Source organism: Sphingopyxis sp. LC81 (assembly GCF_000756375.1).
In the GTDB taxonomy this organism is placed as follows: Bacteria; Pseudomonadota; Alphaproteobacteria; order Sphingomonadales; family Sphingomonadaceae; genus Sphingopyxis.
Genome location: NZ_JNFD01000021.1, coordinates 453688 through 494528, shown reverse-complemented (window position 1 = coordinate 494528; position 40841 = coordinate 453688). Strand labels below are relative to the sequence as shown.

General features: G+C 65.9%; 35 protein-coding genes (1 of these 35 running past the window's edge). 16 read left to right on the top strand and 19 right to left on the bottom strand.

Annotated features, from left to right (window positions below; translation table 11 throughout):
- Positions 1-160: 160 nt before the first annotated feature.
- The 7 genes from FG91_RS12770 to FG91_RS12740 all read right to left on the bottom strand — a co-directional run bounded on the left by FG91_RS12770 (position 161) and on the right by FG91_RS12740 (position 8749).
- A complete protein-coding gene (locus tag FG91_RS12770; RefSeq protein ID WP_037515382.1) occupies positions 161-1528 on the bottom strand; it encodes an NAD(P)H-hydrate epimerase in 1368 nt (455 codons plus the stop codon).
- 33 nt (positions 1529-1561) lie between these two features.
- Entirely contained in the window at positions 1562-1951 is a 390-nt protein-coding gene (locus FG91_RS12765; RefSeq protein ID WP_052187544.1) for a hypothetical protein, read from the bottom strand.
- On the bottom strand, positions 1948-3807 hold the full coding sequence (gene ilvD, locus FG91_RS12760) for a dihydroxy-acid dehydratase (RefSeq protein WP_037515380.1): 1860 nt from the start codon (positions 3805-3807) through the stop codon (positions 1948-1950). The genes FG91_RS12765 and ilvD overlap by 4 nt, the downstream gene beginning before the upstream one ends.
- 59 nt (positions 3808-3866) lie before the next feature.
- Entirely contained in the window at positions 3867-4598 is a 732-nt protein-coding gene (locus tag FG91_RS12755) for an N-formylglutamate amidohydrolase (protein ID WP_037515379.1), read from the bottom strand.
- Positions 4595-5443 carry a 4-(cytidine 5'-diphospho)-2-C-methyl-D-erythritol kinase gene (locus tag FG91_RS12750; RefSeq protein ID WP_037515378.1) on the bottom strand — a complete coding sequence of 283 codons (849 nt, stop codon included), beginning with the start codon at positions 5441-5443 and terminating at the stop codon, positions 4595-4597. Before FG91_RS12750 ends, FG91_RS12755 begins: the two co-directional genes overlap by 4 nt.
- Complete coding sequence (locus FG91_RS12745; protein ID WP_235212026.1) at positions 5440-7002, bottom strand: hypothetical protein; 1563 nt, start codon at positions 7000-7002, stop codon at positions 5440-5442. The genes FG91_RS12750 and FG91_RS12745 overlap by 4 nt, the downstream gene beginning before the upstream one ends.
- 91 nt (positions 7003-7093) lie before the next feature.
- Complete coding sequence (locus tag FG91_RS12740; protein ID WP_037515516.1) at positions 7094-8749, bottom strand: electron transfer flavoprotein-ubiquinone oxidoreductase; 1656 nt, start codon at positions 8747-8749, stop codon at positions 7094-7096.
- A gap of 144 nt (positions 8750-8893) precedes the next feature.
- Between FG91_RS12740 and FG91_RS12735 the strand changes: the two genes are divergently transcribed.
- From FG91_RS12735 to FG91_RS12720, 4 genes are read left to right on the top strand one after another with little or no spacing between them, the layout of a single operon-like run.
- On the top strand, positions 8894-9658 hold the full coding sequence (locus FG91_RS12735; protein WP_235212025.1) for a uracil-DNA glycosylase family protein: 765 nt from the start codon (positions 8894-8896) through the stop codon (positions 9656-9658).
- 12 nt (positions 9659-9670) lie between these two features.
- Positions 9671-11425: a lytic transglycosylase domain-containing protein gene (locus tag FG91_RS12730; protein WP_037515515.1), complete on the top strand. Its 1755-nt coding sequence runs from the start codon at positions 9671-9673 to the stop codon at positions 11423-11425.
- Positions 11415-11939, top strand: coding sequence for a molybdenum cofactor biosynthesis protein B (moaB, locus tag FG91_RS12725; RefSeq protein ID WP_037515376.1), 525 nt, complete (start codon positions 11415-11417; stop codon positions 11937-11939). Before FG91_RS12730 ends, moaB begins: the two co-directional genes overlap by 11 nt.
- A 46-nt stretch (positions 11940-11985) precedes the next feature.
- Positions 11986-13074, top strand: a complete 1089-nt coding sequence (locus FG91_RS12720) for a PA0069 family radical SAM protein (RefSeq protein WP_200878442.1) — start codon at positions 11986-11988, stop codon at positions 13072-13074.
- Positions 13075-13114: 40 nt separating this feature from the next.
- On the opposite strand, the gene FG91_RS12715 is transcribed toward FG91_RS12720, so the two are convergent.
- The 10 genes from FG91_RS12715 to tpiA form a co-directional block, all read right to left on the bottom strand.
- On the bottom strand, positions 13115-14713 hold the full coding sequence (locus tag FG91_RS12715) for a long-chain fatty acid--CoA ligase (RefSeq protein ID WP_081940568.1): 1599 nt from the start codon (positions 14711-14713) through the stop codon (positions 13115-13117).
- 105 nt (positions 14714-14818) lie between these two features.
- Positions 14819-15226 carry a GFA family protein gene (locus FG91_RS12710; RefSeq protein WP_037515374.1) on the bottom strand — a complete coding sequence of 136 codons (408 nt, stop codon included), beginning with the start codon at positions 15224-15226 and terminating at the stop codon, positions 14819-14821.
- Between the two features lie 58 nt (positions 15227-15284).
- Positions 15285-18770: a DNA polymerase III subunit alpha gene (gene dnaE, locus FG91_RS12705; protein ID WP_037515373.1), complete on the bottom strand. Its 3486-nt coding sequence runs from the start codon at positions 18768-18770 to the stop codon at positions 15285-15287.
- Positions 18771-18809: 39 nt separating this feature from the next.
- Positions 18810-19286 carry a glutathione peroxidase gene (locus FG91_RS12700; RefSeq protein WP_037515371.1) on the bottom strand — a complete coding sequence of 159 codons (477 nt, stop codon included), beginning with the start codon at positions 19284-19286 and terminating at the stop codon, positions 18810-18812.
- Positions 19287-19313: 27 nt separating this feature from the next.
- Positions 19314-19991 (bottom strand): ABC transporter ATP-binding protein, encoded by a 678-nt coding sequence (locus FG91_RS12695; RefSeq protein WP_037515369.1) that lies wholly within the window; start codon positions 19989-19991, stop codon positions 19314-19316.
- Positions 19984-21234, bottom strand: coding sequence for a lipoprotein-releasing ABC transporter permease subunit (locus FG91_RS12690; RefSeq protein ID WP_037515367.1), 1251 nt, complete (start codon positions 21232-21234; stop codon positions 19984-19986). The genes FG91_RS12695 and FG91_RS12690 overlap by 8 nt, the downstream gene beginning before the upstream one ends.
- A 449-nt stretch (positions 21235-21683) precedes the next feature.
- On the bottom strand, positions 21684-22367 hold the full coding sequence (locus tag FG91_RS12685) for a Crp/Fnr family transcriptional regulator (RefSeq protein WP_037515365.1): 684 nt from the start codon (positions 22365-22367) through the stop codon (positions 21684-21686).
- A gap of 26 nt (positions 22368-22393) precedes the next feature.
- The gene (locus FG91_RS12680) at positions 22394-24025 is read right to left on the bottom strand and encodes a CTP synthase (protein WP_037515364.1); all 1632 of its coding nucleotides are present in this window, start codon (positions 24023-24025) and stop codon (positions 22394-22396) included.
- A 108-nt stretch (positions 24026-24133) separates the two neighbouring features.
- A complete protein-coding gene (secG, locus tag FG91_RS12675) occupies positions 24134-24580 on the bottom strand; it encodes a preprotein translocase subunit SecG (RefSeq protein WP_052187543.1) in 447 nt (148 codons plus the stop codon).
- Between the two features lie 70 nt (positions 24581-24650).
- Entirely contained in the window at positions 24651-25403 is a 753-nt protein-coding gene (gene tpiA, locus FG91_RS12670) for a triose-phosphate isomerase (protein ID WP_037515363.1), read from the bottom strand.
- Between the two features lie 181 nt (positions 25404-25584).
- On the opposite strand from tpiA, the gene FG91_RS12665 reads away from it, so the two are divergent.
- The 9 genes from FG91_RS12665 to lexA all read left to right on the top strand — a co-directional run bounded on the left by FG91_RS12665 (position 25585) and on the right by lexA (position 35000).
- Positions 25585-27531 carry a peptidylprolyl isomerase gene (locus tag FG91_RS12665; RefSeq protein WP_037515362.1) on the top strand — a complete coding sequence of 649 codons (1947 nt, stop codon included), beginning with the start codon at positions 25585-25587 and terminating at the stop codon, positions 27529-27531.
- Positions 27532-27533: 2 nt separating this feature from the next.
- The gene (locus FG91_RS12660; RefSeq protein ID WP_037515361.1) at positions 27534-29051 is read left to right on the top strand and encodes an anthranilate synthase component I family protein; all 1518 of its coding nucleotides are present in this window, start codon (positions 27534-27536) and stop codon (positions 29049-29051) included.
- Between the two features lie 35 nt (positions 29052-29086).
- A complete protein-coding gene (locus FG91_RS12655; RefSeq protein ID WP_037515360.1) occupies positions 29087-30151 on the top strand; it encodes an alpha/beta fold hydrolase in 1065 nt (354 codons plus the stop codon).
- A gap of 72 nt (positions 30152-30223) precedes the next feature.
- Positions 30224-30814 (top strand): anthranilate synthase component II, encoded by a 591-nt coding sequence (locus FG91_RS12650; RefSeq protein WP_037515359.1) that lies wholly within the window; start codon positions 30224-30226, stop codon positions 30812-30814.
- Positions 30811-31809: an anthranilate phosphoribosyltransferase gene (gene trpD / locus FG91_RS12645; protein ID WP_037515358.1), complete on the top strand. Its 999-nt coding sequence runs from the start codon at positions 30811-30813 to the stop codon at positions 31807-31809. Before FG91_RS12650 ends, trpD begins: the two co-directional genes overlap by 4 nt.
- Positions 31806-32600: an indole-3-glycerol phosphate synthase TrpC gene (gene trpC, locus FG91_RS12640; RefSeq protein WP_037515357.1), complete on the top strand. Its 795-nt coding sequence runs from the start codon at positions 31806-31808 to the stop codon at positions 32598-32600. Before trpD ends, trpC begins: the two co-directional genes overlap by 4 nt.
- A complete protein-coding gene (gene moaC / locus FG91_RS12635) occupies positions 32597-33067 on the top strand; it encodes a cyclic pyranopterin monophosphate synthase MoaC (protein ID WP_037515356.1) in 471 nt (156 codons plus the stop codon). Before trpC ends, moaC begins: the two co-directional genes overlap by 4 nt.
- Positions 33064-34254, top strand: coding sequence for a molybdopterin molybdotransferase MoeA (locus tag FG91_RS12630; RefSeq protein WP_037515355.1), 1191 nt, complete (start codon positions 33064-33066; stop codon positions 34252-34254). Before moaC ends, FG91_RS12630 begins: the two co-directional genes overlap by 4 nt.
- Positions 34255-34319: 65 nt before the next feature.
- Positions 34320-35000: a transcriptional repressor LexA gene (lexA, locus tag FG91_RS12625; protein WP_037515354.1), complete on the top strand. Its 681-nt coding sequence runs from the start codon at positions 34320-34322 to the stop codon at positions 34998-35000.
- Here lexA and FG91_RS12620 read toward each other — a convergent pair.
- Positions 34954-37113, bottom strand: a complete 2160-nt coding sequence (locus FG91_RS12620) for a ComEC/Rec2 family competence protein (protein ID WP_037515353.1) — start codon at positions 37111-37113, stop codon at positions 34954-34956. The two genes, lexA and FG91_RS12620, sit on opposite strands and share 47 nt — an antisense overlap.
- 59 nt (positions 37114-37172) lie before the next feature.
- Between FG91_RS12620 and gltX the strand changes: the two genes are divergently transcribed.
- The 3 genes from gltX to FG91_RS12605 all read left to right on the top strand — a co-directional run bounded on the left by gltX (position 37173) and on the right by FG91_RS12605 (position 40379).
- Positions 37173-38651: a glutamate--tRNA ligase gene (gltX, locus tag FG91_RS12615; RefSeq protein WP_081940567.1), complete on the top strand. Its 1479-nt coding sequence runs from the start codon at positions 37173-37175 to the stop codon at positions 38649-38651.
- Positions 38652-38689: 38 nt separating this feature from the next.
- Complete coding sequence (locus tag FG91_RS12610) at positions 38690-39973, top strand: citrate synthase (protein ID WP_037515352.1); 1284 nt, start codon at positions 38690-38692, stop codon at positions 39971-39973.
- Between the two features lie 130 nt (positions 39974-40103).
- Positions 40104-40379 carry a hypothetical protein gene (locus FG91_RS12605; RefSeq protein WP_037515350.1) on the top strand — a complete coding sequence of 92 codons (276 nt, stop codon included), beginning with the start codon at positions 40104-40106 and terminating at the stop codon, positions 40377-40379.
- A 10-nt stretch (positions 40380-40389) separates the two neighbouring features.
- On the opposite strand, the gene FG91_RS12600 is transcribed toward FG91_RS12605, so the two are convergent.
- A protein-coding gene (locus tag FG91_RS12600) for a sensor histidine kinase (RefSeq protein WP_037515348.1) crosses the window boundary here: on the bottom strand, positions 40390-40841 show its final stretch. The gene runs 919 nt beyond the window's last position; only the last 452 of its 1371 coding nucleotides appear in the window; its start codon lies beyond the right edge, outside the window; its stop codon occupies positions 40390-40392.

Genomic DNA, 40841 nt, shown 5'->3' with positions numbered 1-40841 from the left:
GAGCGGCGGGCGGGGGCGGCGGGCGCGGGCGGCGCCCGGCTGTGGCGTGCCGTCGCGGCGACACGGGCGCCCGCGCACGCCCCCCGCCACATGGCGGCCGTCGCCCGTCACGCCATCGCCGCGTGCGGCAATGCGCTCGATCAGCGCAGCTTCAGTCATTTCATTCCCTAACCAGATCGTCGGCGACCAGATCGTCGGCGACAAGGCCGGGGCCTATACGCGCGGCCTGCGCGATATGCCAGCCCACCGCCGCGACCGCGGCATCGAACGCGTCACCACCGCGCGCGAGCGTCGCGCCGCACGCCCCGGCGAGCACGTCGCCCGTCCCCGCCGTCGCGAGCCAGGGGCTACCCGGCCAGGCGGCGGCAACACGGCCGTCAGGCGCGGCGATGATGGTGTCGGCGCCCTTGTAGATGACGACTGCGCGTGTCCGCGCGGCGGCCGCCTTGGCACGGTCGATCTTGCTACCGTAGAGCTGCGGAAAGGCGCGCGCGAACTCGCCCTCATGCGGGGTCAGGATCGCATTACGCGGCGTTTCGGACAGGCGCGGCAGCGCGGCGTCGATGGCGGCCGCGTCGAACACCAGCGGTTTGCCCGAATCGAGTGCCGCCTCGACATTGAACAGCAATTCGTCGCCTGCCGGAAATCCCGGTCCGATCACGACCGCGCCGACGCGCGGATCGCCGAGCCGCTCGCCGAGTTTCGCTTCGCTTTCGGCAATGATCGCCGACAAGGGTGCCCTATCGCTGCCGTCGAGCACGACATAGCCTACGCCCGCGCGCAGCGCTGCCGCGGCGGCCAGGCCGGCGGCGCCGCGCATGGGCCCGGCGGAGACCAGCACCATGCCGCGCGTGAATTTGTGCGCCGTGACATCGGGCTGGGGCGTCCGCGGAGGGGGCAAGCTGCGCATCGCCTTGCTCGCCGATATGCCGATGGGCGCGAGCAGGACGCGCCCGCAACCCGGCGCGGTCGGCAGCAGGACATGCGCGGGCTTGAGCGCTCCCAGCGCCAGCGTCACATCGGCGGCGAGCGGCGGCGTCCAGTCCTGGGCGCCGTCACTCTCGATCCCGCTCGGGAGGTCGACCGCCAATATGCGCCGGTCGGAAAAATGCCGGAGGATTATGGCCAGCCCGTCCGGGATCGGCCGCGACAGCCCGACGCCGAACAGCGCGTCGACGATCAAGGGAGCAGGAGCAAGGCGGCCGTTCAGCGGCTCGACAGGCCCGCTCCACCCTGCCCGCGCCGCCTTTGCCAGATCGGTTGTGGGCTCGGCCAGCGCGGCAACGCGCACCGGCGCCCCCCGCTCCGCGAGAAGACGCGCCGCGACATAACCGTCGCCGCCATTGTTGCCGGGGCCGCACAGGATCAGGATCGGTGCGCCCGCCGCCATACGCCACGCGGTATCGGCGACCGCGGTGCCCGCAAGCTCCATCAATTCGGAGAGCGATGTCCCTTGGATCGCGCACGCGGCCTCGGCCTCGCGCATCGCCTTGGCGGTCAGGATCGGGGCATCGGCGGGAACGGACATGCACCCTGTCCTATCACGATCGGGCGAAAGCGACTACTTCGCGCCGCCCGTATTGGCGGGCAGGCGATAGCGGTCGTTGCCGATCGCGACCTCGATGACATTGTCACCGATGATGCTCACTTTCGCGGGCTCTGCGCCGTCGGCGGACACCACGCCGCGTCCATCGGTCGTAATCTGCAGGCGGCGGTAACCGACATTGCTGCGCCCGACGACGAGCACCGCCCCGCCCTCGCCGCTCATTTCCTCGACGGTGCAGGTCCGGTCGAACAGCTTCGCGCCCTCGAGCGCACATTCGATGCGGCCGTTTTCGGCGGCTTCGCGCGATCCGCGCGCTTCGGCCTCGGCAAGGTCGCTGTTGTCGGATGTGCGATTGCAGCCCGTGAGCGCAACCAGCGCCAGCAATGCCCCCCCGAGTCTTCTCATCCCTTGCCCTTCAACTGCGACAGGTCGCGCACCGCGCCGCGTGCGGCACTCGTCGTCATCGCGGCATAAGCCTGAAGTGCTACCGAAACCTTGCGCGGACGTGGCTTCGCGGGCTGCCAGGCGGCATCGCCCTTCGCTTCCATCGCGGCGCGGCGGTCGGCGAGCACGCCGTCGGCGACCATCAGGTTGATCGTGCGCTTCGGAATATCGATCTCGATCAGGTCGCCATTCTCGACCAGCCCGATCGTTCCGCCCTCGGCGGCTTCGGGCGAGGCGTGGCCGATCGACAGACCCGACGTGCCGCCCGAGAAGCGCCCGTCGGTTACCAGCGCGCACGCGGCGCCGAGCCCCTTCGATTTGAGGTAGCTCGTCGGATAGAGCATTTCCTGCATCCCCGGCCCGCCCTTGGGTCCTTCGTAGCGGATGACGACAACGTCGCCCGCCTCCACCTGTCCGGTGAGGATGCCCGCGACCGCCGCGTCCTGGCTTTCATAAACCTTGGCTGGACCCGTGAACTTCAAAATGCTCTCGTCGACGCCCGCGGTCTTCACGATGCAGCCGTCGAGCGCGATATTGCCCGACAGCACCGCGAGGCCGCCGTCCTGGCTGAAGGCGTGCTCGGCCGAGCGGATCACGCCCGCCTCACGGTCGAGGTCGAGGTCATCCCAGCGCCGGTCCTGGCTGAAGGCGACCTGCGTCGGCACCCCGCCCGGCGCGGCCATGAAGAATTTCTGCACCTCGGGATCGTTGGTCCGCGAAATATCCCATTTGTTGAGCGCATCGCCGAGCGTCGCGCTGTGCACCGTCGGCAGATGCGCATGGAGCAAGCCCGCACGCTCGAGCTGGCCGAGGATCGCCATGATCCCACCGGCGCGGTGGACATCCTCCATATGGACGTCCGACTTCGCCGGAGCGACCTTCGACAGGCACGGCACGCGGCGCGACAGCCGGTCGATGTCGTCCATCGTGAAATCGACCCCCGCCTCGAACGCGGCGGCGAGCAGGTGGAGCACGGTGTTGGTCGACCCGCCCATCGCGATGTCGAGGCTCATCGCATTCTCGAATGCCTCGAATGTCGCGATATTGCGCGGGAGGACGCTGTCGTCGTCTTGCTCATAGTGACGGCGGCACATCTCGACGACGATCCGTCCCGCGCGCAGGAACAATTCCTTGCGGTCGGCATGCGTCGCCAGCGTCGATCCGTTGCCGGGAAGCGACAGCCCCAGCGCTTCGGTCAGGCAGTTCATCGAATTCGCGGTAAACATGCCCGAGCACGACCCGCACGTCGGACACGCCGCGCGCTCGATCTCGGTGACTTCCTCGTCGGTATATTTCTCGTCGGCGGCGGCGACCATCGCGTCGACCAGGTCGAGCGCGACTTCCTTGCCCTTCAGGATCACCTTTCCGGCTTCCATCGGCCCGCCCGACACGAACACCACGGGGATGTTGATCCGCAGCGCGGCCATCAGCATGCCCGGCGTGATCTTGTCGCAGTTCGAAATGCATACCATTGCGTCGGCGCAATGCGCGTTGACCATATATTCGACGCTGTCGGCGATCAGGTCGCGGCTCGGCAGTGAATAGAGCATGCCGTCATGCCCCATCGCGATGCCGTCATCGACTGCGATCGTGTTGAATTCCTTGGCAACCCCGCCCGACGCCTCGATCTCACGCGCGACCAGCTGCCCCAAGTCCTTCAGATGAACGTGCCCGGGGACGAACTGGGTAAAGCTGTTTACCACCGCGATGATCGGCTTGCCGAAGTCGCTGTCCTTCATCCCCGTTGCGCGCCAGAGGCCGCGCGCGCCCGCCATGTTACGGCCGTGGGTGGTGGTGCGCGAACGATATGAAGGCATTTTCTACAGTCCTGATAATTTTATTTCAAAAATAAGCGAAGAGACGCGCCTCTACACGCCTATTTGGCCAGATTCAATGCAACTTTGCTGCACATGCGAGAAAGCCGCCCGGCGAACAGCGCCTGCCCCGCCGCATCGCCGACCAGATCCTGCCGCATCTCGATCCCAACATAGGGAATGCCATTGCCCTCGGCATGGCGGTTCATCGTCGCGTTGAGCAGCTTGCCCGAATAGGGCTGCTGGTCGCCGACGACCATGTCTTCAGCTTCCAAGGCCGCGATTGCGGCCGCCGCAAGCCGGTCGTCCTCATTATAGAGCACCCCGACGTGCCACGGCCGCGCCTGATCGGGATGTGCGGCAAGCGACGGGGTGAAGCTGTGCAGCGACAGGATCATCGCCGGGCGCTGCGCGGCGATCGTCGCGGCGATATGCGCATGATAGGGGCGGAAAAAGCGCGCCAGCCGCGCTTCGCGCGCCGCATCGCCCAGCGCATTGCCCGGCACCGCATGCCCGTCGCTGGCGATCGGAAGCACGCCCGGCGCATCCTCCTCACGGTTGCAGTCGACGACGAGGCGCGACACGCCGCCGAGGATCGCCGCATCGACCGCGCCGCTTTCGACGAGGAGCGCTGCAACCTCGGCGACGCCGATGTCGATCGCAATATGATTGGCCAGCAGCGCGCGATCGATGCCGAGCTCGACGTCGTCCGGCACATGGGCCGAGGCATGATCGGCGATCAGCAAGATGCCGCCCGCGCGCGCTTCGCCGAGTTGCCGCCACGCTTCACTCATCGCAATGTCCCCGTCATCGACCACCAGTCCGGATGCCGCTCCGCCAGCTGCGCCGCCGCCGCGTCGCGCCCGGCCGCCGCGTCGAACAAAGCGAAACAGGTCGCGCCCGATCCCGACATGCGCGCAAGCCAGGGGCGCAGTCCGCCGAGCTCGAGCAAGATATCGGCAATCGCCGGACACTGCGCGATCGCCGGGCGCTGCAAATCGTTGCGCGCGCTGAACAACTGCGCGCGGAGATCGGCACCGGTGAACCGCGGCCCGCGATCGATCCCGTCCCACGCCGCAAAAACCGGCCCCGTCGCCACCGGCTGGCGCGGATTGACCAGCAGCACCGGCGTTCCGCCAAGCCGCAATTCGGGCACGGCGCTCAGCTCCTCGCCCACCCCAACACCCAGACAGGTCGTGCTTTCCACACAGGCGGCGATGTCGGCGCCGAGCGGGCCGACGAGCCGCGCCAGCGCCGTATCGCCCAGCTCGGGCAGGAAATGCGTCCGGATCAGCCGCGCCATCGCCGCAGCGTCGGCCGACCCGCCCCCGATCCCCGCCGCCACCGGCAGCTTCTTCGTCAACGTCACCGCCAGCGGCGGCACCCGCTCCGCACCATAGCGTTCGCGCAGCAGCGTCAGTACCTTCATCACCAGATTGTCGCCGCCCGCGCTCAGCCCCTCGGCGAATTCACCGTCGATCGTCAGCGCATCGGCATCGGCGAACTCGGCGGCGATCGCGTCGCCGTCGTCGACGAACGCGAACAAGGTCTCGATCGCATGATAGCCATCGGCCCGGCGCCCACGGACGTGGAGCGCGAGGTTGATCTTGGCCCAGCCCGTCTCGCGAAACGCGGTCACGGCGCGGTGGTTGCGGGGGTCAGCCCGTCGCGCAGCTTTGCCTCCAGCCGCGTCGCCATTTCGGCTTCGGCGAGCAGCGCGGCAGCGCGCCAATTGTAGCGCGCCTGAAACTTCTGCCCCGCCTTCCAATAAGCGTCGCCCAAATGCTCGACGATCACGGCATTTCCGGGTTCGCCAAGCTGCGCTTTTTCGAGCAGCTTCACCGCGTCGTCGGTACGACCCGTCAGGAAATAGGCCCAGCCGAGCGAGTCGGCGATACTCGCATTCTGCGGCTCCTGCGCCCACGCAGCCTCGATCCGCGCGAGCGACTGCTTCACATCCTTGCGCCGTTCCAGCGCCGAATAACCCGCGAAATTGAGGATCGAGGCATCATCGGGCCGCAGTGCGACCGCCTTTTCCATCAGCGGCGCCGCCGCATCCCACTGCCCCGCCTGCAGCAACAGTTCGGCGCGCGCGATCAGCAACGTGCCACGCAGCATATTGTCGCCAGCACCGTTCCCCAGCGAAGCTTCGAGACGCTCATAGGCGCGTGCCGCCGCTGCCGGATCGCCCGATCGGCGCGCGATATCGGCAAGACGGACGAGCATGCTGCGCGCGTCATTGTCCTTCGCCGCGGCCTCGGCCAGCTTGGCCGCACCGGGCAGGTCGCCGGCGTCGGCCATCAATTCGGCGCGCCGCATCGCGAGAACCGGGGGGAGCGGCGCGCGCACGGTTTCGAGCAGCGCCATGGCATCGCCCCGCTGGCCATTGCGATCGAGCGCCTCGACGAGCGTCGCCCGCACCGCCAGATCCTGATCGTTGAGCCAATAGGCGGCGCGGGCGAACAGCAGCGGCAATTTGGCGCTGCCGCCCGGCGTCCGCGCCAATCCGTCGGCGAGCAGGCCGAGCCATTGCGCTACACCCGCCTGCGGCGTCGAGACGGGCTGATCGGGTAGCAACAGCATCGGGTCCTCGCGCTGTCCCGACGCGAGCGCGATCCGCCCGCGCAGCCGCTGCGCTGTATCCTGTTGCCCCGCCTTGTCGAGCGTTGCCGCCACGCGCAGTCCGACGAGCTGGCTGGTCCGGTCGGTCAGGGTTATACCGTCGGTCAGCGTCGCCGCCTCGCCGACCCGCTTGGTCGCGATCTGGACGAGCGCGACCTGCAGCGTTAGCGCCGGCTCGGGACGCGTGCGGCTGTTCACTGCAAGCAGATGCCGCTCGGGCAGCTTTTCGCGGGAACCAACATCGACCCAGGCGTTCACCGTGGGCAGGATCAACCGCCCGATCGTGTCGGCCCCTGCCTTGTCGATCCGGCCCGCGGCATAATCGCGCGCGGCCTTCCAGTCCGACCGGCGCATCGCGTCGACCATCAGCACGAGCTGTGCATCGAAGCGGCGGTCATCCGCCGTCCATAGGCGCAGCGCCGCGGCGCGTGCTGCCTCCAGATCGCCCGCCTCGATCGCCTGCTCGAGCATCCTTCCGCGCAGGCCCGGCAGGTCGGGCGCGACGCTCGAAACCGCGGTCAGCGCCGACAAGGCCGCGGCGGGCTCACCACCCTCTTCCGCGAGCCGCGCCCGCACGAGCGCGTTGAGCGCGGCGCCATTGTCGTCGACGGCATGCGCCGGAACCGCCGCCGCAATCGCGGCGACGATCAGAAAGAAGCGCGCGGGCTTACATGTTCGGGTAATTGGGGCCTCCGCCGCCTTCGGGGGTGACCCAGTTGATATTCTGGGTCGGGTCCTTGATATCGCATGTCTTGCAGTGGACGCAATTCTGCGCGTTGATCACGAACTTGGGATCGCCTTCGGCTTCGCCGACAATCTCGTAAACTCCCGCCGGGCAATAACGCTGCGCGGGCTCGTCATAGAGCGGCAAATTGTACGCGACGGGGATCGACGGATCCTTGAGCTGGAGGTGGACCGGCTGGTCCTCCTCATGGTTCGTGTTCGAAACGAACACCGACGACAGGCGGTCAAAGGTCAGCACGCCGTCGGGTTTCGGATAATCGGGTTTCGGCATGATGTCGGCCCGGTACAGGCTCTCATTGTCCGGATGATGCTTCATCGTGAAGGGCACTTTGATCTTCAGCGTTTCGAGCCACATCGTGATGCCAGACAGCAGCGTTCCCGCGAGATCGCCATATTTTTCGACGAGCGGCAGCACGTTCCGCACGACGCTGAGTTCCTTCTTGACCCAGCTGTCGTCAAAGGCGGCCTGATAGGCGTCGAGCGTGTCGCTGCTGCGCCCCGCGGTCACCGCCGCGAACGCTGCTTCGGCCGCCATCATCCCCGATTTCATCGCGGTATGCGTGCCCTTGATGCGCGGAACGTTCAGGAAACCGGCTGTGTCACCGATCAGCGCGCCGCCCGGGAAAGCGAGCTTCGGCACCGACTGCAACCCGCCGTCGCTGATCGCGCGCGCGCCATAGGAGACGCGCTTGCCGCCCTTCAGGATCTTGGCGATCTCGGGGTGCGTTTTCCACTTCTGCATCTCCTGGAACGGGGAGATGTGCGGGTTGCGATAGTTGAGCCAGGTCACGAAACCGAGTGCGACCTGTCCGTTCGCCTGATGATAGAGGAAACCGCCGCCATTGGCGTTTTCGTCGAGCGGCCAGCCCTGCGTGTGGATCACGCGGCCCTCGGCGTGGTTCTCGGGCTTGATGTCCCACAATTCCTTGACGCCAAGGCCATAGACCTGCGGCTCGCAATCGGCGTCGAGCGCGAATTGCGGCTTGATCATCTTGGTCAGGTGACCGCGCACGCCTTCCGCGAAGAAAGTGTATTTCGCGTGGAGCTCGAGGCCGGGGGCGTAATCGCCCTTATGGCTGCCGTCGCGTGCGACGCCCATGTCGCCGGTCGCGACGCCTTTGACCGATCCATCCTCATTGTAGAGAATTTCCGCGGCGGGGAAGCCGGGGAAGATTTCGACGCCCAGTCCCTCAGCCTGCTCGGCGAGCCAGCGGCAAAGATTGCCAAGGCTGCCGGTATAGGTGCCCTTGTTGTGCATGAAGCCCGGCGAGATGAATTCGGGAAGCGCGAATTTTTTCGCCTTCGTCAGCACCCAATGCTGATTGTCGTTCACCGGGACTTCGGCAAGCGGACAGCCCTGCGTCCGCCATTCGGGAAGCAGCTCGTCGAGCGATTTGGGATCGATCACCGCCCCAGAGAGGATGTGCGCGCCAACCTCGGACCCCTTTTCGAGGATGCACACCGACAATTCGCTGCCCGCGTCATTCGTCAATTGTTTGAGGCGGATCGCCGCCGAAAGCCCCGCCGGCCCTGCGCCAACGATGACCACGTCATAGGGCATCGATTCCCGTTCGCTCACCGCAAATACCTTTCTGCCGTCCCCGCGCGGGATCATTCATCGTGTCCCGCGCTCATTCTGTCACGAAATGCGATGCCCGCCAATTGACGCGTCCGTCAACTGCCTGTTTGAAACAAATTCATGGGTGGGCAAAAATCAGCCTTGATGGCGGAAAGCTATAGCGACTGGTGGTCGCTGGCGGGCGTCGACATGCTTGTCGGTGAGGAACCGGCGGGCTGGCTTGCCATGCCGCCGGCAAATGACGTTGCGGCGGCCAAGCCGAAACGCGTGGTCAACGCCGAGCCCGAACTACCTCCGCTTCCCGCTGCGCTCCAGCGGCAGGAGGTGCCCGAGACGGCCGAACCCAAGGGACCGGTCGTGTTTCCGGACGACTGGACCGAATTTCAAAGCTGGCTCGCGACAAGCGACGATGTGCCCGGGAGCCAATGGGACGCGCGCCGCGTGCTCCCGGTCGGTGACGCCGGCGCGCCGCTGATGCTGCTCACCGCATGGCCCGAAATCGACGATCAGCGCGACGGCACGCTGTTCGCGGGCCCAGCGGGCAAATTGCTCGACGCGATGTTGCAGGCGATCGGCAAGGCGCGTGGCGACTGCTATGTCGCCAGCCTTGCCGTAACGCGTCCCGCCGGCGGACGCTACGACGGCGAAGAAGCGGCCGAACTCGACCGGCTGCTCTGGCATCATCTGAAACTGGCAAAACCGGGGCGTTTGCTGCTGATCGGCGGCGACGTCGTCCGCATGGCCGCCGGCCTGCCGCTGCCCGATGCGCGCGGAAAGTTACTCAATATTAACCAAGATGGCGGCAAGATGGAGGCCGTGGCTGTAGCGCATCCGACGATGCTGCTAGCCAGGCCCGCGCAGAAGGCGGCGGCGTGGGATAGCCTGAAACTGTTCAACCGGGGACGTTGACGGATGCAGAATATGACCAAAACCCTGATTTCATGCGCCGTTCTGGCGATCTCCCTGAGCTCCGCACCGGCGTTCGCCGCCGATGCCGGCAACCGCGACCTCGCCTCGGCCCCGCAGACGGTGCCCGAGATTTTGTCGTCGAAACAGAAACAGCTTTACACGCAGGTGCTCACCGCGATCCGCGGCCAGCGCTGGGCCGAAGCCAAATCGCTGCTCGATGGCTCGGATAACGGCCCGCTCTCCGATTTCCTGCGCGCCGAACTGCTCACCGCCGCGAACAGCCCGCGTGCCGAAATTTCCGACATCATGCCGATCCTGTCGCGATCGCCTTACCTCCCGCAGGCCGAACAGCTTGGCCGGCTGGCGACGCGGCGCGGTGCAACCGACCTTCCGACGCTGCCGTTCCAGGCGCGGCTGGCCTGGTCCGGCAGCGCCCCGCGCCGCCTTGGTGCCGACGCGATCAGCGGCGACCCCGCGGCGGCCGCGCTCGCGCGCTCGATTCCGGAGCGGATCAAGAATGACGATCCTGCGGGCGCCGAAGCGTTGCTCAACGCCGTCGGCGACCAGCTGAGCCCCGAGGCGCGCAACGAATGGCGGCAGAAGGTCGCCTGGTCCTATTATATCGAGAATGACGACGCCAACGCGCTGCGTCTGGCGAGCGAATGCAGCGACGGTCAGGGCGCATGGTCGACACAGGGCGCTTGGGTCAAGGGCCTCGCCGCGTGGCGCACCCGCGACTATCGCACCGCGCTCACCGCCTTCGACCGCGTCGCGAAGGAAGCGCCCGACAGCGAACTGCGCGCCGCCGCTTATTATTGGGCCGCGCGCGCCGCGATCGCCGCGGGCGAACCCGCATCGGTGCAACAGCGCCTGCGCGCCGCCGCGTCGAACGAGGAAACTTTCTACGGCCTGCTCGCCGCCGAATCGCTGGGCGTCGAGGCGAAGATCCAGCGCGAGAATGTCCGTGCCGACCGCAGCGCCTGGCGCGCACTCGAAGGACTGCCCAATGTCCGCGCCGCGATGGCGTTCGCCGAGATCGGCGAGGATAAATATGCCGGCACGCTGCTCCGCCATCAGGCGCTGATCGGCGACGTCCGACAGCACGAGCAATTGCTCGCGATGGCCGGGGCGCTCAGCTTGCCCGAAACGCAGCTCTATCTTGCACACAACACGCCGCAGGGCCGCAAGCTCGCGGCGCAGACGCGCTATCCGCAGCCCAAATGGGAGCCCAATGGCGGGTGGAAGGTCGACCCGGCGCTGGTTTTCGCGCACACGCTGCAGGAATCGCGCTTCCAGCGCGCCGTTGTCAGCCCGGCGGGCGCGCTTGGCCTGATGCAGGTGCGCCCCGGCACAGCGCGCGACGTCGCGCGCTGGCGCGGCGATCTCGGGACCGGCGACCTCCGCAGCCCTGCGGTCAACATGGACATGGGGCAAAGCTATCTGCAGTATCTGAGCCGCGACGCCTCAACCGGGGGGCTGCTGCCCAAGGTCATCGCCGCCTATAACGCGGGGCCCGCGCCCGTCGCGCGCTGGCAGTCGGAAATCCGCGACAATGGCGATCCCCTGCTTTACATGGAATCGATCCCCTATTGGGAGACGCGCGGATATGTCGGCATCGTGCTGCGCAATTACTGGATGTACGAGGCGCAGCAGGGCAAGCCGTCGGTCAGCCGCGCCGCGCTGGCGCAGGGCAAATGGCCGCGCTTCCCCGACGGCAAGGACCGCACGCGCCTGACCTATGCCGGCGGTCTGGCCAATGCCGATTGACGAAAGCCTGACCTTCAAACCCGTCCGCATCGCGCTGCTGACGATTTCGGACAGCCGCAGCGCTGCCGATGACCGGTCGGGCGACAAGCTTGAGGAGCTGCTGACCGGCGCGGGCCATATTCTGGCCGCGCGCGCGATCGTCAAGGACGAGACCGACCTGATCGTCTCGCGCCTCCATAACTGGATCGACGACCCCGATGTCGATGTCGTGATCACCACCGGCGGCACCGGCCTCACGGGACGCGACGTGACGCCGGAGGCGCTGCACCGGCTCGACGGCAAGGACATTCCCGGCTTCGGCGAGCTGTTCCGCTGGCTCAGCTATCAGACGATCGGCACCTCGACGATCCAGTCGCGCGCCTGCGCCGTCGTCGCGCGCGGCACTTATATCTTCGCGCTCCCCGGTTCGACCGGCGCGGTGACCGACGCATGGGAGGGCATATTGTCGACCCAGCTCGACAGCCGCCATAAACCCTGCAACTTCGTCGAACTGATGCCGCGACTGACCGAATAGTCGATTTGTTCTTTATTTGTTCTCACCGGAGGATTATGATCCACCGGTGGAATCGTCCAAACCCCTCCCCCCGATCGCGGGCCGCGGCGCGCCGACCAATCTGCGCCCAACACGCACCGGATCGGCCGAGCGCGTCCTTGACGGCGACTGGCTCGACGCGGCGGAGGACATCGACGGCGACGCCCCGCCGCTGCGCACAACGGTCACGGTCGAGCATCCCAAGACGATCATTTCGCGGAACAAATCGCCCGACATCAGCTTCGACCGCTCGATCAATCCCTATCGCGGCTGCGAACATGGCTGCATCTATTGCTTTGCGCGCCCGACCCATGCGTTCCACGACCTGTCCCCCGGGCTCGATTTCGAAAGCAAGCTCTTCGCCAAGCCTGACGCCGCAAAGCTGCTGCGCGCCGAACTCGCGAAGCGCGGCTATACCGCAGCACCGCTGGCGATCGGCACCAACACCGACGGCTACCAGCCGATCGAGCGCGAATGGGGCATCACACGGTCGGTCATCGAAGTCCTTGCCGAGACGCGCCACCCGCTGATCATCACCACCAAATCCGACCGCGTCCTGCGCGATATCGACCTGCTCGCCGACATGGCGCGCGACAATCTGGTGGGCGTCGCGGTATCGGTAACGACGCTCGATCCCGCCATCGCGAGAACGCTCGAACCCCGCGCGCCGCACCCGCGCCGCCGGCTCGCCGCGATCCGCAAGCTGATCGACGCCGGCGTGCCGACGCAGGTCAACATCTCGCCGATCATCCCCGCGATCACCGACCACGAAATCGAGGCGATCATGGCGGCCGCGGCGGACGCCGGCGCGATCCGCGTGTCCTATATATTGATGCGCCTGCCGTTCGAGGTCGCGCCCTTGTTCCGCGCCTGGCTGGCGGCGCATTACCCCGACCGCGCCGACAAGGTGATGCATATGGTGCAGGACATCCGCGGTGGCCGCGACAATGACCCTGATTTCTTCACGCGTATGAAGGGCCACGGCGTCTGGGCACAACTAATCCGCACCCGCGTCAAACGCGCCGCACGCGAACATGGCATGGACCGCAGCTTCCCGCCGATCCGCAGCGACCTGTTCAGGCCGCCCGAGCGCGACGGGCAGATGGAGTTGTTCTGAGAATAATCCTTGCCGCCGCCTTCGCGGGACGACGTTCTCCCTACGCTCCCACCAGCGACTTCAGCTTGTAATCCTTATAATCGTCGCGGATCTGGCGCTTCAAAATCTTGCCTGTCGCGGTGTGCGGCAGTTCGTCGACAAAGACGATCTCGTCGGGCAGCCACCATTTGGCGACCTTGTCCTTCAGATACTCGACGATCGCCGCCTCGTCCGCCTCAACCCCGGGCTTTTTGACGATCAACAGGATCGGCCGCTCGTCCCATTTCGGGTGATAGACGCCAACCGCCGCCGCTTCCTGCACCCCCGGCGCACCGACCGCGGCATTTTCCAGCTCGATCGAGCTGATCCACTCGCCGCCCGACTTGATCACATCCTTCGCACGGTCGGTGATCTGCATGACGCCATCGGGGTGCAGCACCGCGACGTCGCCGGTGTCGAACCAGCCCTCGGTATCGGCGGCATCGGTATCGGCCTTGAAATAGCGCTGGATGATCCACGGCCCGCGGCATTGCAGCCGCCCGCTCGTCACCCCATCGCGCGGCAGCACATGATCCTCGTCATCGACGATGCGCAGCTCGACACCGAACGGCGGGCAACCCTGGCGGCACACGATGTCGACCTGTTCGTCGAAGCTCAGCTCGTCCCAGTTCCACGGCCGTTTGCCCATCGTCCCGATCGGGCTGGTTTCGGTCATCCCCCACGCATGGCCGACCGCGATCCCCGCGCGCATGAACCGTTCGATCATCGCGCGCGGCGCCGCCGAGCCGCCGATGATCACGCGCTCGAGCTTGCCGTAACCGATGCCGGTCGCGTCCATATGCGCGAACATCGCGATCCACACCGTCGGCACGCCGGCGCTGTGCGTCACGCCCTCGTCGTGCATCAGGTCGCAGAGAACCTGCGCATCGTTAGTCGCCGAGAATACCAGCTTGGCCCCGACCGTCGCGGCGGCAAAGGGCACGCCCCAGCTGTTGGCATGGAACATCGGCACGATCGGCAGGATGACGCTGCGATTCGACAGGCCGAACACGTCGGGTTGGATTTCGGTGATCGCGTGAATGACGTTCGAGCGATGCTCATAGAGCACCCCTTTGGGATTGCCGGTCGTCCCGCTGGTATAGCAAAGCCCGACCGGGTCGCGTTCGTCGAGCTGCACCCATTCGAAGCTGCCATCCTCGGCGTCGATCACGTCGCGGTACGACAGATAGCTGCCCTGCGCCGGGGCGTCGAACAGGATGAAATGCTCGACCGTCGGCAATTGCGGGCGCAGCCGCTCGACGATCGGCAGGAACATTGCATCGAACAGCAGCACACGGTCCTCGGCATGGTTGATGATGTAAATAAGCTGTTCGTCGAACAGCCGCGGGTTCACCGTGTGGAGCACGCCGCCCATCCCGGCGCTGCCGTACCAGCTGACAAGGTGATGGCCGTGGTTCATCGCCAGCGTCGCGATGCGGTCGCCCTTGTTCATGCCCAGCTTGACCATCGCCGCGGCGAAGCGGCGCGCGTCGTGCCCGACCTCGCCCCATGTCGTACGGGTCTGGCTGCCGTCGGCCCAGCGCGAGACGATTTCGCGATCGACATGCTCGCGCGCGGCATGGTCGATCAGGCTGGTGACCAGCAGCGGCTGGCTCTGCATTCCGGACATCAGGCATTCCTCTCTCTTACTTGCCTTACGGATAAGGCGAGGAACGCGGTTTACGCAAGCGTCAACGGATGGGCCGGCGCGAAAACCGCGACGCGATCAGCCGGGAAGCCCGCCAATCTTTGGAACCGTCTCCAGATCGGCGTCCCATCCAGCGCGGCTGTCACAACAGATATGGGCAGTCGGCCGGATATCGATCGCGCTGTCGATGCTTCCAGCCGGGACGACGAGCATCGCGCCCTGCATCACTTCGCGCGGCAGCCCCGACCCGCATTCGGTGCAAAAGTTTCTTTGGTGACGGGTCGCGGGAAGATGATAGGATTTCACCTTGTCCTCCCCCGACAACCAGTTGAGCTTTGCCGTTGCCGAGAACAGGTTCGCGCCGTGCGCCGATCCGCTGCCCTTGCGGCATCGCGAACAATGGCAAAGATAGAAGGCGTGAAATTCACCGGAAATCTCGAAGCTGACAGCGCCGCAAAGACATGCACCGGCAATCGTTCGGCTCATTCCATACCTCCTGTTTCATGTTGGACGGTTACCGAAGGACCTCGGCGACCGTGGATCGCTAACGCGCCCGAAAATCCTTGGGCGTGAACAGCGACAGCGCCACGTCGCTGACTCCCGCCACCATTTCGAACCGCGAAACGACATCGGGCCCCAGCGCGAACCCGCGGCCGAGGTTGATACAAAGTTCGTCGCCGGTGTCGGGGTCTTCGGTCAGGACGAACACGCGCCCACGTGCATCGTCGCGCCGTTCGAGCAGGCGCGCCATCTCCGCAATCGCATCGGGAAGCGCGACGCGGCATGTCAGCTCCAGCGCCGCTGTCGCCGCCATTTCGGCCAGCGGCTGCGCGCCGCGCACCGTGACGCGCGGCGTTTCTTCGCCCTCGAGCAGGTCGAGCTCGACCGACAGGATCGCGCAGCCGCCATCGGCCGCGAGCGCCTCGAGTATCTTGCCCGCGCCCTCGTCGAAACAACTCGACTGGAACTGCCCGCTGCGGTCGGAAAGCGTCAGGTTGAGGAACCGATTGCCGCGCTGCGATACGCGCGGCCGCGCGCTTTCGACCATGCCCGCCATTGTCATCGGAATGCGCGTGCCCGGCGTCATTTCGACATTGGCGCAAATGTCGCCGTAGGACCGCGCGCCACGCGCCGCGATGATCGCCTCATATTGCTCTACCGGATGCGACGAGAAATAGAAGCCAAAGGCGTCCTTTTCGCGCGTCATGCGTTCGGCGAGCGTCCACGGCTCGGCGGCAGGCAGCTGCAACGCCGGGGCGATCGCGATATCGCCGCCGAACAGGCCGCCCTGCCCCGTCGAACGTTCATGCGCCGAGCTGTTCGCGCAAGCGAGCAGGCTCTCGGCGCCGGCAAAGGCGCGCGGACGGTCGGGTTCGATGCAGTCGAACGCCCCCGCGCCCGCCAGCGCCTCGATCTGGCGCCGGTTGAGCAGCTTGGGATCGATGCGGCTCGCAAAATCGTCGAGCGATGCGAAATCGCCCTTGGCGCGCTCGGCGACCAGCGCCTCCATCGCCTTTTCGCCCACGCCCTTGAGCGCGCCGAGCGCATAGCGAACCGTCAGCCCATCGTCGTTGCGGCCGACCGAGAAATCGGCCTCGCTGTCGTTGACCGACGGCGGCGCGATTCCGACGTCGAGCCGGCGCATATCGTCGATGAAGATCGACAATTTGTCTGTCTGATGGCTGTCGAACGACATCGATGCCGCGAAGAATTCGTGCGGATAATGCGCCTTCAGCCACGCGGTCTGGTACGACAGCAATGCATAGGCGGCTGCGTGGCTCTTGTTGAAGCCATAGCCCGCGAATTTGTCGATCAAGTCGAACAGCTCGTTCGCCGCCTTGGGCGCGATCTGGTTATGCTCGCCGCAGCCCTTGACGAAGGTCTCGCGCTGCGCGTCCATTTCGGCCTGGACCTTCTTGCCCATCGCGCGGCGCAAAAGGTCGGCGCCGCCCAGGCTGTAGCCCGCCAGGATTTGCGCCGCCTGCATCACCTGTTCCTGATAGACGAAGATGCCATAGGTCTCGGCAAGGATGCCTTCGAGTAGCGGATGCGGATAAGCGATCGCCTCGCGCCCGTTCTTGCGGGCACCGAACAGCGGGATATTGTCCATCGGCCCCGGACGGTAGAGCGCGACGAGCGCGATGATGTCGCCGAAATTGGTCGGTTTCACCGCCGACAGCGTACGCCGCATGCCCTCGGATTCCAGCTGGAACACCCCGACGGTCTCGCCGCGCTGGAGCAGTTCGTACACCTCGCTATCGTCCCACGCGAGCGTGTCGAGATCGACGTCGATCCCGCGCAGCGCGAGCAGGCGCCGTGCTTCCTTGAGCACCGACAGCGTCTTGAGGCCCAGAAAATCGAATTTCACCAGCCCAGCGCTCTCGACATATTTCATGTCGAACTGCGTCACCGGCATGTCCGAACGCGGATCGCGATAGAGCGGGACGAGCTGGTCGAGCGGACGATCGCCGATCACCACGCCTGCCGCATGGGTCGAGCTGTGCCGCGGCAGGCCTTCCAATTGGCGCGCCATGTCGAACAGGCGGCGCACCCCGTCGTCCTGCTTATATTCCGTCATCAACTCGGCAACGCCGTTCAGTGCGCGTTCGAGCGTCCAGGGATCGGTCGGATGGTTCGGCACCAGCTTCGCCAGCCGGTCGACCTGGCCATAGCTCATCTGGAGCACGCGCCCGGTGTCCTTGAGCACCGCGCGGGCCTTCAACTTACCGAAGGTGATGATCTGCGCCACCGTGTCGCGCCCGTATTTCTCTTGCACATAGCGGATCACTTCGCCGCGCCGCGTTTCGCAGAAATCGATGTCGAAATCGGGCATCGACACGCGTTCTGGGTTGAGGAAGCGTTCGAACAGCAGGCCGAGCTTGAGCGGATCGAGATCGGTGATCGTCAGTGCCCAGGCGACGACGCTGCCCGCGCCCGAACCACGCCCCGGACCCACCGGGATGTCGTGATTTTTCGCCCATTTGATGAAATCGGCCACGATCAGAAAGTAGCCGGGGAAGCCCATCTGGACGATGACGTCGACTTCGAAATCGAGGCGCGTGACATAGGCTTCGCGATCTTCGTCGGTCAGGTCGGGGTAATGCGCGAGCCGCGCCGCGAGCCCCGCATGCGCGTCGGCCTTGAGCTGCGCCGCCTCGCCCTCGCGGTCGCCGGCGAGGCTCGGCAGGATCGGCGCGCGCTTCGGCGCCATGAACGCGCAGCGCTGCGCGACGACGAGCGTGTTATGAATGGCTTCGGGCAGATCCGAGAAAGCGTCTTCCATCGCCTCGGCGGGTTTCAGCCAGGCTTCGGGGCTCGAAACGCGGCGGTCCTCGCTCTCGACATAGGCCGACTGCGCGATGCACAGCATCGCGTCGTGCGCGGGATGGAAATTCGGTTCGACGAAGTTCGCGGGATTGGTCGCGACGATCGGCAGCGCGCGCGCATATGCCAGATCGATCAGCGCCGCTTCGGCAGCGATTTCGGTCGCATCGCCGCGCCGCGACAGTTCGATATAGAGCCGCCCGCCGAACAGCGCTTCCAATTGCTCGACATAATCGTCGGCGGCGCTCTTCTGCTCGCCTGCGAGCAGCCGCGCGAGCGCACCCTCGCCGCCACCGGTCAGGCAGATCAGCCCGTCGGTCTTGCCCGCGATGTCGGACAGCAGCACATGCGGATCCTGCTCGACCGGGCGGCCGAGATGCGCCGCCGACACGAGCGCGCAGAGATTGTCATAGCCGGCATTGTCCTGTGCATAGAGCGCGAGCCAGTCGATGATCGGCGCGCCGTTCGCGAGCCGCTGCCCCGGGCGCGCGACGCTCAGCAGCGTGCCGACGATCGGCTGCACGCCCGCCGCCTTGCACGCCTCGCCAAATGCCATGACGCCGTAGAGCCCGTTGCGATCGGCGACCGCAATCGCCGGAAACCCGCGTTCGCGGGCCGCCTTGGCGATCAACTTGGGCTCGATCGCTCCCTCCAGCATGGTGAAACTGGAAAAGACGCGCAGGGGGACAAAGGGGCTGAAGGCCATCCGATGACGCTACAGTGACAGCACTGATTCTGCCAAGGCTTAACCCAGCAGTTCCTCAATCTCTTTGCGCAATTGTTCGGGCTTGGTCGTCGGTGCGTGGCGCGACACGGTCTTGCCTTCGCGATCGACGAGGAATTTGGTGAAATTCCACTTGATCCCGCTGCCGAGCAGGCCGGTCTTTTCCTTCTTCAGATGCTTGAAGATCGGATCGGCATCGTCGCCGTTGACGTCGACCTTCGCCATCAAAGGAAAGCTGACGTCATAGGTCAGCGAGCAGAAATTCGCGATTTCTGCGGCATCGCCGGGTTCCTGCGCGCCGAACTGGTTGCACGGGAAGGCGAGGATTTCGAGCCCGCGGTCCTTATAGTCGCGGTAAAGCTCCTCCAGCCCCTCATATTGCGGGGTGAAGCCGCATTTCGACGCGGTGTTGACGATCAGCAGCACCTTACCGCGATAGTCGGCCAGCGATTGCGTGCCGCCGCCGGGCAGCTTCGCCGAAAGATCGTATAATGCCATAATCCGTCCCCTTCTGATCGCGCGAGCCTACGCCTCGATCCGCCCGTCGTGCAAGCGCAGCACGCGGTCCATCCGCGCCGCGAGCCGCTCGTTGTGCGTCGCTACCAGCGCCGCCGAGCCATGATCGCGCACGAGGTTGACGAACTGGTCGAACACCCGGTCGGCGGTCGCCTCGTCGAGATTGCCCGTCGGCTCGTCGGCGAGCACGAGCAAGGGCCGGTTCGCCAGTGCGCGCGCCACCGCGACGCGCTGCTGCTCGCCGCCCGACAGCTTACTCGGCTTGTGATGCAAGCGCTCGCCCAGCCCCAGCCGCCCGAGCAAATCCGCCGCGCGTTCCTCGGCCTCGGCTTGCCCTGCGCCGCGGATCAGCTGCGGCAGAACAACATTCTCGATCGCATTGAAATCGGGGAGCAGATGGTGGAACTGATAGACGAAGCCGATCTTTTCGCGCCGCGTCTTCGTCCGCTCGCCTTGCTCGAAGCGCGTTACATCCTCGCCGTCGATGCGGATCGTTCCGTCGAACCCGCCCTCCAGCAGGCCTACGGCTTGCAGCATCGTCGACTTGCCCGATCCCGACGGACCGAGCAGCGCGACAATCTCCCCGCGCCTCAGCGTGGCATTGACGCCGCGCAGCACGTCGATCGTGACGTCGCCCTGCGTGAAGCTGCGCTTCAGCTCGACCAGTTCCAGCGCAACATCACTCATAACGCAGCACCTGCACGGGGTCGGTATTGGCGGCTTTATAGGCGGGATACAGCGTCGCGAGGAAGCTGAAGACAATCACCATGATGACGATCGCTGTGATCTCGAACGGATCGGGCTTTGACGGCAGTTCGGTGAGGAACCGGATCGACGGATCCCACAAAGGCTGGCCGGTCAGGAACTCGACCCCGCGCAGCACGCCCTGACGGAAATAGAGCAGCGCGAAACCGACGATCATCCCGGCGATGGTTCCCGCAACGCCGATCGAAAGCCCTATCGCCATGAAGATACGCATCACCGCATCGCGCGGCGCGCCCATCGTGCGTAATATCGCCATGTCGCGCGTTTTTGCGCGCACCAGCATGATCAGCGACGATATGATGTTGAACGACGCGACGAGGATGATGAGCGACAGGATCACGAACATCGCCACCCGCTCGATCGACAGCGCCTCGAACAGGCTCGCGTTCATCGATCGCCAGTCGGACACGACCGCCTGCGCCGCGACCTTTTCGGCGAGCGGCCGCAATATTTCGCCGACCTTGTCGGGGTCGCTGGTCTTCACCTCGATCATCCCGACCTGGTCGCCGGTCAGCAGGAGCAATTGCGCATCCTCCATCGGCATGACGACATAGGCTTTGTCGAAATCATAGACGCCGATCTCGAAAATCGCCGAAATACGGTAACTGATCTCGCGCGGCACGGTGCCGAACGGCGTCGAACGCCCCGCGGGGTTGATGATCGTCAGGTTCGATCCGACGGTCGCGCCGAGATTGCGTGCGAGTTCGCTGCCGATCGCGATATTGCCCGATCCGGGGGTCAGCGTGTCGAGGCTGCCCTGCAAGACCTTGCCGTTCAGCGTCTCGTTCTTGCGGATGTCGGGCACCAGCATGCCGCGCACCAATATGCCCTCGACGCGTCCGCTGAAGGTGCCGAGCAAGGGCTGCTCGATCAGCGGCGTCGCCGAAACCACACCCGGCGTCGCCTTCGCCTTTTTCAGCACATCCTGCCAGTCGTCGAGCCGCCCGCCGAAGCCCTGCACCACCGCATGACCGTTGAGGCCGACAATCTTGTCGAACAGGTCGCTGCGCACCCCGTTCATCACGCTCATCACGATCACCAGCGCCGCGACGCCGAGCATGACGGCTGTGAAGCTGAACGCCGCCGCGACGAAGATGAACCCTTCGCCGCGCTGCGGAAGCATATAGCGTTTGAAGATGGTGCGTTCGTAAGGACGCAGGATCATGGAGCGGTGTGCCTTTGCGGCGCATGAGGAATGACACGCATAGCGCCGCTTTAGGCAGCGCCGCCACCGCTGGCAATGGCCGCCGGCATGGCGTCAAACCGCAAATGATTTGCTGAATGTGTTGCCGATAGGTCACAGCGCCCGGCAAAAGCAGGGCCAAGTGCCCGTCAGAGAGTGACAAAGCCCCCCCGCGGACCTACCCACGCTGCTTCTGGTTCAACGCGGCCCAAAGGCCCGGCTCCAGGGAGTGCAGGCCTTTCGCCAGGCCTGCAACAAAGGGGGATGGCGAGTGTTCGTCACAGGCGCCCGGGTTTCGCAAAGCGAGGCCCGGGCGTTGTGATTCCGACGCGAAGCGTCGCCCCCGCGAAGACGGGGGCCGTTGTCCCCCTGACCCGGCGTCGCTGCGTAAATTGCCAGCGGCCCCCCGCTTCGCGGGGGCGACGGCTAAACTAGCCCTCACTCTCGCTGATATCTTCCAGCATATCGGCATCGAGCACGCGCACGCGGCCCTGCTCGAGCGAAATCACGCCCGATTCCTCCCAGCTCTTGAGCTGGCGATTGATATGTTCGCGGCTCATGCCTGCGAAATTGCCGAGCTCAGTCTGGCTGAGTTCGACGCGCTGCGACGCTTCGACATCCTTGCGAATCAAGCGTTTCAGATAACGTGCAAGCCGCGGGCCCGACGCATAGGCGCGGTCGCTCTCAATCGTCTGGTCGGCGGTGCGCAGCCGCCGCGCGAGCTGCTGCATCAGCGACCAGGCGAATTCGGGATGGCTCGCGGCGAAATCCTTGAGCGCATTGCGGCCAAGCTGGAGCGCGCTGCCCGCGCTCGTCGCGGTCACCGATGCGGTGCGTTCGCCGCCGTCGAGCAGCGCGATCTCGCCCAGTATCGCGCCGGGTTCGGCATAGGCGAGCACGATTTCGCGGCCGCCCGAGGTCAGCATCGACACACGCGCGGTGCCTTCGGTCAGGATCAGCATCATGTCGCCCGGGTCGCCCTGGACGAGCAATTCCTTGCCCTTGACGAAATTGACCTGCACCGCGCGGCTGGCGATTTCGGCCCAGTCTTCGACCGAAAGTCCGGAAAAGATGCTGTCGGGGCCCTGCAACTCGGCGAGTCTCGCGTGATCCATTGCCCCTACACCCCTTTTGCCCGGCGCTAGACCAGCCGGCTCTGTTTTACCGCCGCTTCGATGAAGCCCGCAAACAAGGGATGCGGATCGAACGGCTTCGACTTGAGTTCCGGGTGGAACTGCACCCCGATAAACCACGGATGGTCGGGACGCTCAACGATTTCCGGCAACATGCCGTCGGGCGACATGCCCGAAAAGACGAGACCGCCCTTCTCGAGGCTCTCGCGATAGGCGTTGTTGACCTCGTAGCGGTGGCGGTGGCGCTCGCTGATGTCGTTCGCGCCATAGACGCTCGCGACATGGCTGTTCGGCGACAGCTTCGCCTCATAGGCGCCAAGGCGCATCGTGCCGCCGAGGTTGGTGTCGGCGCCGCGCTTCTGCAAGCCTTCGTCGCTCATCCATTCGGTGATCATGCCGACGACGGGTTCGTCGGTCGGGCCGAATTCGGTGCTCGACGCGTCGGCAATGCCGCTCGTGTTCCGTGCGCCCTCGATGCACGCCATCTGCATGCCGAGGCAGATGCCGAAGAAGGGCACGTTGCGCTCGCGCGCGAAGCGCACGCTCGAAATCTTGCCTTCGGAGCCGCGCTCGCCGAAGCCGCCGGGGACGAGAATGCCGTGCATTGGCTCGAGGTTGGCGGCGAGATCCTCGTCGCGCTCGAACATTTCGGCGTCGAGCCAGCGGATATTGACCTTGACGCGGTGCGCCATGCCGCCGTGGACCAGCGCTTCATTGAGCGATTTATAGGCGTCGGGCAGCGACACATATTTGCCAACGACACCAATCGTGACTTCGCCCTCAGGGTGCTGCTTGCGGTCCATGATGTCGTACCAGCGCGACAGGTCGGGCGCGGGCGCGTCGTGGATGCCGAACGCCCGCAACACTTCGCTGTCCAGTCCCTCGCCATGATATTGGACGGGGACCGAATAGATGCTGTCGGCGTCGAGCGCCGGGATGACCGCTTCCTTGCGGACATTGCAGAAGAGCGCGATCTTGGCCCGCTCGCTCTCGGGCAGCGGCTTTTCGCAGCGGCAGAGCAGGATGTCGGGCTGCACACCCAGCGAGGCGAGTTCGCGCACGCTGTGCTGCGTCGGCTTGGTCTTGAGTTCGCCCGCGGCGGCAATGTACGGCACCAGCGTGACGTGAACCGAGATCGCGTTTTCGCGTCCCTCTTCATTCTTGAGCTGGCGGATCGCCTCGATGAACGGCAGCGATTCGATGTCGCCGACGGTGCCGCCAATCTCGCACAGCACGAAATCGAGGTCGTCGATATCGGCGCGCGCAAATTCCTTGATCGCGTCGGTGACGTGCGGGACGACCTGCACCGTCGCGCCCAGATAGTCGCCGCGGCGTTCCTTGGCGATGATGCCCTGATAGATGCGGCCCGAGGTGACATTGTCGCTCTGCCGCGCCGCAACGCCGGTAAAGCGTTCGTAATGGCCGAGGTCGAGGTCGGTTTCGGCGCCGTCGTCGGTCACATAGACCTCGCCGTGTTGATAGGGCGACATCGTGCCCGGATCGACGTTCAGATAGGGATCGAATTTCCGGATACGGACACGATAGCCACGCGCCTGCAACAAGGCTGCGAGGCTAGCCGCCATCAAACCTTTGCCAAGCGAGGAGACCACGCCGCCGGTGATAAAAATGAACCGCGCCATGGGAGGAAAGACTTACTCAACGGGAGGGGGACGGCGCAAGCCGTCGAATCGCATCCGGCGGAAATATTTTCCGCCGGGCGGGTTTAAGGTGGAGGCCGAAGCCGCCGGTTATTTCTTGGCGGGCGGTGCCTGCGCCGGAGCCGGTGCGGCTTCCTGGCTTGCCGCCGCGGCCGCTGCTGCGGCGAGCGGATCGTCGCTCGCGACGGCGGGCGCCGCATTGGCGGGAGCCTGCTGCGCCGGAGCAGTCAGCGACGAGGCCGGAGCCGCGCCGCTCGTCTGCGCGGTTTTCGACAGCGAGGTGTCGATCGTCGAGCCGCTGCGGCCGACCGAGGCCATCGCTGCGAGCACGATCGACAGCGCGACGAAGGCCGTCGCGAGGATCGTTGTCGCACGGGTCATGAAATCCGCTGCGCCGCGCGCCGAAAGCAGCCCAGCGGGGCTGCCGCCGACGCCCAGACCGCCACCTTCCGACTTCTGCATCAAGATGACGCCGATCATCACCGCGGCGACGAGCGCCTGCAGGACGAGGATGAAGGTGAAGAGACTGGACATCATATTTTCCCGAACTTGCGCGGCCTCAAACGGACCGCGCCCGCGGCGCACATAGAGACGAAGGCGCTTCGCTTCAACCCGCGAGTGTACTCGCTGCGGCGATGATTGGCACGAACTTGGCCGCGGTCAGGCTTGCGCCGCCGACCAGCGCGCCGTCGACATCGCCGGCATCGAGCAGTTCGGCGGCGTTCTCGCCATTAACCGATCCGCCGTAAAGAATGCGCATATCCTCCGCCGCGCCGCCGAACCGCGCCGCCAGCGCACCGCGGATCGCGCCATGCATCGCCGCGACATCGGCGACCGTCGGCACCAGCCCGGTCCCGATCGCCCAGATCGGCTCATAGGCGATGGCCAGCCGGTGCGGGTCGAAGCTGTCCGGCACCGATCCCGCGATCTGCGCGAGCACATAGTCGATTGCACCGCCCGATTCGCGGACCTCGCGCGGCTCGCCGACGCACAGGATCACCGACAGACCGGCGGCAAGGCCGGCTTCGGCCTTGCCGCGCACATCGGCGTCGCTCTCGGCGAAACCTTCGCGACGCTCGCTGTGCCCGACGATCACGACGCTCGCGCCGATGTCGGTCAGCATCGCCGCCGCGACCGATCCAGTGAAAGCTCCCGACGCGGCGCTATGGCAATCCTGTCCGCCGACCGCTTTGCCCGGCGCGGCGACGACCATGGCGCCGATCAGCGTGAAGGGCGGGCAGATCGCGACATCGACGGCGGCATGCTCGTCCGCCGCGGCGAAGATCGCCTGCGCTTCGCCGATAGCCGCCGAAAGCCCGTTCATCTTCCAGTTGCCCACCACATATTTGCGCCGCGTCATTTGTCTGCGTCTCCCAATATTCGAACCTTGCCTCCGCCCTAGCGGCGCATAGGCGCGATAGGCAAGCTGCGTCGCGTGTGGGCGAAAAGCCCCTTTCCGGCCTTGATGCGGCACCGCCTCCCGCCTAAAGCAGCGCGCAATCGCGCGTGACCCGCGCCCTGCCGGAAAGAATGCCCGCTCCATGATTACCGCTATCCGCGCCATGTTTGCCTCGACGATCGGCAAATTCCTTGCCCTCGGCTTCGTCGTTCTCGTCGGCCTCGCCTTCGCGCTGGGCGACGTGACGGGCAATTCGAGTTTTGGCGGGCTCGGCGGCGCCAATGTCGCCAAGGTCGGCAGCGAACAGATCGGCGTCGGCGAACTGCGCGACCGGGCGCGCCAGGCTTATGACCAGGCGCGCCAGCGCCAGCCGGGGCTGACGATGGCCGCGTTCGTCGAAGGCGGCGGGCTCGATCAGGTGCTCGATCAACTCGTCGAAGGCAGCGCGTTCGACCAGTTCGCGACCGGCATGGGGTTCGGCGTCAGCAAGCGGCTGATCGACGGCCGCATCGCTGATCTGCCCGCCTTTGCGGGCGTATCGGGCAAGTTCGACCAGACGGTGTTCGAAAATTTCCTGCGCCAGAACGGCCTCACCGAAACCCAGCTTCGCCGCGACCTGCGCCAGCAGCTCCTGATCGAACAGCTCGCTGCGCCGATCGCCATGATGCCGCGGATCGCGCCGGGCATGGCGCAGCCCTATGCCGCCCTGCTGATGGAACAGCGCCGCGGACAGGCGACCTTCATTCCGGCAAGCCCCTTCGCACCGACCGCCGACCCCGGTGACGCCGCGCTGAAGACCTTCCTGTCGCAGAATAGTGCCAAGTTCACCGTCCCCGAGCGCCGCGTGATCCAGTACGCGCTGTTCGATCGCGCCGCGGTACCGGTTCCCGCCGTCACCGACGCCGAAATCGCCAAAGTCTATAAGGACAATGCCGCGCAATATACCGCGAGCGAGACGCGCCGCTTTGCGCAGGTGATCGTTCCCGATCAGGCGGCGGCTACTGCGCTCGCCGCCAAGGTTCGCGGCGGCACACCGCTCGCTGCCGCGGCGCAGGCGGCGGGCCTCTCGGCATCGACCACCGGCGATCTGACCCAGTCGGCCTATGCCGCGACGAGCAGCGCCGCGGCCGCGAAGGCTGCTTTCGCCGCCAAGCGCGGCGACCTGATCGGCCCGACGCAGACCGGCCTCGGCTGGACCGTCGCGCGCGTGGAGGACGTCACGGCGAAGCCCGCACGCAGCCTCGCCGACGCGAGTGCCGAGATCCGTACCGAGCTTGCCAAGAACAAGGCGAACGAGGCGATCGTCGACTATTATAACGCGATCCAGGACGCCGTGAACGGCGGCGCGTCGATCGATGAAATCGCCGCCGACCGCAAACTCCAGCTGGTCGAAACGCCCGCGATCCTGCCCAGCGGCCGTGCGCCCGCCCAGCCGGCTTTCGCTCCCGCGCCCGAGCTGGCACCGCTCGTTGCGCAGGCTTTCCAGGCCGCCGGTGAAGGCGAAGGCCATATCGCGACGCTCGTCGAGAACGAGAAATTCGCGGTTTATGCGGTGAAGTCGATCACCGCCGCCGCGCCGCCGCCCTTCGCGCAGATCCGCGGCGACTTGCTCAGCGAATGGCGTTTTGCCGAGGGGCAGAAGGTCGCCCGCGGCAAAGCCCGCGCGATCGTCAAGGCGGTCGAAGGCGGCAAGCCCCTCAGCGAAGCCGTCGCCGCCGCCGGCCCGAACATCGGCAATGTCCAGACGATCGGTGGCCGCCGTGCCGAACTTGGCGCGGGCGGCAAACCCGTTCCGCCCGAACTCGCCCTGCTCTTCTCGATGGCGAAGAACAGCGTCAAGACGCTCGAAATTCCGGGCAACCGCGGCTGGATGGTGATCGCGCTCAATGACGTTCAGCGGCCCGATCCGAAGTCGATCGAACCCGCACGCGTCGCCGCGATCGCGCAGCCGCTCGCGCCCGCCTTCGGCAACGAACTGATCGAACAGCTCGCCGCCGAAGCCAAGCGCCGCGTCGGCGTGACGATCAACAGGGATCTCGTGAACCAGCTGCGCGCCGAGCTGACCGGCACCGCGCCGGTCGCCGAATAAGGGTGAGTCTCGAGGGAAGAGCCGCCGCGCTCGAAGCGCTCGCTGGCGGGCGTGGTGCAGTCGTCTGGCAGCGGCTGATCGCCGACATCGAAACGCCCGTTTCGGCGGCGCTCAAGCTGATCGAGCCGGGGCGCGGCGACTGGGTGCTCGAATCGGTCGAAAGCGGTGAGACGCGCGGGCGCTACAGCCTGCTCGGTCTCGACCCCGACCTGATGTTCGAGGTGACGGGCGACGCCGCGCGGATCAACCGCGACTGGCGCCGCGACCGTGATGCGTTCCAGCCGCTGGACACCCCCGCGCTTCAGGCGCTGCGCGACCTCGTCGCCGAATGCCGCTTCGACGTGCCCGAAGGCCTGCCCAAGGCGCTCGCGACGCTTGTCGGCTTCTTCGCCTATGAAACGATCGGTCTCGTCGAGCGCATCCCGCGCGCGCCGGGGGCGGGCCTCGGCCTGCCCGACATGGTGTTCGTGCGCCCGACGGTCATCCTGGTCTTCGATCGCCTCGCCGACGAACTCTTCCTGATCGCGCCGATCTGGCCCGATCCGGAGGGCGCCATCGACCGGATGATCGAAGCGGCACAGGAAAGGCTCGACACCATCGCCGCGCGGCTGTCGAGCGTCAGTGCGCACACCGACCGCGCGTCAACCGACGCGCTCCCCACGGATATTGCCGCCAATCCCGCGACCACGCCCGCGCATTTCGCCCGGATGGTCGCGACCGCGAAAGACTATATCGCCGCCGGCGACATTTTTCAGGTCGTGCTGTCGCAGCGTTTCTCGACGCCGTTCGACCTGCCGCCGTTCGACCTCTATCGCGCGCTCCGCCGCATCAATCCGTCGCCCTTCCTCTATTTCCTCGACCTGCCGGGCTTCGCGCTGATCGGCTCGTCGCCCGAAATCCTCGTCCGCGTCCGCGATGGCGAAATCACCATCCGCCCGATCGCCGGCACCCGCCCGCGTGGTCGTACGAGCGCCGAGGACGCCGAGAACCGCGAAAGCCTGCTCGCCGATCCCAAGGAGCGCGCCGAGCATCTGATGCTACTCGACCTCGGCCGCAACGATGTCGGCCGCGCCGCGATCGGCGGATCGGTCGCCGTCACCGACAGCTACACCGTCGAATTCTACAGCCATGTCATGCACATCGTCTCGAACGTCATCGGCCGCATCGCGCCGGACAAGGACGCGATCGACGCGCTCTTCGCGGGCTTCCCCGCGGGCACCGTCAGCGGCGCGCCCAAGGTGCGCGCGTGCCAGATTATCGCCGAACTCGAAGCCGATGCGCGCGGGCCTTATGCGGGGGGCGTCGGCTATTTCGCGCCCGACGGCAATATGGACAGCTGCATCGTGCTGCGCACCGCGATCGTGAAGGACGGCGAAATGCACGTCCAGGCCGGCGCGGGCATCGTTGCCGACAGCGATCCCGCCTATGAACAGCGCGAGTGCGAGGCCAAGGCGGGTGCGCTCTTCGCGGCGGCGCGCGAGGCGGTGAAGCTCGCCGGAACTCCGGGGTACGGGCAATAGCTTGACGGGTGCCGAGCGGACGCTAGCGTCCGGCCATGCATAAATTCCTCGCCCCGCTCGCCCTGCTGCTCGCCAGCGCTATCCCCGCTCACGCCCAGACCGTCGAGGGTGCAGTCGAAGGCGATGCGATCCTCAAGGACTTCGCTTTCGCCAACGGCGAAAAGCTGCCCGAGCTCAAGATTCACTATACGACGCTCGGCACGCCGCAGCGCGATGCGAAGGGCAATGTCACCAACGCCGTGATGATCCTTCACGGCACCGGCGGCACCGGAAAGCAATTCTTCCAGCCACAGTTCGCGAACGAGCTTTTCGGCCCCGGCCAGCTCCTCGATACGACGAAATATTACGTCATCCTGCCCGACAATATCGGTCACGGCGGCTCGTCGAAGCCCAGCGACGGGATGCGGATGAAATTCCCGCGCTACGACTATGACGACATGGTCAGCGCCCAGCACCGGATGCTCACCGAAAAGCTTGGCGTGAAAAAGCTGAAGCTCATCCTCGGCACCTCGATGGGCTGTATGCACGCGTTTGTCTGGGGCGAAACCTGGCCCGATTTCGCCGAAAAGCTCGCGCCCTTTGCGTGCCTGCCCGTCGAAATCGCCGGGCAGAACCGCATGTGGCGCACGCTGTCGATTGACGCGATCAAGGCCGATCCGCTGTGGAAGGACGGCAATTATACCGATCCGCCCGCAGCGGGCCTGCGCACCGCGGCCTCGCTCGGCATGATCGCGGGCGCCAATCCCTACGCGCTGCAAGCGCAATATCCGACGCGCGAAGCGGCCGAGAAATACAAGGATGAGGCCTTCGCCCGCACCTATGGCCGCAACGACGCGAACGACACCATCTATCAGCTCGACAGTTCGCGAACCTACAATCCCTGGCCGAACCTCGAAAAGATCAGGGTGCCGGTGCTCTGGATCAATTCGGCCGACGATTTCATCAACCCGCCCGCCTATGGCATCACCGAAAAGGCGACCGCACGGCTGAAGACGACGAAGTTCATCCTGATCGCGGCGAGCCCCGAAACCAAGGGCCATAGCACCCACACCTGGGCGAAATTCTGGAAGGATGATCTGGCGAAACTGATGGCGGAGTAACGAAGGAAGAGTTGCGCCCCGAAAAGCTTCTATCCCTTCCCCAACCCCCGCAAAATCGTTAGTGCGCCCTCCATGATCCTCGTCATCGACAATTATGACAGCTTCACCTTCAACCTCGTTCATTATCTGATCGAGCTGGGGGTCGACGTGCGCGTCGAGCGCAACGATGCGCTGACCGCAAGCGACGCGCTCGCAACCGGCGCCGACGCGATCCTGATTTCGCCCGGCCCCTGCACGCCGAACGAAGCGGGAATCAGCCTCGACCTCGTCGCTGCCTGTGCCGAAGCGCGTCGCCCGCTGCTCGGCGTATGCCTCGGTCATCAGGCGATCGGCCAGCATTTCGGCGGCACCGTCCAGCGCGGCCACCTGATGCACGGCAAGACGTCGCCCGTCTGCCACGACAACAGCGGGCTCTACGCCGGCCTGCCCTCACCGTTTCAGGCGACGCGCTATCACAGCCTTGAGGTCGTCGACATTCCCGCGAGCCTCGCGATCAACGCGACGAGCGACGACGGCGCGGTCATGGGTTTCCGCCACGTCGAGTTGCCGATCCACGGCGTCCAGTTCCACCCCGAAAGCATCGCGACCGAACATGGCCATGCAATGCTCGCCAATTTCCTGAAAATCGCGGGGTTGCCGGTCGGCGAACGGAAAGCCGCATGAGCCGTTTCGGTCCGTTTCCCGATCCTGCCGGACTGCTCGAACATGACGAGGCGGCCGATGCCTTCGCGACGATGCTCGACGGCGGCGCGAGCGACGACAATATCGCCGAATTCCTGACCGCGCTCTCCGAACGCGGCGAAACGATGGTCGAAATCGCCGCCGCGGCGCAGGCAATGCGCGACCGGCTGATCCCGATCGAAGCCCCCACCGGCGCGATCGACGTCTGCGGCACCGGCGGCGACGGCCATCATACACTCAACGTCTCGACCGCCGTGTCGATCGTCGTCGCGGCGTGCGAGGTTCCGGTCGCAAAACACGGAAATCGGGCAGCTTCTTCGAAATCGGGAGCGGCCGACACGCTGGAGGCGCTCGGTCTCGACATGGACCGCGCCGACCGGCAGGCCGAGGAACAGCTCGCCGACCTCGGCATCTGCTTCCTCTTCGCCGGGACGCGCCATCCGGCGATGAAGCGCATCATGCCGATCCGCAGGGCGATCGGACGCCGGACGATCTTCAACCTGATGGGGCCGCTCGCCAATCCCGCGCGCGTGACGCGCCAGCTCGTCGGCATCGCACGCCCCGCCTATGTTCCCGTCTATGCCGAGGCGCTGCACCGGCTCGGCACCGAGCATTCGCGTGTCATTTCGGGCGACGAGGGGCTCGACGAACTGTCGCTTGCGGGCGGCAACGAGGTCGCGGTGGTCCTGCCCGAGGGCGTGCGCATGCAGCGCAGCACCGCCGCCGATGCGGGGCTTCCGACGCGTTCGCTCGCCGAAATCCGCGGTGGCGACGCCGAATATAATGCCAAGGCGCTGCGCCGCCTGCTCGAAGGCGAGCCGGGCGCCTATCGCGACGCGGTGCTTTATAACGCCGCCGAAGCGCTCATCGTCGCGGGCGCTGCCGAAACGCCACTCGAAGGCGTCGAGGAAGCCGCCGAGGCGATCGACAAAGGTCTTGCCAACGCGCTGCTCAATTGCTGGATCGCCTATAAATGAACAAGCTCACGCAAATCCTAGCCACCAAGGCCGACGAAGTCGCCGAGCGCCGCGCCGCGCGCTCCTTGGCGGACCTCGATGCGATCGACGCAGGTCCGGCGCGCGGCTTCGCCGCCGCCTTGCAGGCAAAGATCGACGCAGGCGATTTCGGCCTGATCGCCGAAGTGAAGAAGGCTTCGCCATCCAAGGGGCTGATAAGACAGGATTTTGATCCCGCCAGTCACGCCCGCGCCTATGCCGCCGGCGGCGCCGCGTGCCTGTCTGTCCTGACCGACGCGCCCTATTTTCAGGGACATGAGGATTATCTGATCGCTGCCCGCGCCGCCTGCCCCCTCCCCGCGCTCCGCAAAGACTTCATGGTCGACCCATGGCAGGTCGCCGAAGCGCGCGCGATCGGCGCCGACGCAATCCTGATCATCGTCGCCGCGCTCGAAGACGGCGTGATGCGCGAGATCGAAGCCGCGGCGATCGAACGCGGCATGGACGTGCTCGTTGAGGTGCATGATGAGGTCGAACTCGACCGGGCGCTCACCAAACTCAAGTCGCGCCTGATCGGCGTGAATAATCGCGACCTGCGCACCTTCGAAACCGACCTCGCCGTCACCGAACGCCTTGCAAAGCTGGTCCCCCCGGGCACCCTGCTCGTCGGCGAAAGCGGCATCGCGAGCCATGCCGACTGTGAAAGATTGGCCGAAAGCGGTGTCCGCGCGTTCCTTGTCGGCGAAAGCCTGATGCGCCAGCCCGACGTCGCGGCGGCAACGCGCAAGCTGCTGACGGGCGCCGCGGCGTGACGCGGCCGACGCACCTCGACGAAAGCGGGGCTGCGTCGATGGTCGATGTCGGCGCCAAACCCGCGACGCAGCGCCGCGCGATCGCCGGTGGCCGCATCATCATGTCGCCGTCGGCGCTCGAAGCGATCCGCAGCGGCAATGCGCCGAAGGGCGACGTGCTATCGACCGCACGCATCGCCGGGATCATGGCCGCCAAGCGCACCGCCGACCTTATCCCGCTCTGCCATACGCTCGCGCTGTCCAAGGTTGGTGTCGATTTTGCGTGGGAAGACAGCGGGATATCGGTCACCGCGACCGCACAGACGACCGGCCCAACCGGGGTCGAGATGGAAGCGCTCACCGCGGCCTCGGTCGCGCTGCTCACGCTCTACGACATGGCGAAGGCGCTCGACCGCGCGATGATAGTCGGCGACATCCGCCTGCTCGAAAAGAGCGGCGGACGCTCGGGCGACTGGCGCGCCGAATGAGTGCGCTGCTTCCCCTCGAGGAAGCGCAGGCCCGGTTGCTCGCGCTGCGCGCGCCACTCGCCAGCGAAAATATCGCCTTTTCCGAATCGCTTGGCCGTTATCTTTCAAGCGATGTCATCGCTTTGCGCGACCAGCCCGCCGCCCCGCTGTCGGCGATGGACGGTTATGCAATCCGTTTCGACGACCTGCCCGGGCCATGGTCGGTCATCGGCGAAGCCGCCGCCGGGGCCGCACCCGACCGCATCGTGGAATCCGGCGAGGCGATGCGGATTTTCACCGGCGCGATGATTCCTGCCGGCGCCGACACGGTGATCGTCCAGGAGGACGTCGCACGCGACGGCGAGCAACTGATCCTGACGGGCGATGGTCCCGGATCGCGTGGTCGCCATATCCGCGCGCGCGCTATCGATTTCGCCGCGGGCGATTGCCTGCTGCTGGCGGGCACACGCCTGACGCCCGGAGCCATCGCGGCGGCGGCGATGAGCGGTGCGGGCCAGCTTGCCGTCGGCCGCCGTCCGCGCGTCGCGATCCTCACCACCGGCGACGAGCTCGTCCAGCCGGGGCTCCCGCTCGCCCCCGGCCAGATCCCCGACAGCAACGGCGCGATGCTCGCCGCGATGCTCGCCGGCGAGGTCGAGGGTCTCGTTCTCCCGCACCATATCCGTGACGATCGCGCGACACTTGCGAAGATTCTCAAGGAATTGGCGCGACGTCACGACGTCGTGGTGACCGTGGGGGGCGCCTCGGTTGGCGATCACGATCATGTACGCGGCGCGCTTGAAGACGCCGGTGGCCAGCTCGATTTCTGGAAAATCGCGATGCGCCCGGGCAAGCCGCTGATTGCCGGGACGATCGGCGATGCGGTCCTGCTCGGCCTGCCCGGCAATCCGTCGTCGGCCTATGTCACCGCGACATTGTTCCTGCTCCCACTCGTCCGCCACCTCGCCGGCGCGCGCGATCCTTTTCCCGCGGTGCACCGGGCGCCGCTCGCCGCGGCGCTGGCCGAAGGAGGCGCGCGCCGCGATTATCTCCGCGCGCGACTCGATGGGGGACAGCTGACTCCGCGCTTCGGGCAGGAAAGCGGGCTCACGCTGCCGCTCGCATCGGCCAATGCCTTGTTGATCCGCGACATTGGCGCGCCAGCCCGCGCGGCGGGCGACATGGCGGACTATATCGTCATCGCTTGACAAGTTCCGCTTTGTTCCACTATCGTTCTCCCTATGTCCGGAACTGGCATCATGGAGAACGACCGATGTTGACCGCAAAGCAGCATGAGCTGCTCCACTTCATCCAGGAACGTCTCGACACGAGCGGCATTTCGCCATCGTTCGAGGAGATGAAGGAGGCGCTGGGCCTGAAGTCGAAATCGGGCATACATCGCCTGATAAGCGCCTTGGAAGAAAGGGGTTTTCTCCGCCGCCTGCCCAACCGCGCACGCGCGCTGGAGGTGCTCAAGGTACCCGAGGCTGCGAAAGCCGCCGCGCCGGCACGTGAAAATGTCGTCCCGCTCCGCAAGGCGCCCCCGGCACTCAAGCCGATCGCGGCCAACGACATCATCGAAGTTCCACTGCACGGCAAGATCGCAGCAGGCGTCCCGATCGAGGCGTTCGAGGATCACAACAATCTCGCCGTCCCCGCTGCGCTGCTCGGCTCGGGCGAACATTATGCGCTCGAAGTGTCGGGCGACTCGATGGTCGAAGCGGGCATTTTCGACGGCGATTATGCGCTGATCCAGAAAGCCAGCACCGCGCGCGAGGGCGATATCGTCGTCGCGCTGGTCGACGGGCAGGACGCGACGCTCAAATATTTCCGCCGCGAAGGGCAGATGATCCGCCTCGACCCGGCGAATGCTGCCTACGAACCGCAGCGCTACCCCGCCGAACGTGTCATCGTGCAGGGTCGCCTGTCGGGATTGCTTCGTCGTTACCACTAAGCTGCTGCGGCAAACGCCACGGATGTCCGTCGCCCGCTTTGAGCGCGGCGACGGCTTCGGGCTTTTCGCCCAGATAAAGCGCCAGTCCGCCGCTTGTCGCCAGGCTGTCCCGATCGATCGTCATCCAGCGCCCCACGCATTCGTGCGGTAGCCAACGGTCGCTGATCACGACGTCGGCGGCGGCGCAGGCGGCCGCCATCTCGGGTCCCTCGATCCGGTCGCGGCCACGCGAGGCGAGGATGATGCGCCGCGCGGAACCCTCGCCCTGGCTCCAGCGGCAGAAATCGCGATTGCATTCGACATGATCGAGTTCGGCCAAGGCGGCGAGCGGGGCATCGACCCCGGCGGCCTCGGCCATGCTGTCGCGCACATAGTCGCCCGCCCTGTCGCGGAGCAGCGCATAGCTGCCGTCGGGCAACGCGGCCGCGATATGGCGGCCGTCGCCGGTGACAAGCAGATCGGGGCGCGGCTGGACAAGCAGCGCCGCCATGCCGATCGCCAGCGGCACCGCACCCGCGCGGCGCCATGGCGTCTTCCAAAGCAGCAACCAGAGTCCGCCGAATATCGCGAGGGCAAAGCCCCAGCCCGGAAAACTCGGCATCATGGCGACCGCACCCGGCGCATCGGCGACGCCGTGCGCCAGCCCGATCAGCGCGAGCAGCGCTTGTTCGGTGATCCACCAGAAGGGCGCTCCGAGCCCGACGCTGTCGAACAACAAGGCGAGCGCCTCGGCGGGCATGATGACAAAGGTCGTCAGCGGTATCGCGACCACATTGGCGAGCGCACCGTACAGCCCCGCCTTGTGGAAATGGAACAGCGCGATCGGTGCCAGCGCGATCTCGACGACCAATCCGGTGATCAGCAATCCCACCACGCCGCGTCCCAAACGGATCGCCACCGACTCATCCCGCCGGGCGAGAAAGGCACGCATCGGACGACTTTCATGCAGCGCAATGATCGCGGTGACCGCTGCAAAGCTCAGCTGGAAACTCGGACCGGCAAGCGACTCGGGGCGCCAGATCAACACGATCAGCGCGCCCGCCGCAACCAGCCGCAGCGTCAGCGCCTCGCGGCCCATCAGGAAAGCGACGAGCACGAGCAGCGCGGCGATGAACGAGCGCAGTGTCGGCACCTCGGCCCCGGCGAGTAACGTATAGCCGCCGCCAGCGAGCGCGCCCGCGGCCGCGGCGAGCGGCAGGACATAGCCCGCCAGTGCGAGCCTTCGGTTCAGCGCGAGGAGCCGCATCGTGAGCAGCATCGCGAAACCGACAACGGCGGTCACATGCAACCCGCTGATCGACAAGAGGTGCGCCAATCCGCTGCGGCGCATCGCCTCCTCGTCCGCTTCGCTGATCGCCCCGCGATCGCCCGTCACCAGCGCTGCGGCGATGCCTCCCGCCGACCCGTCGACCTGCTCATGGATATGCGCGCTGAGCCGCGCCCGCAGCGGCGGCGTTGTGGCCCCGGCTCCCGGCACCCGCGAAACGTCGCCAAGCACCGTCCCGACCGCCCCGATCCGATCGAACCAAGCACGCTGCGCAAAATCATATCCGCTTGGCAGGCTCGCCGTCGGTGGCGGCATCAGGCGCGCCCTGACTCCGATCGTTTCGCCATCGGTAAGCGTCGCGGCCTGCTCGCTGCGCAAGGTCAATCGCACACGCGGCGGCAGGTCGGCACGGTTTTGCGGTAGAGCGAGAATGCGAACTTGCCCCTTGGCGGGCAGCGGCTCCGCGCGCTCGACGATCGCGGAAAATTCGGTCACGACCGGCACGGCCAGCACCGGCGCCGCGACCCAGACGGCGCGCGTCCAGATGAGCAGCACGCCCGCCGCCATCACGCCGCACCCCACGACAACAAGCCGTCCGAGGCGGCTCTGCCAGCCGATCAGCAGCCCCCCACACAAGCCGGCGGCGAGCAGTAGCAGCAACCCGATCCAGTGCGCCGTCGCGGGTAACGCGAACCACGCCGCGATGCCCGCGCCGAGCGTGACCGGCAGCCAGAGCCCGATCCGCTCGCGCTCCGCCTCCAGCCGCGTTTCGAGCGCGTCCCCCGCGCCGCGCCAGATACTTGTCAAGCGTGCGGCAATGGGCGTTTGAAGCTGCCTTGTCGCCATGCTAGGGGCACCCCCGATCCCCGCCCAGAAGGGCGGCAAATTGAGTGAAAGAGGCCATAGTGGCAACCGAAAACCAAACCAAAGTGGCAGCAGCGACCCCCAAGGCAACCGGTGAGGCAACCGGCGCCGACGTCGTGACGCGCTTTGCCCCCTCGCCGACCGGTTTCCTGCACATCGGCGGCGCGCGCACCGCCTTGTTCAACTGGCTTTTCGCGCGGCATCACGGCGGGAAATTCCTGCTCCGCATCGAGGATACCGACCGTGCACGTTCGACCGACGCGGCGATCGACGCGATTCTCGACGGGATGCAATGGCTCGACCTCGATTGGGACGGCGAGACGGTGTTTCAGTTCGCGCGCGCGCCGCGTCATGCCGAGGTCGCGGCGGAACTGCTCGCGAAAGGCGAAGCCTATCGCTGCTACCTGACGCAGGACGAGCTCGCCGCGATGCGCGCCGAGGCGCAGGAAAAGCGCCTGCCCTTCCGCGTCCGCAGCCCGTGGCGCGACCGCGACGACGGCGATCCATCGGTGCCGCACGTCATCCGCCTGCGCGCGCCGCAGGATGGCGCGGCGACCATCATCGACAAGGTTCAGGGCGACGTCACCGTCCAGAATGCAGAACTCGACGATTTCGTCCTGCTGCGCAGCGACGGCACGCCGACCTATATGCTCAGCGTCGTCGTCGACGATAATGATATGGGCGTGACGCACGTCATTCGCGGCGACGATCACCTCAACAACGCGTTCCGCCAGCTCGCGCTGATCCGGTCGATGAACTGGCGCGAGCCCGTTTATGCGCATGTTCCGCTCATTCACGGCGCCGACGGCGCGAAGCTGTCGAAACGCCATGGCGCGCTCGGCGTCGATGCGTACCGCGATGAAATGGGTTATCTGCCCGAAGCGGTGAACAATTATCTCCTCCGCCTGGGGTGGGGACATGGCGATAATGAAATCATCAGCCGCGCACAGGCGACCGAGTGGTTCGATCTCGCGCAGGTCGGCCGTTCGCCGTCGCGTTTCGATTTCAAAAAGCTCGAGAATCTGAACGGCCATTATCTCCGCGAGGCCGACGATGCCCGGCTCGCAGATCTGGTCGCGCCGCGCGTCGAAAAGCTGGTCGGCCGCGCACTCGACAGCCTCGACCGCGATCTGCTGACGCGCGCGATGGAGTCGCTGAAACCGCGTGCCAAGACCCTCGACGAAATCGCCGATGGCGCAATATTCCTGTTCCAGCCGGACCCGTTGCCGGTGGACGAAAAGGCGGCCGAGGTGCTAAGGGCCTCGCCCGAAGGCCTGCTTGCCGCTGTGACAGAGCGGCTGCGCGGGCTGAACGACTGGACGACAGAAGAGCTGGATGCGGCCGTGCGCGCCGAAGCCGAAGCCGCCGAACTGGGGCTCGGAAAACTCGCGCAACCCCTACGCGCTGCACTAACCGGCCGAACCATTTCCCCGGGAATTTTCGACGTGCTGCTGTTGCTCGGACGAGATGTCAGTCTGGCCCGACTTGACGCAGCGCAACATTTTCCGGCAGGGGCGTAGCCACTCTCTCTCCCCGCCGTCAGAACAGGGAACAAAATATGACCGACACCGCAAAAATCACGCTGGGCGACAAGACTGTCGACAGCCCTGTCCTGTCGGGCACCGTCGGCCCCGACGTCGTCGACATCCGCAAATTCTACGCCCAGACCGGCGCGTTCACTTACGACCCGGGTTTCACCTCGACCGCGAGCTGCGAATCGCAGATCACCTATATCGACGGCGACGAGGGCGTGCTGCTCCACCGCGGTTATGCGATCGGCGATCTCGCCGAACATTCGAGCTTCATGGAGACCTGTTACCTGCTGCTCAACGGCGAGCTGCCGAATGCGCAGGAACTGGCCGATTTCGACACCACGATCACGCGCCACACGATGCTGCACGAACAGCTCGCGACCTTCTATCGCGGTTTCCGCCGCGACGCGCACCCGATGGCCGTCATGTGCGGCGTCGTCGGCGCACTTTCGGCCTTCTATCACGACTCGACCGAGATCCACGATCCGCATCAGCGGATGATCGCCAGCCACCGCCTGATCGCGAAAATGCCGACGATCGCCGCGATGGCTTACAAATATTCGGTCGGCCAGCCCTTCGTCTATCCCGACAATTCGCTGAGCTACACCGGCAATTTCCTGCGCATGACCTTCGGCGTGCCCGCGGAACCCTATGAGGTGAACCCGGTCGTCGAACGCGCGCTCGACCGCATCTTCATCCTCCACGCCGATCACGAACAGAATGCGTCGACCTCGACCGTTCGCCTCGCGGGTTCGTCGGGCGCCAATCCGTTTGCGTGCATCGCGGCGGGCATCGCCTGCCTGTGGGGCCCCGCACATGGCGGCGCGAACGAGGCCGCGCTCAACATGCTCCGCGAAATCGGCCGTCCGGAACGCATCCCCGAATATATTGCGCGTGCGAAGGACAAGGACGATCCGTTCCGCCTGATGGGTTTCGGTCACCGCGTCTATAAAAACTACGACCCGCGCGCGACCGTGATGCAGAAAACGGTGCGCGAAGTGTTCGAAGCACTGAAGGTCAATGACCCGGTCTTCGAAGTCGCGCTGCAACTCGAAGAAATGGCGCTCAACGATCCCTATTTCATCGAGAAGAAGCTGTTCCCGAACGTCGATTTCTATTCGGGCGTGATCCTGTCGGCGATCGGTTTCCCGACGACGATGTTCACCGCACTCTTCGCGCTCGCCCGCACCGTCGGCTGGGTCGCGCAGTGGAACGAAATGATTTCGGATCCCGCGCAGAAGATCGGCCGTCCGCGCCAGCTGTACACCGGCGCGGCGCATCGTCCGTTCGTTCCAGTCGACAAGCGCTAAGTCGCAAGCCGACTGGCTTCGTAACGGATGACAAGGGGTCGCATCTGCGGCCCCTTTTCTTTTGGCCATGGGGATGAGAACATCGCTCGATGATGATCGCGAAGAATCTGTAATGCGAAGAGGACGATGGATGTTCGCGTCGCTGATCGTCCTGTTCGTCATGGCAGGGTTTTTTGCCATTCTCATCGCCGCGATATCGCCGACCAAAAGCGATGGGGCCGCTCTTTCGGGTTATTCGGCTCAAATGCGCGCCGCCAGCCGGCAAGTCTATTCGCCCACCATTGCGAACGATCCCTATGTCATCGATCAATGGGAGAAATCGATTCAGGCGCTGGAAAGGGCGTGCCGCGATAGCGGCGAATATTGCGAACAGGCGCAACAGGCGCGTCGTTCGATCAACCGATAGAGGGCCGTCGTCAGGCGACGTCGCGCGCCGGCAGGCTCAGCGTGAAGCGCGCGCCCTGCCCCGGCGCGCTGTCGACGGTCAGTTCGCCGTCCATCGCGCGCGCCAGGCGGCGGGCGATATAGAGGCCGAGGCCCGAACCGCCGCTGTCGGTACGGCCGAGCCGCTCGAACTTCTCGAACACCACGGCCTGCTGCTCGGCGTCGATCCCCTGTCCCTGGTCGGCGACCGTGACCATCGCGCGGTCGCCTTCGCGGTCGACGCGGATCCAGATTTGCGAATTCTCGGGTGAATAGCGGATGGCATTGCCGAGCAGGTTGAGCAGCACCTGCAAAACGCGGCGGAACTCGCCGGTGGCCGGCGCCCGGTCGTCGGTGCGCGGCGCGTCGATGCGGATGCCTTTTTCCTCGGCCTTCATGCCGAGCAGGCCGACCGCGCGGCGCGCGAGATCGCCCAGATCGATTT

What these genes read in the sequence shown, in the direction of transcription:
- FG91_RS12710 (WP_037515374.1), bottom strand. Translation starts at nt 15,226, where the DNA reads ATGAGCCGAACGATTGCCGGTGCATGTCTTTGCGGCGCTGTCAGCTTC.
- secG (WP_052187543.1), bottom strand. Translation starts at nt 24,580, where the DNA reads ATGATGTCCAGTCTCTTCACCTTCATCCTCGTCCTGCAGGCGCTCGTC.
- FG91_RS12770 (WP_037515382.1), bottom strand. Translation starts at nt 1,528, where the DNA reads ATGTCCGTTCCCGCCGATGCCCCGATCCTGACCGCCAAGGCGATGCGC.
- FG91_RS12610 (WP_037515352.1), top strand. Translation starts at nt 38,690, where the DNA reads ATGACCGACACCGCAAAAATCACGCTGGGCGACAAGACTGTCGACAGC.
- tpiA (WP_037515363.1), bottom strand. Translation starts at nt 25,403, where the DNA reads ATGACGCGGCGCAAATATGTGGTGGGCAACTGGAAGATGAACGGGCTT.
- FG91_RS12735 (WP_235212025.1), top strand. Translation starts at nt 8,894, where the DNA reads ATGGCGGAAAGCTATAGCGACTGGTGGTCGCTGGCGGGCGTCGACATG.
- FG91_RS12715 (WP_081940568.1), bottom strand. Translation starts at nt 14,713, where the DNA reads ATGCAGAGCCAGCCGCTGCTGGTCACCAGCCTGATCGACCATGCCGCG.
- FG91_RS12630 (WP_037515355.1), top strand. Translation starts at nt 33,064, where the DNA reads ATGAGTGCGCTGCTTCCCCTCGAGGAAGCGCAGGCCCGGTTGCTCGCG.
- FG91_RS12765 (WP_052187544.1), bottom strand. Translation starts at nt 1,951, where the DNA reads ATGAGAAGACTCGGGGGGGCATTGCTGGCGCTGGTTGCGCTCACGGGC.
- lexA (WP_037515354.1), top strand. Translation starts at nt 34,320, where the DNA reads ATGTTGACCGCAAAGCAGCATGAGCTGCTCCACTTCATCCAGGAACGT.
- FG91_RS12655 (WP_037515360.1), top strand. Translation starts at nt 29,087, where the DNA reads ATGCATAAATTCCTCGCCCCGCTCGCCCTGCTGCTCGCCAGCGCTATC.
- FG91_RS12755 (WP_037515379.1), bottom strand. Translation starts at nt 4,598, where the DNA reads ATGAGTGAAGCGTGGCGGCAACTCGGCGAAGCGCGCGCGGGCGGCATC.
- FG91_RS12620 (WP_037515353.1), bottom strand. Translation starts at nt 37,113, where the DNA reads ATGGCGACAAGGCAGCTTCAAACGCCCATTGCCGCACGCTTGACAAGT.
- FG91_RS12695 (WP_037515369.1), bottom strand. Translation starts at nt 19,991, where the DNA reads ATGAGTGATGTTGCGCTGGAACTGGTCGAGCTGAAGCGCAGCTTCACG.
- FG91_RS12650 (WP_037515359.1), top strand. Translation starts at nt 30,224, where the DNA reads ATGATCCTCGTCATCGACAATTATGACAGCTTCACCTTCAACCTCGTT.
- dnaE (WP_037515373.1), bottom strand. Translation starts at nt 18,770, where the DNA reads ATGGCCTTCAGCCCCTTTGTCCCCCTGCGCGTCTTTTCCAGTTTCACC.
- FG91_RS12690 (WP_037515367.1), bottom strand. Translation starts at nt 21,234, where the DNA reads ATGATCCTGCGTCCTTACGAACGCACCATCTTCAAACGCTATATGCTT.
- FG91_RS12730 (WP_037515515.1), top strand. Translation starts at nt 9,671, where the DNA reads ATGACCAAAACCCTGATTTCATGCGCCGTTCTGGCGATCTCCCTGAGC.
- FG91_RS12700 (WP_037515371.1), bottom strand. Translation starts at nt 19,286, where the DNA reads ATGGCATTATACGATCTTTCGGCGAAGCTGCCCGGCGGCGGCACGCAA.
- FG91_RS12665 (WP_037515362.1), top strand. Translation starts at nt 25,585, where the DNA reads ATGATTACCGCTATCCGCGCCATGTTTGCCTCGACGATCGGCAAATTC.
- FG91_RS12680 (WP_037515364.1), bottom strand. Translation starts at nt 24,025, where the DNA reads ATGGCGCGGTTCATTTTTATCACCGGCGGCGTGGTCTCCTCGCTTGGC.
- trpD (WP_037515358.1), top strand. Translation starts at nt 30,811, where the DNA reads ATGAGCCGTTTCGGTCCGTTTCCCGATCCTGCCGGACTGCTCGAACAT.
- FG91_RS12685 (WP_037515365.1), bottom strand. Translation starts at nt 22,367, where the DNA reads ATGGATCACGCGAGACTCGCCGAGTTGCAGGGCCCCGACAGCATCTTT.
- moaB (WP_037515376.1), top strand. Translation starts at nt 11,415, where the DNA reads ATGCCGATTGACGAAAGCCTGACCTTCAAACCCGTCCGCATCGCGCTG.
- ilvD (WP_037515380.1), bottom strand. Translation starts at nt 3,807, where the DNA reads ATGCCTTCATATCGTTCGCGCACCACCACCCACGGCCGTAACATGGCG.
- FG91_RS12605 (WP_037515350.1), top strand. Translation starts at nt 40,104, where the DNA reads ATGTTCGCGTCGCTGATCGTCCTGTTCGTCATGGCAGGGTTTTTTGCC.
- trpC (WP_037515357.1), top strand. Translation starts at nt 31,806, where the DNA reads ATGAACAAGCTCACGCAAATCCTAGCCACCAAGGCCGACGAAGTCGCC.